Origin of the sequence: Pseudoalteromonas sp. KS88, assembly GCF_004766475.1 — a bacterium.
In the GTDB taxonomy this organism is placed as follows: Bacteria; Pseudomonadota; Gammaproteobacteria; order Enterobacterales; family Alteromonadaceae; genus Pseudoalteromonas.
The window spans coordinates 57,672-115,342 of sequence record NZ_PYHV01000005.1; the positions used below are offsets into that span (position 1 = coordinate 57,672).

The 57,671-nt window shown below is 40.5% G+C and carries 43 protein-coding genes (1 of these 43 only partly in view); 19 read left to right on the forward strand and 24 right to left on the reverse strand.

From position 1 onward, the window contains the following. Nucleotides 1-46 precede the first annotated feature (46 nt). Entirely contained in the window at nucleotides 47-280 is a 234-nt protein-coding gene (locus C7Y70_RS02630) for a TIGR02647 family protein (protein ID WP_135473273.1), read from the forward strand. Here C7Y70_RS02630 and maiA read toward each other — a convergent pair. Both maiA and hmgA read right to left on the reverse strand, forming a co-directional pair. Further along, nucleotides 277-906, reverse strand: a complete 630-nt coding sequence (gene maiA / locus C7Y70_RS02635) for a maleylacetoacetate isomerase (RefSeq protein WP_135473274.1) — start codon at nucleotides 904-906, stop codon at nucleotides 277-279. The two genes, C7Y70_RS02630 and maiA, sit on opposite strands and share 4 nt — an antisense overlap. 9 nt (nucleotides 907-915) lie before the next feature. Next, nucleotides 916-2,211 carry a homogentisate 1,2-dioxygenase gene (hmgA, locus tag C7Y70_RS02640; RefSeq protein ID WP_135473275.1) on the reverse strand — a complete coding sequence of 432 codons (1,296 nt, stop codon included), beginning with the start codon at nucleotides 2,209-2,211 and terminating at the stop codon, nucleotides 916-918. A gap of 138 nt (nucleotides 2,212-2,349) precedes the next feature. On the opposite strand from hmgA, the gene C7Y70_RS02645 reads away from it, so the two are divergent. Beyond that, nucleotides 2,350-2,781 (forward strand): MarR family transcriptional regulator, encoded by a 432-nt coding sequence (locus C7Y70_RS02645; RefSeq protein ID WP_135473276.1) that lies wholly within the window; start codon nucleotides 2,350-2,352, stop codon nucleotides 2,779-2,781. Nucleotides 2,782-2,841: 60 nt separating this feature from the next. Here C7Y70_RS02645 and C7Y70_RS02650 read toward each other — a convergent pair whose 3' ends face one another. The 3 genes from C7Y70_RS02650 to C7Y70_RS02660 all read right to left on the reverse strand — a co-directional run bounded on the left by C7Y70_RS02650 (nucleotide 2,842) and on the right by C7Y70_RS02660 (nucleotide 10,361). Next, a complete protein-coding gene (locus C7Y70_RS02650; protein WP_135473277.1) occupies nucleotides 2,842-5,973 on the reverse strand; it encodes a TonB-dependent receptor in 3,132 nt (1,043 codons plus the stop codon). 280 nt (nucleotides 5,974-6,253) lie between these two features. Beyond that, nucleotides 6,254-9,460: a TonB-dependent receptor gene (locus C7Y70_RS02655; protein WP_135473278.1), complete on the reverse strand. Its 3,207-nt coding sequence runs from the start codon at nucleotides 9,458-9,460 to the stop codon at nucleotides 6,254-6,256. A gap of 40 nt (nucleotides 9,461-9,500) precedes the next feature. Next, nucleotides 9,501-10,361, reverse strand: coding sequence for a S1/P1 nuclease (locus tag C7Y70_RS02660; protein ID WP_135473279.1), 861 nt, complete (start codon nucleotides 10,359-10,361; stop codon nucleotides 9,501-9,503). A gap of 286 nt (nucleotides 10,362-10,647) precedes the next feature. On the opposite strand from C7Y70_RS02660, the gene C7Y70_RS02665 reads away from it, so the two are divergent. Both C7Y70_RS02665 and C7Y70_RS02670 read left to right on the forward strand, forming a co-directional pair. Next, entirely contained in the window at nucleotides 10,648-11,475 is an 828-nt protein-coding gene (locus C7Y70_RS02665) for a PhnD/SsuA/transferrin family substrate-binding protein (protein WP_135473306.1), read from the forward strand. Next, nucleotides 11,468-12,415 carry a hypothetical protein gene (locus C7Y70_RS02670; RefSeq protein WP_245321330.1) on the forward strand — a complete coding sequence of 316 codons (948 nt, stop codon included), beginning with the start codon at nucleotides 11,468-11,470 and terminating at the stop codon, nucleotides 12,413-12,415. The genes C7Y70_RS02665 and C7Y70_RS02670 overlap by 8 nt, the downstream gene beginning before the upstream one ends. A gap of 338 nt (nucleotides 12,416-12,753) precedes the next feature. Here the strand turns inward: C7Y70_RS02670 and ushA are convergent, their stop codons facing one another. Further along, nucleotides 12,754-14,388, reverse strand: coding sequence for a bifunctional UDP-sugar hydrolase/5'-nucleotidase UshA (gene ushA / locus C7Y70_RS02675; protein WP_135473280.1), 1,635 nt, complete (start codon nucleotides 14,386-14,388; stop codon nucleotides 12,754-12,756). A gap of 87 nt (nucleotides 14,389-14,475) precedes the next feature. Next, entirely contained in the window at nucleotides 14,476-14,658 is a 183-nt protein-coding gene (locus C7Y70_RS02680) for a hypothetical protein (protein WP_099296662.1), read from the reverse strand. A 263-nt stretch (nucleotides 14,659-14,921) separates the two neighbouring features. Here C7Y70_RS02680 and C7Y70_RS02685 point away from each other — a divergent pair, with 263 nt between their 5' ends. Beyond that, nucleotides 14,922-15,668: a peptidylprolyl isomerase gene (locus C7Y70_RS02685; RefSeq protein ID WP_135473281.1), complete on the forward strand. Its 747-nt coding sequence runs from the start codon at nucleotides 14,922-14,924 to the stop codon at nucleotides 15,666-15,668. A gap of 51 nt (nucleotides 15,669-15,719) precedes the next feature. Here C7Y70_RS02685 and C7Y70_RS02690 read toward each other — a convergent pair whose 3' ends face one another. After that, complete coding sequence (locus C7Y70_RS02690; protein WP_135473282.1) at nucleotides 15,720-16,139, reverse strand: MAPEG family protein; 420 nt, start codon at nucleotides 16,137-16,139, stop codon at nucleotides 15,720-15,722. Nucleotides 16,140-16,299: 160 nt separating this feature from the next. On the opposite strand from C7Y70_RS02690, the gene C7Y70_RS02695 reads away from it, so the two are divergent. The 5 genes from C7Y70_RS02695 to C7Y70_RS02715 all read left to right on the forward strand — a co-directional run bounded on the left by C7Y70_RS02695 (nucleotide 16,300) and on the right by C7Y70_RS02715 (nucleotide 21,293). Then, nucleotides 16,300-19,182, forward strand: coding sequence for an insulinase family protein (locus C7Y70_RS02695; RefSeq protein ID WP_135473308.1), 2,883 nt, complete (start codon nucleotides 16,300-16,302; stop codon nucleotides 19,180-19,182). Nucleotides 19,183-19,311: 129 nt separating this feature from the next. Continuing rightward, nucleotides 19,312-19,830, forward strand: coding sequence for an RNA polymerase sigma factor (locus C7Y70_RS02700; RefSeq protein WP_135473283.1), 519 nt, complete (start codon nucleotides 19,312-19,314; stop codon nucleotides 19,828-19,830). A gap of 9 nt (nucleotides 19,831-19,839) precedes the next feature. Beyond that, complete coding sequence (locus C7Y70_RS02705; RefSeq protein WP_245321331.1) at nucleotides 19,840-20,226, forward strand: DUF6768 family protein; 387 nt, start codon at nucleotides 19,840-19,842, stop codon at nucleotides 20,224-20,226. A gap of 24 nt (nucleotides 20,227-20,250) precedes the next feature. Continuing rightward, nucleotides 20,251-20,871, forward strand: coding sequence for a DUF1287 domain-containing protein (locus tag C7Y70_RS02710; RefSeq protein ID WP_135473284.1), 621 nt, complete (start codon nucleotides 20,251-20,253; stop codon nucleotides 20,869-20,871). 17 nt (nucleotides 20,872-20,888) lie between these two features. Beyond that, the gene (locus C7Y70_RS02715) at nucleotides 20,889-21,293 is read left to right on the forward strand and encodes a DUF1801 domain-containing protein (protein WP_099296667.1); all 405 of its coding nucleotides are present in this window, start codon (nucleotides 20,889-20,891) and stop codon (nucleotides 21,291-21,293) included. 91 nt (nucleotides 21,294-21,384) lie between these two features. Here C7Y70_RS02715 and C7Y70_RS02720 read toward each other — a convergent pair whose 3' ends face one another. Then, nucleotides 21,385-23,565 (reverse strand): OsmC domain/YcaO domain-containing protein, encoded by a 2,181-nt coding sequence (locus C7Y70_RS02720; protein WP_099296668.1) that lies wholly within the window; start codon nucleotides 23,563-23,565, stop codon nucleotides 21,385-21,387. 417 nt (nucleotides 23,566-23,982) lie between these two features. Here C7Y70_RS02720 and C7Y70_RS02725 point away from each other — a divergent pair, with 417 nt between their 5' ends. Both C7Y70_RS02725 and C7Y70_RS02730 read left to right on the forward strand, forming a co-directional pair. After that, complete coding sequence (locus C7Y70_RS02725) at nucleotides 23,983-25,059, forward strand: porin (protein ID WP_135473310.1); 1,077 nt, start codon at nucleotides 23,983-23,985, stop codon at nucleotides 25,057-25,059. A gap of 10 nt (nucleotides 25,060-25,069) precedes the next feature. Beyond that, on the forward strand, nucleotides 25,070-25,486 hold the full coding sequence (locus tag C7Y70_RS02730) for a phosphate ABC transporter substrate-binding protein (RefSeq protein WP_180270449.1): 417 nt from the start codon (nucleotides 25,070-25,072) through the stop codon (nucleotides 25,484-25,486). A 96-nt stretch (nucleotides 25,487-25,582) separates the two neighbouring features. On the opposite strand, the gene C7Y70_RS02735 is transcribed toward C7Y70_RS02730, so the two are convergent. Both C7Y70_RS02735 and C7Y70_RS02740 read right to left on the reverse strand, forming a co-directional pair. Continuing rightward, the gene (locus C7Y70_RS02735) at nucleotides 25,583-26,668 is read right to left on the reverse strand and encodes a methyl-accepting chemotaxis protein (protein WP_099296669.1); all 1,086 of its coding nucleotides are present in this window, start codon (nucleotides 26,666-26,668) and stop codon (nucleotides 25,583-25,585) included. Between the two features lie 169 nt (nucleotides 26,669-26,837). Beyond that, nucleotides 26,838-27,788 (reverse strand): AraC family transcriptional regulator, encoded by a 951-nt coding sequence (locus tag C7Y70_RS02740; protein WP_135473311.1) that lies wholly within the window; start codon nucleotides 27,786-27,788, stop codon nucleotides 26,838-26,840. A gap of 173 nt (nucleotides 27,789-27,961) precedes the next feature. Between C7Y70_RS02740 and C7Y70_RS02745 the strand changes: the two genes are divergently transcribed. The 4 genes from C7Y70_RS02745 to C7Y70_RS02760 all read left to right on the forward strand — a co-directional run bounded on the left by C7Y70_RS02745 (nucleotide 27,962) and on the right by C7Y70_RS02760 (nucleotide 32,284). Then, entirely contained in the window at nucleotides 27,962-29,482 is a 1,521-nt protein-coding gene (locus C7Y70_RS02745) for an aldehyde dehydrogenase family protein (protein WP_135473285.1), read from the forward strand. Nucleotides 29,483-29,814: 332 nt separating this feature from the next. Further along, the gene (locus tag C7Y70_RS02750) at nucleotides 29,815-30,075 is read left to right on the forward strand and encodes a PspC domain-containing protein (protein ID WP_135473312.1); all 261 of its coding nucleotides are present in this window, start codon (nucleotides 29,815-29,817) and stop codon (nucleotides 30,073-30,075) included. A 118-nt stretch (nucleotides 30,076-30,193) separates the two neighbouring features. Then, a complete protein-coding gene (locus tag C7Y70_RS02755) occupies nucleotides 30,194-30,628 on the forward strand; it encodes a hypothetical protein (protein ID WP_099296673.1) in 435 nt (144 codons plus the stop codon). A gap of 174 nt (nucleotides 30,629-30,802) precedes the next feature. Next, nucleotides 30,803-32,284 (forward strand): S41 family peptidase, encoded by a 1,482-nt coding sequence (locus C7Y70_RS02760; protein WP_135473286.1) that lies wholly within the window; start codon nucleotides 30,803-30,805, stop codon nucleotides 32,282-32,284. 64 nt (nucleotides 32,285-32,348) lie between these two features. On the opposite strand, the gene C7Y70_RS02765 is transcribed toward C7Y70_RS02760, so the two are convergent. The 8 genes from C7Y70_RS02765 to C7Y70_RS02800 are packed head-to-tail and all read right to left on the reverse strand — an operon-like array spanning nucleotide 32,349 to nucleotide 42,651. Further along, nucleotides 32,349-33,134, reverse strand: coding sequence for a sterol desaturase family protein (locus C7Y70_RS02765; RefSeq protein WP_135473287.1), 786 nt, complete (start codon nucleotides 33,132-33,134; stop codon nucleotides 32,349-32,351). Next, entirely contained in the window at nucleotides 33,127-33,759 is a 633-nt protein-coding gene (locus tag C7Y70_RS02770) for a CDP-alcohol phosphatidyltransferase family protein (RefSeq protein WP_135473288.1), read from the reverse strand. Before C7Y70_RS02770 ends, C7Y70_RS02765 begins: the two co-directional genes overlap by 8 nt. Beyond that, nucleotides 33,749-34,399, reverse strand: coding sequence for an ATP-binding cassette domain-containing protein (locus tag C7Y70_RS02775; RefSeq protein WP_135473289.1), 651 nt, complete (start codon nucleotides 34,397-34,399; stop codon nucleotides 33,749-33,751). Before C7Y70_RS02775 ends, C7Y70_RS02770 begins: the two co-directional genes overlap by 11 nt. After that, the gene (locus C7Y70_RS02780) at nucleotides 34,392-36,113 is read right to left on the reverse strand and encodes an ABC transporter permease subunit (protein ID WP_135473290.1); all 1,722 of its coding nucleotides are present in this window, start codon (nucleotides 36,111-36,113) and stop codon (nucleotides 34,392-34,394) included. Before C7Y70_RS02780 ends, C7Y70_RS02775 begins: the two co-directional genes overlap by 8 nt. Next, nucleotides 36,110-37,375, reverse strand: a complete 1,266-nt coding sequence (locus tag C7Y70_RS02785; protein ID WP_135473291.1) for an ABC transporter substrate-binding protein — start codon at nucleotides 37,373-37,375, stop codon at nucleotides 36,110-36,112. Before C7Y70_RS02785 ends, C7Y70_RS02780 begins: the two co-directional genes overlap by 4 nt. Then, a complete protein-coding gene (locus C7Y70_RS02790; protein ID WP_135473313.1) occupies nucleotides 37,362-38,150 on the reverse strand; it encodes a DUF547 domain-containing protein in 789 nt (262 codons plus the stop codon). The genes C7Y70_RS02785 and C7Y70_RS02790 overlap by 14 nt, the downstream gene beginning before the upstream one ends. A 31-nt stretch (nucleotides 38,151-38,181) precedes the next feature. After that, nucleotides 38,182-40,335: a bifunctional TVP38/TMEM64 family protein/FAD-dependent oxidoreductase gene (locus tag C7Y70_RS02795; protein WP_135473292.1), complete on the reverse strand. Its 2,154-nt coding sequence runs from the start codon at nucleotides 40,333-40,335 to the stop codon at nucleotides 38,182-38,184. A gap of 12 nt (nucleotides 40,336-40,347) precedes the next feature. Then, complete coding sequence (locus C7Y70_RS02800) at nucleotides 40,348-42,651, reverse strand: TonB-dependent receptor (RefSeq protein ID WP_245321337.1); 2,304 nt, start codon at nucleotides 42,649-42,651, stop codon at nucleotides 40,348-40,350. Nucleotides 42,652-42,831: 180 nt separating this feature from the next. Between C7Y70_RS02800 and C7Y70_RS02805 the strand changes: the two genes are divergently transcribed. Both C7Y70_RS02805 and C7Y70_RS02810 read left to right on the forward strand, forming a co-directional pair. After that, a complete protein-coding gene (locus tag C7Y70_RS02805; RefSeq protein WP_099296687.1) occupies nucleotides 42,832-43,257 on the forward strand; it encodes a hypothetical protein in 426 nt (141 codons plus the stop codon). A 164-nt stretch (nucleotides 43,258-43,421) separates the two neighbouring features. Beyond that, nucleotides 43,422-43,619 carry a CPXCG motif-containing cysteine-rich protein gene (locus C7Y70_RS02810; protein ID WP_099296688.1) on the forward strand — a complete coding sequence of 66 codons (198 nt, stop codon included), beginning with the start codon at nucleotides 43,422-43,424 and terminating at the stop codon, nucleotides 43,617-43,619. Between the two features lie 89 nt (nucleotides 43,620-43,708). Here the strand turns inward: C7Y70_RS02810 and C7Y70_RS02815 are convergent, their stop codons facing one another. The 5 genes from C7Y70_RS02815 to C7Y70_RS02835 form a co-directional block, all read right to left on the reverse strand. Continuing rightward, a complete protein-coding gene (locus C7Y70_RS02815) occupies nucleotides 43,709-46,690 on the reverse strand; it encodes a TonB-dependent receptor (RefSeq protein WP_135473294.1) in 2,982 nt (993 codons plus the stop codon). Between the two features lie 79 nt (nucleotides 46,691-46,769). Beyond that, entirely contained in the window at nucleotides 46,770-49,430 is a 2,661-nt protein-coding gene (locus C7Y70_RS02820; RefSeq protein WP_135473295.1) for a glycoside hydrolase family 16 protein, read from the reverse strand. An 824-nt stretch (nucleotides 49,431-50,254) separates the two neighbouring features. Further along, on the reverse strand, nucleotides 50,255-50,680 hold the full coding sequence (locus C7Y70_RS02825; RefSeq protein WP_099296691.1) for a hemerythrin domain-containing protein: 426 nt from the start codon (nucleotides 50,678-50,680) through the stop codon (nucleotides 50,255-50,257). A gap of 192 nt (nucleotides 50,681-50,872) precedes the next feature. Then, nucleotides 50,873-52,921, reverse strand: coding sequence for a S9 family peptidase (locus C7Y70_RS02830; protein WP_135473296.1), 2,049 nt, complete (start codon nucleotides 52,919-52,921; stop codon nucleotides 50,873-50,875). A gap of 93 nt (nucleotides 52,922-53,014) precedes the next feature. Continuing rightward, nucleotides 53,015-55,570, reverse strand: a complete 2,556-nt coding sequence (locus C7Y70_RS02835) for a TonB-dependent receptor (RefSeq protein ID WP_245321333.1) — start codon at nucleotides 55,568-55,570, stop codon at nucleotides 53,015-53,017. 227 nt (nucleotides 55,571-55,797) lie between these two features. Between C7Y70_RS02835 and C7Y70_RS02840 the strand changes: the two genes are divergently transcribed. Next, nucleotides 55,798-57,671, forward strand: partial view of a winged helix-turn-helix domain-containing protein gene (locus tag C7Y70_RS02840; RefSeq protein ID WP_135473298.1) — the 5' portion only. It continues 262 nt past the right edge of the window; 1,874 of the gene's 2,136 nt are visible here — the first part of the coding sequence; it begins with the start codon at nucleotides 55,798-55,800; the stop codon falls past the right edge of the window.

Sequence of the window (57,671 nt, forward strand, 5' to 3'; positions counted from 1 at the left end):
GGGTAAATAATCAATAAAATAATAATTTCGAAAACAAGGTGAACACATGCAATTTAACCAAAAGATGATGGATGAATTTGAACTGCTTGCTAAATTTCCTGTTAGCAGCAAAATGCAAGGTATTAAGATTCATAGCGATGCAGACGACAGTGTTATTAGTGCCGCACAGCGTTTATTTGAAAAAGGGATTATAGATAGCCCAGACGGCGGATATTTAACCGATCTGGGCTTAGATTTAATTGAGCATGTTACTGTGATACACAGCGCGCTGAGCAGTTAGCCAGCATCAAGCTGATTTTGCGGTGCTGCATCACTAAATGCAGCTAACGTATTACAATGCGCGTATATGGCTGCTATTTTTGGATACGCAGTCATATCGACATTAAAGCGCAACGCATTAAATACTTGTGGCACTAAACATACATCAGCTAGACTCGGTTTATCTCCAACACAAAAATCATGCTTCTCATCCAGTAATAACTCTAGCTTTTCAAAGCCTACTTCAACCCAATGACGGTACCATTTATTTTTGGCTTCATCATCAACCGCAAGCTCAGTGCTTAAATACTTAAGTACGCGCAAGTTATCGATAGGGTGAATATCGCACGCTACGGCATAACTTAAATTACGGATTTGTGCTTTTTCCCATGCATTGCCGTAAATCAACGGGTGTTGAGGGTACGTTTCATCAAGGTATTCTAAAATGGCTAACGATTGCCCTAGCACTCCTTCCTCAGTTTCCAGCGCGGGTAATAACCCTTGTGGGTTTTTACTCAGGTAGTGCTCACCTTGCTGCTCTGATTTTAATAAGTTTACAGGTACTAGCTCATGATCAATGGCTTTTAAATTAAGTGCAATACGCACACGATAAGCCGCAGATGAACGAAAATAAGTATACAGTTTCATGAAATGACCTTATTCAGCTTTAAAATGTTTTTTAATTGTACGCCAGCAATCAGTATAGTTTGGTTGGCGCTCTTTGCCTTCGAGGGCATATTTTGTAGGCGAAATTACATAGCGCGACTCAAACATAAAGGCGAGGGTGTTTTCGTAGCGCTGAGGCTCAAGTTCAGCATTTGACGCTTTTTCAAATACATCGGCTTCTGGCCCATGTGGCGACATACAATTATGTAAACTCATTCCACCAGGCACAAAACCATGCTCTTTGGCATCGTACACACCTTCAATTAGCCCCATAAATTCACTCATAATATTACGGTGATAATAAGGTGGGCGGAAGGTGTTTTCAGCGACCATCCAACGTGGCGGGAAGATTGCAAAATCAATATTTGCAACGCCTTCAGTACCTGATGGTGACGTAAGCACTGTGAAAATTGACGGATCTGGGTGATCAAAGCTTACTGTGTTCATCACATTAAAGCGTGCTAAATCGTATTTATACGGCGCGCTATTGCCTGTCCACGCGACAACATCTAGCGGGGAGTGACCAATATCACAGCTGAACATATTGCCGTTAAACTTAGCGATTAATTCAAACTCGCCTTCTTTATCTTCAAACGCGGCCACAGGGTATTGAAAATCACGATCGTTTGCATAGCCGTTTGCGCCCACAGGGCCTCGCTCAGCTAATACATATGCGTGGCCGTAGTTTTCACAAATATAACCTCGGGCCGTGTCAGTTAGTAGCATCACTTGGAATTTAATACCACGAGGTATTACCGCAATCTCACCAGCCTTCACAGTTAAGTTACCACATTCAGTTTTAAGCAGTAGCTCGCCTTGCTGCGGAACAAACAGCATTTCACCGTCAGCATTATAAAAATAGCGGTCGGTCATTGATTTATTGGCTACATATACGTGAATACCAATCCCTGCTTGGCCATTAGCATTGCCATTGGCCGCCATTGTGATCAGACCATCTATAAAATCTGTAGGTTGGCTTGGAATATCAATAGGGTTCCAACGTAACATAGTGGGTGGAGTCGGTACTTCAGTGATTGGTGCTGTGCGAATTAAGCCATTGTCTATTGCAGTGTAATCACCTTGTACCACTGAAGGGCGAATACGGTACATCCAAGTGCGACGGTTATCAGCACGCGGGGCAGTGAACGCTGTTGTACTAAATTGTTCAGCGTACAAATCATATTTTACTTTTTGAGGGCTAAATTGACCAATAGGTAATGCACCGGGTAGGGCTTCGGTTTCAAACTCATTACCAAACCCTGTCATGTATTTTAATTCGCTTGTCATCACTCGACTCCTTTGTGTTTTACTGTAAGATACTCTCATGTGAGATTAAATTCAAACCTTCTGTTTTTATCGTGCTGTACATATTTATGGACAGGCAAAACACGACTGTAAAGCCCATTTGGGCGGAGATTTAAGAAGATGGCACTCGATTTAGCGACCTTTTTACCTTATCGATTAGCAAACCTAGCCAGTAAAATGAGTGAGGAGTTTGCGGATGTATATCAACAACAAAGCGACTTAACTATTCCACAATGGCGTATTTTATTTAATTTAGCGCAGTTTGGGCAAAGCCATGCAAAAGCTCTGTGTGAGCAAGCAGCAATGGATAAATCAACTGTGTCACGCGCTATCAAAGCATTAATAGATAAGCGTTATGTGTTGAGTTTAGAGAATCCACAAGACAAGCGAGCCAATCTACTGGCACTGAGTGATGAAGGTCATAGTTTATATCAACAACTGGCACCAGCTGCATTAGCGTGGGAGCAAGATTTATTAGCATCATTAACGCAAGATGAGTATACGGTTTTGTTAAGTTGCTTAAATAAATTACAGACAAAATTAGAGGCGTAAAACAAAAAGCCCATCAAAAGATGGGCTTTAGAATAACGTGTACCAAATTAACTTGGAAAATTAGAAAGTGTATTTAACACCAACACGCATTTCCCATAGTGATGGTCTTGACTCAATGCTTGTACCTGATGGGTCTTTAAACTCATTAAATACATATTGGCCATTCACGATGTCAGCTGAAACAGCACTTTGTAGTGCACTGCCCGTTTTAAGTACGCCCCAGTCATCGTTTATCATGTTACCGATGTTTTTGATAACAAAGTAAGCTGAACCTTTTTGGCCTTCGCCAAAGCCCATAAACTCTTGCTCAACTTTGAAATCTAACGTTACCCACCAGTCGCCATCGACGCTGTTACGGTTGTTAATTTTACCGCGTGTTAGGCCTTCACTTTCAACCCACTCATTAAATGCAGCTTGGTCAAAGTCATCGCCATACACAACTTGGCTGTCGTCAAGCGTTGGTACGTAAAGTAATTGACGGCTGTTGTCGTTAAAGCCTAAACCACCTGAGCGCGAATCAAACGCGTACGAGTACGGGTTTGTTTGCTGAGCTTGACCAAATAAGTTGAACTTAGTCTCGTAGCCATCAAAAATTTCATGGTTGTACGATACGCTCATAGTGAAACGATGAGGGATTTCGTAGTTAGACGTTGCAAGACCTGGGTTTTCTGGATCTGATACCGCTACACCATGGTAGTTTGAAAATGCCACAGAGCTGGTCATTGGGTGAACATCTTTTGCGATGGTATAAGCATATGAAAGTGCTAAATCTACACCGTTATCGAAAGATTTATTCATCGCTAATGATAAAATCTGCGAGTATGCGTCGTCACCTTTTACATTGGTAAGAAGGAAATCTGAATTTCTTGGGTGATTGCTATCGCTGTAAACTGGACGGCCATCAGGCGCAACAGACGTTTTAACATTTGCTAAATTCTTTACTACAGCAGAATCTTGCTTATCAGTGTAAAGGTAATCAACGTTAAACACGTAATCGTTTTCAGTGATGTATGTCGCACCTATTGAGTACTTCCACTCTGAAGGAATTTCAAAGTTTGGATCTGTAACGTTAGTGCTTGCATCAGCACCACCTTGACCAACTTCGTCATAAAGGTCTTGTGGAATGTCGTAACCAGGTTGGCCATTGCCATTAAATGCAACTGCGTTATCACCTAAGATTTGCATCCCTTTTTGATCAATCTGGATATTACGAACGCCATCGTTTGAGTAGCTGTTTGAAATCCATACATTTGGGTTACCGCCAGAATAAAGGCCAATTCCGCCGCGGAACTCTAACTGATCGTTGTAAATCCAGTTAATACCTAAGCGCGGTTGTAATAAGTCAATACCGTCTAAGTTTTGGCTGTTTGAAAAACCGTAGCGATCTTCAAAGTTTTGGTTATGTGTTGGTACATCATCACTGGTGTAAAAATCATAACGAAGACCGGCAACAATTGAAATATCGTAATCAATCAGGTCAAACTTATCTTGGAAATATAAAGTATTTAACGCGTATTTGAATTCACCCGCTGCATCGTCTGGGTTATGGCTTGCTGCGTTACCGTAGTAAACACGTGCAACCCCTTTTTCAAAATTTTCAAGGCCGGTAACTTTGGTTTCGACTCCATTTATCATTTCTTTAGTATCTAAGAAACGGTATTCACCTTCATTGTGTTGTACAAATAAGTTGAATACATCTAGCTCTTCACGCTCATAACCAAATGAAAGTTCGTGGTCTTCTAGGTAGTAAGTACCTGCAAGTTTAAGCGATAAGTTATCGTATTTAAGTTTATTCGCTTGGCGAGAATCATCTGGACCAAGGTATACGTCAACATCACCAGTATCGACTCTAAACTCACCAAAACCTGATGCAGCATCAAGTGAATTTTGACGGTTATCAAGCTTTGAATAGCCTACGCGTACTTCAGTTGAAAAGTCATCTGTCCAATCTGAGTAGAACGACGTTACGTATGATTGAAGCTCTGCGCCACGCTCATAGAAGTGATTTGATAAAGATAAACGGCTAGAACCACTATCAGATTGCGCCAGTGAATAACCATCGTTGTAGTTATACACAAAGCTTGCACGGTGATCGTTGCTGATGTTCCAATCAAGTTTGATTAAGATTTTTTCATCTTCAACTGGCATACTCGGTACCATAGTACCTGGATCGTAGTCATAAGAGTCGATAGAAATTTGTCTAATGCGGTCTACCGTTGCTTGGTCAATACGGCCATTTGCAAACGGGGCATAGTCAAAAATTTGTGCGCCTTCAAGCTTTTCGTATGAAGTGAACAAGAATAACTTATCTTCAATTAGCGGAAGACCCACATTAAAGCCATAACGTTTTTCTGAGTAGTCACCTAAGTCTTGTTTTTCGCCTTCGATTGAATCGCCAGACATTGCATCATTGGTGTAGTCGTAGAAAAAACCACCTTTGATTTCATTTGTACCAGACTTAGTTACTGCGTTGATGTTACATGATGTGAAACCACCATATTGTACATCAAATGGTGCAAGCTCTACGGCTACTTGTGCGATTGAATCGAAAGAGAATGGCATTCTTTCAGTTGGATAACCGCTTGAGTTCAAACCGAAGTTATCGTTCATACGAACACCATCAACAGTTAAGCTATTGAAACGTGGGTTACCACCACCACAGTTAATAGCGCCTGCGTTTGTCTCGTCAATATAGATACGTGGGTCGGCACGAATAACGTCTTTTAAGTCACGATTGATCGCTGGTTTGTTTTCTAAATCATCTAAAGAGAAATGAGAAGCAGGGCCAGTGCTGCCTGATTGTGAGCTGATAGGTGCACCACTTACAACAATTTGTTCCATTTGTTGTGAACGCAGGGCCACAGAAATAGGGTAAGTTTGACCTAGTGTTAAATAGACGTCGTCTAGTTGCGCGTCTTCGTAAGTATCAGAATCTACGATTATTTTGTATGGGCCACCAACACGTAAACCCTTTGTAGAAAAGTTACCTTGTTCGTTTACCGTTGTTGTTTTTGTTGAACCAGAAGGTATATGAATAATAGTAATTTGCGTGCCTGAGGCAGGGTTACCATTAGGGCCTGTGATTTGACCTTTTACAGATGATGCAGTTTCATTTGCAAAAGCAGCACCACTTGCGCCAACACATGCTGCAATAGCAAGTGATAACGCAGTTTTGCGTAGTTGAATTTTCATTATTAATTTCCCGTGTAAGGTATTATATTTTAGTAATTTTAAGTTGTAACATGCTTGGTTTGCTAAGCAATAAATTGTACCCATTCATTTTATTACAAATAGATTACATTGCACACAAATTTGTAATAAAAATAATGATAGGCGCTGAAATGAGTGCCTTAATCATGAAATACACTGTAATTTAGGTGTTTTTTATGACAGTAGTATGAAATCGATTATTTTAGATATAAAAAAACCCGCCAATAAAGCGGGTTTTTGAGTATTCACTTACACAGTGGTATTAGAACTTGTAGCTAATGCCAATTTTAGCTTGCCATGCAGATGATGACGTTGTGATTTGGCTGTAGTTACGAACATCAGCACCGTTATAACGGCTATCGATGATGTAGCGGCCTTGGTCATCTAAACCACCAAAGTCATACACAGCTTGGTCAGAGAAACCTAGGCGTTTTTCAACACCCCAATCGCTATTAAGCAAGTTTGCGAAGTTATCAACCATGAAGTAAACCTCACCGCTGTGGCCTTTAGCAAAACCAGGGATTTGTTGCTTGATGCTTACATCCATTGTGGTAACCCAAGGTTGAGTACCTGTGTTACGGTTTAGGATAGTGCCACGTTCAGAAATACCTGCACGATTTAGGAGTGTTTCAAGTTCTGACCAAGTCATGCCTGATTCTTCCCAGTTTACATTAGCGTCATCAGCCCCTGTTGGGATATACGCTAAGTAAGCAGAGCTTGAGTTAAAATCACGTGAGTCACCTAAATCACCATCACGGAACATACCCATAGTGTAACTAAATGGACGACCTGAACGACGCTCAAAGTACATGTTGAACTTAGTTGCATAACCTGCGAAAAACTCAGTGTTGTAGCTCACGTTGATTTTAAAGCTGTGCTCAACTTCATATGAACCACGGTGCGCTAAATCTTGGTTACGGTTTTGCGTAATGTTGTACTGGTAGTTACTTTGTGCACGCGATGAAGAACCTGATGCTGCTTCAGTGATATCTTGGTGCGCATAGCTTGTTGAAATATAAAGACCGTTGTCCCACTCTTTTGCAAGAGCTGTTGAGAATACAACTGAACGGCCATCTTCAGACGAGTTGGTCATCGCAATATCAAAGTTATCTTGTAAATCGCCAGTGTAGATACTCTCTTGAATTAAACGATCACCATCAGCAGCTGTGCCAACAGGACGAATGGCTGTGTTGTGCCAAACCGCTTCATTTTCTTTAACATGGTAAGCAATTTCTGCCTGCCATTTAAAGCCGTTGCCTAGTAATGCTGAATCAAAATCGTATTCAAAGCCTATTTGCGAACGAATGCTTGAAGGTAATTCAAAGTTTGGATCAACATAGTTCGTGCTACCTGCACCTTGAACTAACGTGTTTTTGATTTCATCTGGTACAACGGTAATGTCTGCAGGGTTAGCCGCATAGTATTCGTCGATAGCGCTTTGTGGTGCTGCAACGAATGTAATACCGTCATTTTGGTATGAATTGTTATACCATACGTTTGGAATACCACCTTGGAAACGACCAATACCACCATTGATAGTAAGGGCTTCGGTTGCATAATACTTAAAGCCAACACGTGGTAAAATAATATCTAAACCGTCTAGGTTTTCTTGGTTAGTAAAGCCATAGGTGCTCGCAAAGTTTTCATTCAGCGTTGGTTTGTCATCTGACGCTAAACGCTCATAACGAATACCTGCTGATAATTCTAAATCGTCGCCAATGTAGAAAGTATCTTCAATATATAGCGCTAATTGACTGCGAGTTGCATCGTATGCTGTATCTGCTGGGTTATTTGTGTACGCATTGCTGTAAGAGAAGTCATACGTATCTCTAAAGTTACCTACTTCACGGTTTGCAAATCCGTCAAACGTATCAAATTCCCAAGACCCTAGTGAGTTTGCAGCAAATAGGTTATAAAGGTTAAGTGACTCGTAACGCGCACCAAAGCTAAGCTCATGCTCATCTAAAAGGTAGGTTGCGTCAAGCGTTAAGGTAAGGGTTTCAGTTGCAGAAGAGTTTGCATGGCGGAATTCGTCAGTACCAAACTGGAATGCAGGCCCACGGAAGCGTTCTTCAACTTTTACACTACCAATGTTTGAATTTGTAATGCTGTCAGAAGTAACATCTTTGTATGCAATACCGATTTCAGTAGAGAAGTCTTCATTCCAATCAGAGTAAAGCTTTGATGAGAAGTTATTAAACTTAGTTGCATAGGTGTAACGTGATGATGCTAAATCAACCGTACTACCGCCTGTGCCAAAATTACGCTCATCTTGATCATCTTGCCACTGGTAAGTAAAGTCTAAACGGTGATCATCATTAACGTTCCAGCTTAGTTTAACCAATAAAGATTCATTGCTATCTTCAGGGTCACCACCTAATGAGTCTTGCATGCCGTAAACTGAATCTAGAATTGAGATAAACTGGTTAAAGCTTTCTTCAGATACATCGTACTCGTTGGTCGCGCCTGAATCTTCAAAACCGTAATCTAGGTCAAGCTCGCTCTTCCAGCTGTTGTAGTTTACAAAATAAAATAGTTTATCTTCAATTAGCGGGCCGCCAATATTAAAGCCAAAACGCTCTTCTGTTTGGTTTGGTGATACTTTGTTAACTTCATAGGTGCGGTGGCCATCTTTATCTAATACAGGGCTGCCATCAGCTGTAATTTGTGAAATGCTGTCCACATCACCGGCGATATCAGGTGTTGATGTTTCGTAAAAACCAGAAAATTTAAACTCGTTAGTACCTGACTTTGTTACGGCGTTGATTGTGCCTCCACCAAAGTTGCCTTTAGATGCAGAGAAAGGAGAAACATCTACAGAAATTTGTTCGATCGCATCAAGTGCTACAGGAGGTTGAGCAGTTGGGTAACCACCATAGTTAAGACCGAAGTCATCGTTTTGGCCAATGCCATCAACTGTTAAGCTATTTGAACGCGGGTTGCTACCAGCAAATGTTAGTTCGCCATTACCGTTGATGCTTGCAAGTGGGTTTAAACGGGCAACATCTTTAATATCGCGATTAAAGCTTGGCATATTATCGATGGTATCTTCACCGAATACGCTGCTAGAACCACCTGACTGTTGTACAATTTTATAGCCAGATACTTCGATCTTTTCCATGCTTAACGGTGCTAACTGTGACGATAAACGATATGTATCACCTAGCTCTAAATAAATGTTATCCAACGTTGTGTCGTTAAACGTGTCTGAATCTACAACAACCGTGTAAGGACCGCCTACGCGAAGACCATTTGCGATAAACGTACCACTTTCGTTAGTCGTTAATTCACTCACAGTACCTGTTGGTTGGTGGATAACTTTAATTTTAACATTGGCAGCGGCAGCGCCAGAAGGCGTAGTAATTTTACCGCGCATTGCTGATGATGTATCTGCTGCCATAGCACTCGTTGAAACACCTAAAGCGAGTATTACCGCTCCAGTTAATTTCGAAAGACGAAGCTTGTTCATTTTGTTGATTCCCGTGTAATAGGTTATTTAAGGTTTTTTACTAATTGATGTTAGATGGCATCTTAAGTGCCTTGTCTAACGGTTTTGCTGAGCTATCGAACAAAGTATTCAATAACCCTGCGAGTCTGATACCGGCTTGAAGTAAGCGCGTTTTAACAATCGGAACATTGTTGTAAATGTAGCTATAACTAACTTTATCGTTTTCTAATTTGTATAAGTTAGTGGCTAAGTTATGTGATTCGGTTAACCATTGCTCAGGTGAGCTTGCAAGGTACTCAGCTTTTATTTCAGCATTATGAATGTCGATAAATTGCGCAAACTCAGTGAACGATAAGTTTTCGCTTTCAACTAACTTGGTATCCCACAGTGAATGCAGGTTGGTGTTTTCACCAAAGAAGGTTATTTTTATGCGGTTACCGCCTCTATCTTCGGCACGGCCAGCGTGAAATGGTTGGTGTGCATCACCCACTAAGTGAACAAGAAACCGCAGGCTAAAACGTTTAGCGTCCACAGTACTTTTTTCGTTCTTAAGCGTCTCAATAGCAAAGTACATTCCTTCAAGAATATTTTTTACGTTATCTTTATTTAATTGATGAGAATGGTCGTGAGAAAACTGTGAAGAATTAGTAGGGGAGTTAATATAGTGCCAGCGAGAGGATTTCTTTTGCCAAAACTCGCTTGGGTTCGAACGCATTTCATCAGCCCAAGTAGATATTTGTGCAAGGCTTTCACCTTCTAATAGTTTGCTAAGTGATGAGCGGGTGGTATCGGTTATGTGGTTATCGGCAACCTGGCCAACAATCCTGTGGCCATTTTGACCCCAAGCGAGCGCATTTTGGGATGTAAAAAGAATGCTAATAGCTAAAAAACAACTGAGACCACTAATCCGATTGCTTAACATTTGTATTTTCCTAAAAATAAATTAACTGCGTACTGAACTATTCTTAGAGGTCAATTGTCCTGATTTTTAGTGGAATAGGAAGGACTCAACAAGATTCATAATTTCTTGTTCATAAACTATATTTATCAATGGGTTATTTGTTTTGAGTAAAATTACCTATTGTAATGAGTAATTAAAATTGTTCAAATGGTGATATATTCGCTTTTGGATTGTTGAAGATTTGAAAATTAAGCAGCAGATATTATCTCACTCTACATTTGTTACAGTTTTACTACTGTTTTTTGTGATGCTTTGGCTTACCACTCAATTGATTGTGGCTACTGAATCGAAAACGCTGAAGCCTTTAATAGAAACATCGAGCCGTTGTTTTACATCTGCTTCGCAAAACAAAGAACAATTAATTATTTATGCAACGTCACAAAAAGTAGCTAAATCAATTATTAAGAGTTTGTGCGAAGATACTGTTGTAACAAAGCAATACGGTGAAGTACGAGGTTTTTGGGGTTATCGCACTGCTGACAGTATTGAGTTTGTGGGTAAAGGAATTGCTGATCTGATATTAGCGAAAAACAATATTATGTCTGCGTTTAAGGCAGAATCTACTTATAACTACCAACCAATTGTGGGTTTTCCAAGCTATACCGCATTTTTTATATCAGCAAAAGAAAAGCCTAAAATCGAAAAACAGTATTTTTTAGATAAGCGAATTGGCTTACTAGATTATCCAACCAGCCGCTCAGGTCATATTTTACCAAAACAAACCTTTAAAGAGTTAGGTATCAACTTAGAAAACTTAGACGTAACCTACGCAAGCTCCCACAGTGAACTTAGGGAGTTACTCGCAAACGGTGAGGTAGATATTATAGCCTCATTTTGGAAAAATACAGATCAACAAAGCTTTTCAAAAAACTATATTACGCCTATCAGTAATAATATTATTGGCACACGCTGGTATTTAAAAATGCAACACGAAAATACTGACTTGCTATGTGCTATTCAAACAAATTTACTAGCGTTATCACAATCACAAACGTCTACTTACTTCAATCATGTTGAGCCCTATTGGCAATGCAGCGATTCAGGCGCTGTTTTCTTAGGAGAGGGTGATGATTAATAAATTTTGCCAAGTGGTTATAGTACTTGTTTTTATATGTTCTATAGTGATTTTTAAAGCTGCGGGTTATCTGCAACAACAACACAATATTGAGAATGTTATTACCCAAGCAGAAAAGCGTATAGCCCTTGATATACCTCGCTTAGATTTATCGAATACGTTTTTAAAACATTCGGGCAATAGTGCAGCAATCAAAGGCTACCTTAGGCGATTGAATAAGGCGCTAAAAAGTGACGTTGTGACAGTGGAGGCTATTGGTGAGACGAAAATAGAAGCTGCAGACTTAAGCAGTAAGTCGGTAATTGTTCGCCAACTTGCAACCAGTGATAGTAGTGTTGCAGTCACGTTTCGGATTAACCATACATTTTGGCAGCTAGGTGATTTAGTAAGTGCTTTAATTTTGGCTTTGTTTGCTCTAGCTTTTGGTTATTGGGCTGGGAGTATTAAACGCTCCAAAGCGGGTGCTATTAGGGCACGCAAGCAAGCAGATGAAACCCAAGTACCAGAGCCGTTTAAATTGGTTGTAGACCTTAATACTAAAACGTTGGGTAGTACGCATGATGCAGCATTAAATGTATCATTAGCTAATAAACCATTATGTTTTTACTTAGCACTGATTGAATTTTGCAGCGAACAGCCAGATACCATTTTAAATCAAAATAAAAATGTGCCAGATGAGTTGATAGACATTGCAAACAAATATTTTTACCGATTAATAGAGCTCGGACACACGATTCGTAAACGGCCCAACTTTTCCAACAGTTTGGAAAAAACACTCAGTGAAATTCGTGCTGCATTAGATGAAGTGTTAGTTGAATACCCAGAATTAAAAGAGGTTTATTACCCGCCGAAAGCGCATGGCGAAGGCTCTCGTTCGCGCCTGCACAGTTATGGTTTGAACCAAATTAGCAATGAATGTATTGAAGTGATTGGTAAGTAACTGGGTAAATATTTAACACGAGTGGGTTTAACGCTTATTTTGCGTAATACCATGCATTGTAAGATTAAATAGTCTTGAGCCTACACATAACAATGCCACGCCAGCACTGAGGTCAATTGTTCCTCGGCGCTGTAAGTTGTTTGCTAAAGGTTATTTAACCTGAACTCTAGATAATAAATCTATCTCCAGCGGCTACTTTCAACGCTAACTGCGTTGAATTTACATGCAATAGGCCAGCTATTGACGCGTAAATTNNTAAAAGTCTCCGGCTGGAGACGAACAAATATATTTGTGATTTAATATCAATACATTAGTACATCTCTTAACCCGAGTTCAGGTTATTTAGGTGCAAACGCTGCAGCACTGATTGGGCTGTTTTCTGTAAAAAAACGTTTTAATGCTTGGGCATCAGTTTCGTCAGTGCTCACAAACCCTTGACGATCAGTCAATGTGGGATATCCATCACCGCCAGAGGCATTATAACTGTTAATACTCATACGGTAGGTCGCGCTTAAGTCCAGTGGCTGGCCATTAATAAGTACATTGACTAATTTTCCGTTTTCGCGCTTGAAACGCATTTTATGATACTGCATGTAAGCGCCAGCATCGGGTGGGAAGCTTGTTACAACGTCTAAGTAATCCCATAAATCTTGGCCTTGCCAATCCATGTAAGTAATACGATTTTTAAAAGGGTGAACCTTTAAGATGTCCTTGTAACTGACTTCACCAGCAGCAATGCTATCGCGAATACCACCGCCACTAATAATTCCAAAATCTGCGCCGACTGTACTCATTTGAGCCGCTATAATTACGCGTGCTAAATTAGTTTGTTGATAACGTACTTTGTTGCGGTCACCTTCTAATTTTGCGTCAACAAAGCCGATTTTGCCTTCAATTTGTTTCGCACCTTTTGCTTGGTAGTCAGCTAAAAATGACTTGAGCTCTGGGTTAGGTGTAATGTATTTTGCAGCTAAAACAGGTTTTGTAGTGCCGTCAGCTTGTGGTTGTTCTATGTATAGATTTACAGGGAGTAATTTGTAATCAATTAATTTGAGTTGGCCGTTTTGTAGTTTAAATTCAGCTTTACCTACATATTTTCCCCATTCATGTGCTTGCATGATCCAAGTACCATTTTGCTGATCTGGTTTACAAGCTTTACCTGGGCCAAAATTATCATCATTGATGTTTTTATCTGCCATACAAATCGGCTCTTGAGAGTGGCCGCCGATGATCATATCCAGTGTGTTTTTAGGGAGTGAACGAGCAAGTGTTACATCGCCTGGCGCATTAATACCAAATGCAGCATCTACATAGTGGCCCATATGCGTTACGGCAATGGTAATGTCTGGTTGGTGTTGCTGATTGATTTTGTTTACCAATGTGTTGGTCACGTCTATCGGCTCTTTGAACTCTAAACCGCCAATATATTGAGGGTTACCAATTTTAGCTGTATCGGTAGTGGTTAAGCCAATAACTGCAATTTTAAGTCCTTGCTTATCAAATACCTTATAAGGCTGAAATGCATTTTCACCGGTTTTTTTATCAAAAATATTAGCTGATAATAAGGGAAAGTTTGCCCACTGCTGTTGTTTCTTTAATACACTTAAAGGGTTATCAAATTCGTGATTCCCCAATGCCATTGCATCATAGCCTATCAACGACATACCTTTAAAATCTGGCTCGGCAAATTGTAAATCAGACTCAGGTATACCTGTATTTATATCGCCACCAGAAAGCAGTAAAACAGCATGGCCTTGTTTTTGTGCATCATTTCGCAATTGATCAATCAACGTTTTGCGTGCCGCCATACCATACTCGCCTTTTTCATTGTGCCAAAAGCGACCATGATTATCATTGGTATGTAAGACAGTTAAATAGCGAGCTTCATTTGAAGAGGTTGATTCGTTTTTGGGGGGGGTATTACTACAAGCAGAAACACTTAATAGTAAGAGAAAACTAATAATTACGCGCATAATGTGACCCGTGTTGTCAGATTCTGTTCATTAAACGCGTAGTTTAAACTAAATTTATGACTAAATAACGTTTACAGCGCTACTTTTTTAGTTTTCAGTCTCTAATTGTCCTGTTGCCGCTAATTGCCTGCGGTTAAGTTCCTGCTCAGCGAGAGCTGATTTTTCATGATTGTTACCCACCATCCAATTTAAAAAACTGGCTGGGAGCTTTGTATACGACTGACCTTGATGTAACCCAAAGTCGCAAATATGCTCATTGCTTTGTGACATGACGGTTGATCCTGTTGTGTGTTTTTGTTGTCGCGGTCATCCTAACAAATTAAAACCATGGAATTGAGATCATTTAGTTTTAAGCAGCGTCTCTTTATAACGTCAACGAATAAAGAACAAGGTGTAAGTAAGTGTAACTCGATTGTAACCGTTTTGAGTTGATTTGTATTATTAATGGTTTGCAGCTCGTAATTGATGCAGTGTTTGTATAGTATTTTCATTAAATTTACATAAGAACAACACTGTAACTGGAAACAAAAACAATGAAAAAAATGATATTAGCAGGGCTTTTAGCGGTAACAACATTTGCTAGTAGCGCGACTGTTGTTGAAATGCAAACCTCGCAAGGAACCATCACTATCAATTTATTTGATCAACACACACCGAAAACAGTTGAAAACTTTTTGAGTTATGTTGATAACGAATTGTATAACAACACAGTGATTCACCGCTCAGTTAGTAACTTTGTGATTCAAGGTGGTGGATTCACCTATGACAATGAGTTTAAAGCAATTGAGACATCAGATGCAGTTGATAACGAGCCTGTTCTATCAAATGTAAAAGGCACTATCGCTATGGCAAAGTTGGGCAATGATGCAAACAGTGCCACCAGCCAATGGTTTTTTAATTTAAAAGACAACAGCGCAAATTTAGATAACCAAAATGGTGGTTTTACTGTCTTTGGCCAAATTACGACAGATAGCTATGCTGTAATTGACGCAATTCGTGAGCTAACACATTGCGGTGAAATACCTGTTGTAGACATTACCACCGAGCAGTGTGCTGATCCAGATACTGTTATTACATCTGCTAATTTAGTCTCTATTAACAGTGTTGTTGTTTTGGATGATGATCCAAACTCGTCAATAAACTTATCGCCAAAAGAAAATACAAGTAATAATGACGATGGTTTGATTGTTACTCCTGATGAGGGTAGCTCTAGTGGCGCTATTGGCTGGTTTGTACTGCCGTTGGTGTTATTCGGCTTTAAACGCCGTCGCACTGTTTAGGCATTTATAAATAGTGCTATCAACTGTTTGATAGCACTATTAAATGCGTTATTAAACGCTAAATACGCGCAAAACAATCAGTACCCACAGTACTAGAATCATTAAGCAACCAATTAAAAAGCTGTAATAACGTGGTTTTACATTATTTGCACCGACATGAATCAGCGTGTGCACTATTCTTGATACCACAAATCCCCATGCAACGGCTGTGAATAAAGTGCCTACTGCGTTCATTTGCATTGCAGCTAGGCATGCAATGAAGAAAAATACTGGCATTTCGAACTGATTGATAAAATTTCTATCTGCCACTCTTACTTTGTCTCCTGCGTGTTCGAGTTTCATGGTTGCGAAATCAGACATTGAAATTGTTTTGTTTTTTGCAGCAGCGAAACGACGACGCCCCATAATTACCATGACGGTAAAAGTTAATAAAACCTGTGCAAACATCGCCAATAACAAATACTTATCCATTTTGAGTCCTTTTTATTATTTAATTATAAAACTTGCTCAGACTAACAGTTTGTTTTTGCAATTTACAATGTGTTACAAAGTAAATAGGAAAATGATTGCAAGCATTTTGATATTTACCGATCATTCAAACAATACATTAAGTGATGGATTAGCCCTGAATATGAAAAAAATTATTACCCTAAGTGCAATAGCGCTTGCTGTTTTATCAGGTTGCGGCACAACTACAACAACACCCGTTCAACAAAATACTGCATTATTATCAGATACCTTAGTAATAAGCCCAAATGACAATCGCGAATATAAAACGCTTAAGTTAGCGAATAACATTGAAGTGATTTTAGTCTCAGATCCAAGTGCAGAAAAGTCAGCAGCGGCACTGAGTGTAGGGGTAGGTTTATTACATGATCCTATGAGCCAGCAAGGTATGGCGCACTATTTAGAGCATATGTTGTTTTTAGGCACAGAGCGCTACCCAGACACTAAAGGCTACTCTGATTTCATGACTAAAAATGGTGGTGCCCACAACGCCTACACTTGGCTTGATATCACTAATTACATGTTTAAAGTAAATAACGATGCCTACGATGAAGCCCTTGACCGCTTTGCCGATTTCTTTAAATCGCCTAAACTTTATCCTGAATACACAGATAAAGAAAAAAACGCCGTAAATGCCGAGTGGTCAATGCGCCGTGAAATGGACTTTTTTGGCCAATTTAAACTGGCACGTAAAATGATGGGCGATCACCCAGCTAACCGCTTTTTAATTGGTAACCTTGAAACGCTTGGTGATAAAGAAGGTAGCTCACTGCATAAAGAAACCGTCGATTTCTACAACAAATATTACTCTTCAAATATTATGAAAGTGGCAATGATTTCTAATTTACCACTGAGCGAAATGGAAGCAAAAGCACAAACGTACTTTGCAGATATTGAAGACAAAGAAATCGAAGAACCAACAGTCACTAAGAAGCTTGATTTTGATAACGTTGGCGGAAAACGTGTTCATTACGCACCAAACGAAGACGTAAAACAGTTACAGCTTGATTTTACTATAGTTGATAATAGCGATGAATTTGCGGTTAAACCAAATCGCTTTGTTGCTTACCTGCTCAGTAATGAAATGCAGGGAAGCCCAGCGCAAATATTGCGTGATAAAGGCTGGGTTTCGCAATTATCAGCAAGTAGCTCTCCTACGCACTACGGCAACTATGGTGCACTTACGGTTGATATACAGCTGACCGATGAGGGTATGAAGAATCGTGAAACAATAGTCGCGACTATTATGCAATATATCGACCTTATCAAAAAAGAAGGAGTTGATAGCAAATACTTTAATGAAATTCGTACATCGTTAAATAATCAATTCCAATTCTTAGAAAAGGGCGACGAATTTGGTTATGTTAGTAACCTCGCTGGCAGCATGCAAGAGTACCCAATTAATCATGCTATTAATGCGCCGTATCATTATGCGAAGTTTGATGCTGATGCGATAAACAATGTGCTTAAGCAATTAAACGCCGACACTCTGCGAGTTTGGTATACATCTAAGCAAGAAGAAACCGATTCACAATTACATTTTTACGATGGTAAATATCGCATTGAAGATATTAGTGATGAAGAGATTGCCAGCTGGGACAAGCCAAGTGAGTTTGATCTTGCATTGCCAACGGTAAACCGTTTATTGCCTGAAAGCTTTGCTATTAAAACCGCTGAGTTCGGTGAGCAAGAAAACCCAGAGTTAGTCTATGACAAACAAGGCGTAAAAGTATGGCGCCAAGCAAGTCAAAACTTTGCTGAGCAACCTAAAGGTTTAGTCGAAGTGTATGTAAATACACCTGACGCACTCACGGATATTAAAGCCAAAGTACTGTATTCAGTATGGGCTGATCTATATAATTTACAACAAAGTAAATTAAGCACTGAGGCTGCGGTTGCAGGCATGAGTGTAGGTTTAGAAGCAAGTAATGGCTTGATCTTATCACTAAGTGGTTTTACGGATAAGCAAGATGTATTGTTGGCACAAGCGCTTGAATCAATTAATGTTCAAACAACGCAGCAAGGCTTAGCGCAAGCGCTAGACCGCTTCCAACGTGGCTTACTGAATAAACAAAAGCAATTTCCTTTCTATCAAGCATTTGACGAATACTCAAAGCTGATCAGAACCGGCAGCTTTGATACGGACGAATTAATTAAAACCGCCCAATCAATTACCCTTGCAGATTTTGAGCAATTAAAACAACATACATTTAGCAATAATGAACTGCGTGTATTTACCTTTGGTAACTACAACCAACAAGATGTTGAAGCCATTGCAAAAGAGCTAACAGATGTTTTACCTAACAATCATCAATCTACAGCCTTTGCGCGCAGTAAAGCGTGGTTACCGCAAGTAGGTGAAACCATCGTTTTACAAAAAGACATTGATGTTGCGGATGTAGCGATCATCGATATGACTGTGCACCCAATTGCCGGTTATAAGCAAAAAGCGCAAGCACAAGTATTACAAGATCACTTTAGAACTATCGCGTTTGACAAAATGCGTACCGAAGAGCAGCTAGCCTATGCTGTAGGTGCACTTGCTCGCCCAATCGAAGATTACTCAGCAATTGGCCTGTTTATTCAAACACCAGTAAAAGGCCCGAAAGAAATGCAAGCGCGTTTCGAGACGTTCAAAAAGCAATACGCTGTTGAGCTTGATAATATGAGCGAGGAGACATTTGCTCAGCTTAAAAATGCATCCCTTGTTTCGCTTAAAGAGCAGCCTAAAAACTTAAGTGATGAAATGGGCCCATTGATTGGTGATTGGTACCGCGAGAACTTTGACTTTGATTCAAGAGCAAAGCTAATCGCAGAAGTAGAAAAAGTCACCCTTGCGGATATTAAAGACTATTACAAACAAACCATGCTAAACCCAGAAGCTGCACGGTTAAATGTGCAATTACGTGGTAGTAAATTTGCCGACAAAGCGTTCGCAGACTTACCAAAGCAAACAAAAGTCACAGACTTACAAGCGCACTTTGATGGTATTAAATTGCAAAAGTAACAAATGCTAATATAAGTAGTATAAACACATTAAGCCCAAGCAATTGCTTGGGCTTTTTTGTAATAAATAAAAAGTTGCGAACCTTTTACTAAGCTAAATCGTCTTGTAAAAAAGAGATAAAGGAATTGCATGGATTCGACGCAAATAACGCTTGCTGTCATTAATGCGCAGCAGGGCGATGAGTTAGCTTTTAACTCATTATGTAACTGTTTATACAAACCAAGCTTTCTCTTTGCGATGAAACTGAGCAAGCAGACGGATTTAGCGAAGGATATTACTCAAGAAGCGTGGGCTGTAGTGGCAAAAGATATTCGAAAACTAAAAGAGCCCAGTGTATTTAAAGCGTGGCTATTTAGAGTGGTGTATCACAAATTCATAGATACAACCCGACAAAGCAGAGGCTACGAGAGTTTTCAGCTAGGTAAGCATGAACAAATAAGAGATATAACAAGTAGTAATGAGCAATCAATTGATTTACTCAAACTAATAAATAACCTGCCAGATAGTGAACGGCACAGTATCTACTTATTTTATCTAGAGCAAATGTCGATTAGTGACATCGCCTTAATAACGGATGTAGCGGTTGGGACAGTTAAGTCACGCTTGCACCGAGCAAGAGCTCAGTTGGCATTATGGTTAAATGAATAATTGGAGAGAATGATGATGAATTTTGATGAAAAAATTAAACAGAGTTTGCAAGCAGAGCAACACAATTTAGAGTCTATTTTAGAGAGTGATCCTGGCTTATTTAAGCAGCTTAGCGGTGTATATAATGGAAATATGCGACGTTGGACTATTTTAGGGACGTTTTTCGCTTTTATACTCACAGCCATTTTTATATTATCAGCGTATCAATTTTTTAATTCCGAGCAGCAATTGTTTTGGGCGGTGTGTTTTGTGAGTAGTTTAATGATGCAAATTGCAATAAAGCTGTGGCTGTTTATGGAAATGAACCGACAATCGATCATTAAAGAAATCAAGCGAAGCGAGCTTGAGATTAGGCTGATGCTCAGTGAGCATTTAACCTCTAACAGTCGAACCTAAACTAAAATGTAAAAGGAAAATGCAATGCAGTTAAGATCGCTAGGTGTTAATACTAATCACTTATTGTTACTGACTCTCTCTTTAGTGTTTTCTGCTTTTAGTTATAGCAATACATTTACAGATGGATTGGTAAACGCCGCAAATGAAAGAACAGCGCACACTGTACGTTATGACGGTGCTTATCATCGTATTGCATACCCAAATGGAGACGTACCTGCCAATATTGGCGTGTGCACCGATGTCATTATTCGCAGTTACCGAACACTTGGGATTGATTTACAACAATTAGTGCATGAAGACATGCGCGATAATTTCTCATCTTATCCTTCTACAAGAATATGGGGCTTAACTAAGCCCGATAGCAATATTGATCATCGCAGAGTGCCCAACTTACAAACTTTTTTTAAACGTCACGGTACTGTGCTAGCTATAACTAATGATGCTGATAGCTATAAAGCGGGTGATATTGTTACGTGGATGCTACCAGGTAATCTGCCGCATATAGGTATCGTGGTAAATGAGCTCGCGCCAGATAACAAAACGCCGCTTATTGTGCATAACATCGGAGCTGGGCCACAACGAGAAGATGTGCTGTTTAGCTATAAAATCACCGGGCATTACCGGTATAAGCCTGCTGAACTATAAAGGAAATATTTAAAATTATGGATGAAAACGTAAAGCAAAAGTTTACGACTTACCCTGACAATATTGCGGTGTTATTGCACGATATTCGAAATTTAATTTTTGGCGTTGCCGCACAAGATGGTATCACCGAACTTGAAGAAACCTTGAAATGGGGAGAGCCGAGTTATATCTCAAAAAGTGGTTCCACAATCCGATTTGATTATAAAGATAAAGCACCGCAGCAATTTTGTATTTACTTTAACTGTAATACAAAGCTGGTGGAGACATTTAAAGAGTTATATGGCGATACCTTTGTCTATCAAGGTAACCGTGCGTTGGTGTTTGAGCTTGATCAAGCATTGCCAAACAAAGAGCTTGCTCATTGTATCTCTTTGGCACTGCGCTACAAAAAAATAAAGCACCTGCCAATGCTAGGTGCTTAAATTTAATGGCTTATTAGCGCGGCGTAAAGCTGAGCCTAAGTGAAGGACGACGGCTCAAACCTTTAACCACGCAAACTCGCGCTCACACTTTTTACTTGGCCCTTGCAGCGCGTGCAGCGTGGAGTTTTTTGTAGCTGTCGATTAAACGCTGATGACGCTCTAATCCTTCAAGCTGCATGTTGGTAGGCGTTAAGCCATAAAACACTACATCGCCATTGATTGAACCAACCACTGCATCCATCACTTCTTGGCCAAACATGCGGGTAAAGCTGTGAATGTAGTCTTCAATTTCAAGGTCATCATTTAAGGCAACTTCAAGTGTGGCGTGCATTGCTTGGTAAAATAAGCCGCGTTCAACGGTGTTATCGTTAAACTGTAAAAAGGTTTCAACCAGTTCCATCGTCGCTTCTAAATCACCTAATGCTAAGTAAATAAGTAATTTAAGCTCAAGAATTGTTAACTGTCCCCATACCGTGTTTTCATCAAACTCAACACCAATTAGAGTGATAATATCAGTGTAGTTATCAAGCTGGCTTTCTTCTAAGCGCTCGACTAAATCGGCAAGTTGGTCTTCATCTAAACTGTGCAGGTTTAAAATGTCTTCACGGTATTTAAGGGCTTTGTTGGTGTTATCCCAAATTAAATCTTCAACAGGGTAAACTTCTGAGTAATCAGGCACTAAAATACGACATGCAGTGCCTAAGTCTGAAAACTCAGCTATGTAGGCTTCTTTACCTAAATCTTTTAAGATGCCGAACAGGCTGGCTGTTTCTTCTTCATTGGTGCCCGAAAAGTCCCACTCTACAAAGTCATAATCATGCTTTGCACTGAAAAAGCGCCATGAAATTTTACCGGTTGAATCAATAAAGTGCTCAACAAAGTTTTCAGGTTCTGAGACAGCCATGCTGTTGAAAGTTGGTTTTGGTACGTCATTTAAGCCTTCAAAACTGCGACCTTGTAATAGTTCTGTTAGGCTGCGCTCTAGGGCAACTTCAAAACTAGGGTGTGCACCAAATGAGGCAAAAACACCGCCGGTTTTTGGATTCATTAATGTCACGCACATCACAGGAAATTGGCCGCCAAGGGAGGCGTCTTTAACAACGACTGGAAAGCCTTGCTCTTCTAAACCTTTAATACCGGCAACAATACCTGGGTATTTAGCAAGCACGTCTTCTGGTACGTCAGGCAGTACGATTTCTTGTTCGATAATTTGGCGTTTAACAGCACGCTCAAAAATCTCAGATAAACACTGTACTTTTGCCTCAGCAAAGTTATTACCGGCGCTCATACCATTACTTAAAAATAAGTTTTCAATTAAGTTTGATGGGAAATACACGGTTTCGCCGTCAGATTGACGAACATATGGAATAGAGCAAATACCGCGTTCAACATTACCTGAGTTTGTGTCGATTAGGTGTGAGCCACACAACTCATCTTCAGGGTTATAAATGCTCAGCGTGTAGTCGTCTAAAATGCCTTCAGGCAATGAGTCATCGTCAGTAAGGGCAAACCATTTTTCATTCGGGTAATGAACAAATTCGCTGTTGGCAATTTCTTCACCAAGGAATTGATCATTATAGAAAAAGTTACAGTTTAAACGCTCAATAAATTCGCCAAGGGCAGAGCATAATGCGCTTTCTTTAGTTGCGCCTTTACCATTGGTAAAGCACATTGGAGAGGCAGCATCACGAATATGTAATGACCACACGTTTGGTACAATATTGCGCCACGATGAAATTTCAATCTTCATGCCCAAATCGGCTAAAATCGCGGTCATATCAGCGATGGTTTGCTCAAGCGGTAAGTCTTTTCCAAGAATAAAGGTGTTTTCGCTGCCCTCAGGCTTTGCCATTAACATAGCCTCTGCGTCGTTATCGAGGCTTTCTACCGCGTCAATTTTAAACTCAGGCTTGGTTTGAATAACACGTTTTACTGTACAGCGATCGACTGAACGCAGGATACCGGTGCGGTCTTTTTCAGAAATGCTTTCAGGCAGTTCAACCTGAATTTGAAAAATTTGGTTATAACGATCTTCTGGATCAACAATGTTATTTTGCGCAACGCGAATACCGTCGGTCGATATGTCACGCGCATTACAATACACTTTTATAAAATACGCAGCACATAAAGCTGAAGAGGCCAGGAAGTAGTCAAAAGGGCTTGGCGCAGAGCCGTCGCCTTTGTAACGGATTGGTTGATCTGCAATGACTGAGAAATCGTCGAACTTAGCTTCTAATCTAAGGTTATCGAGAAAATTAACTTTAATTTCCATTGAGTTGGTCCACCTTCGTGCGCACTTTTTTAGTTAGCTTTACTTTGTTTTAGCCACACTAAATCAGTGTATTTTCATTAATTGGTAATTATCCGCTTTTTAAGGCCTCACATACAAGTAATAGTCTTAGGTTAAATAAAATAAATACGGGTAACGATCCCGCGCAATCAAAGTTTAGTACGTCTATTTTTGTGAAAAACGCGATAAATATTTAGAGGTTTATAGGAGAAATACAGTATTTGAGTCAGAGAATATGCAGTGATGAGTTTACAGTGTCAGACTTTATAGTGGCGTGTCTTTGCGCCCATCATATTTATTTTTAAAATAATCTGTTGGATTAATGAGCAATATTTTGATGTTGGTCTAGTTTTAATTATGCATATTGCAAAATACTCATATCATAAGGTAACGCAAATGATGAAAAAGCTGTATTGGTTATTAACTGTAAATTGTTTACTGTTTACGGGGGGTTCTTACGGCGAGATTAATTTCTCAGGCTTTAGCAGTATTAATGCTGGTAAAGTTTTATCCGGAAGTGGTGTCCCGCAATACGATATACCTCCTACCTTTTTAGCTGATTATCCGATTGTTTCAGCGTATGACGAAGATGTTTCATTTAAACCTGAGAGCTTATTTGGGTTACAGATAAGTGCAGATTTAGCCGATGGTTTGTCTATGACAGGGCAAATAGTTGCACGGGGCGCCAATGATTTTGATGCATCAATCGAATGGGCTTATTTATCCTATGAGCTTAATGACAATTGGACAATTCAAGCAGGAAAAAAACGTTTACCTCTATTTTATTATTCTGATTTCTATGACGTAGGTTACGCCTATGTATGGATGCGCCCACCTGCAGATAATTACACCTGGCAAATCTTTAATTACAATGGTGTGAACGCCTTATACAGCGGAGATATCGGTGACTGGTCTGTGATGGGAAATCTTTACTATGGAGAAGAAGACGATAAAGATAATAAATTGCTCAGCGAGTTTTTCTTTAAAGAGCCAACACGTGAGATTTGGCGTGACATGCTTGGCGCAGTGCTGCAACTAAATAAAGAGTGGTTTGAAGTACGGCTCACTCACATGACTTATAAAAATGAACGGTATCGTAGTGGTGAACGTGTGCTATTTGATGGTGAAACGAGCCGAACTGGTAAGTTTTATGGTGTGGCTGTTAATTTAGATTTTGACAACATATTTGTTTTAACAGAATTAAATCGCTTAGACTTAAATGGCAATCTCGATACCTCAATGATCACGCTAGGTTATCGCTTTGATGCTGTAACACCTTATGTTTCATATTCTCAATTTAAAGAAGATTCTCAAGATGGTGAGCAGCATAATACTACGTCACTTGGAGTACGTTGGGACTTTCATTCATCGGCAGCGTTTAAAGTGCAATTTGATAAAGTGAACGATGAATCATTTGACCTTGCTGTAGCAGGTGATAGTGAATCAATCTCACTTGGCATTGACTTGGTATTTTAAGGAATACGTTATGATAGTGTTTAAAAAGGTACTCTTACCACTTTTATTGCTGAGTTGTTATTCAGTAAATGCAGAAGTTGTTGTTATTGTTCACCCATCTAATAGTAGTAGTTTTGATCAATCAGAAATCTCTAAGTTCTTTTTAGGTAAAGCAAAATCGTTTTCTGATGGGAATCAAGCTGTTCCAATTAACCAAGAAGATAGTTCCACAGTACGTAAAGAGTTTGATAGCAACGTATTATCTAAATCTGGAAGCCAGCTCAAAGCGTATTGGTCAAAACTTATTTTTACGGGCAAGGGATCCCCACCGAAAGAAGTGTCAAATGATGCAGATGTAATCGATTTAATCAGTAAAAACCCCAGCATGATTGGTTACGTTGATGCTGCATCACTCAACGATACTGTTAAGTCGGTGGGTAAGTTCTGATCGTATATGTAAGTATAAAAGTCGATTACATTTAAACCGTAATCGACTTTTTAATGCCTGAGTTAAGATGTTATTGATGACTAAAAAAATTGTGGTTTATTGGTTTGCTAAATCATCAAGCAGATTCATAACACGCTCACTGGCTGCTTCCATTAAGTTAATATGTTTGATTGCATTTGTTTTTTCACCGCTATGAATAAGCACAAGTGCTTCAACGCCGTTGCGATGTACTTCTTTATGCGGCTCTTCCAATTGTTTAAATGCATTAAGCTGCTTAAAGTTTTGTGCATCTTCGGAGTTGTACCATTGGCCCAAGCGGCACATTGTATGGTTACTAAAATCGTCAATCGACTTATTTAAAGTACCATTAGCAACCGCATATACTTCGCCTTTCCATACGATATGGTCAAGTTTTACAGTTTGAATAAATGAACGTATAGCAGCATTAGTTATAGTATTTTTCATACTTGAGCAATGATCAATGATGGTGCCGTAATCATTATTTAATGCCCCAAAGTTACTTGAAAGCTGAGAGTTGTTGTCTTGAATTGTTGAAACGGAGTTAACGGTTTCACTTGTTTTACTGATAATGCCTTTAACAAGCTCTGAGACTTCTTGCGCAGATTTATTGGTGTTAGTGGCCAATGTTCTCACTTCATCGGCAACAACACTAAATCCTCTGCCAGCCTCGCCCGCTCTTGCAGCCTCAATAGCGGCATTTAATGCCAATAAGTTTGTTTGATCAGAAATTTTAGAAATGGTGATTACAAAGTTATTAATGCTATCAGCCATAGTAGATAGCCCAGAAATACTCTCTGTCATGCTGCCCATTTTAGTGGTCATTTGATCCATTTCTTGGATGATTTGCTGAAGCGATTTACTCGAAGTCTCTAGTAGATCGCTGATTTGATAGCTCACCTTGCTTTCTTCATCAATGGTTGTGTATGACTCTAAAACTGTTTGCCTAATGCCCTCAATTTGGTTGATACATTCAATTGTACTTTGCAGTAAGCTTGCATTAAATTGCTGTTCTTCATCTGATGACTGCTGATTTAACTGAGCGTGCAATTGTTCATTTTCAATGGTGATTGCTTGGTTGTCAGCTTTTAATAACTCAATTTCTTTTAAAAGCGCCTCACATTGGCTTTGTGATGCTAAATAGGTTTTACTTGAGACGAACATGAACATTTCCTGTAATTGAGGATCCAAATATGACCCGAACAATAAAACTAGCTTAGATTGAGATGAAGTACAATTATATTAATACATTAGGTTAACTTTATCTTAAATTTAATTCGTTAAATTTTCTTATTTTAAGAATAGTAATAAGTAATTAACCTGTACAGATAGATTATTGCAGCGAATTATTGCACTTATTAGCAAGTTTGTTTTTGACTTGCATCAAAATGCTCTTGGGTGGCTTGCCAAACGCGCTTTTAAATAAGCGGCTGAAATGGCTCGGACTTGAAAAGCCAAGCTCGTAACAAATTTGACTAACTAACTTACCCTGTTGTAATTGTGAGTGTGCAAGTTTAAGCCTTAACTGCTGCTGCCATTGGGCAGGACTTTGGCCAAAGGCTAATTTAAACTGTTGATAAAATTTACTGCGGCTCATGCAGGCTATTTTGCATAGTTCATCAATATCGAGTGGATGACTGAGGTTTTGTTCAATATGCCTTAAGACGTGTGTAAAACCACAATCAATCATTGGTTTTTGGCTATTTGCCAATAATAAATCGCGACTTTGTTGTTGTAATAAGCGAGTAATTAATTCATTAATGCTTAACTCAATCAAGTATTGGCGGTCTTGTTCATTTTCGCTAAATAAACCCACCATGCGCTCTAATAAACTTTGCGTGTTTTGATTGTGTTCAGTGTGAACAAGTTGCGGGGTATATTGAAAGAAATCATCCTTGCTTATTTGTTGTTGTATATTCAATGCATCTGCTACTTGGCTTATTTTCTCTCTACTAATCTCAATAGCTAAGCACGTTGTTGGTTGGGTCATTGACGCTTCAGGAAAGTCAATTAATACGCCTTGCTCAGGGGCAAGCACAAATGATTGCTGAGGTAAAAATGAGTGGTGGTAGTCACTGTCGTTTACATGCATTATTTTTTTTCCAGTGATCATACCGCAAAATAGTAACTCACTGGAATGTAATGCTATTTTTTGTGCATTTTTATATGTGTCATAAATACTTAAGTGTGCACTGTCAGAGGCAAAAGTGAGCTTATTTTCAATGAGTACATCAACCGCTTTACGTTGCTTTGTTAGCTTTTCAGTCATTAAGTAGGCTGTCATCATAATCCCTTTTTAAGTTTGGACACACAGGCACGTTTTCTGGACAGGCAATCAAGTTTGTATGCTTTATATACGCTAATGTCAATAAATGGCAGATAAACAATTAATAATTACCTCGCCATATTGAGCCTTATAAGGCAACTATTGAGCAACAACTGATCAAAGGACACACAATGATTTACGCAAATCCTGGCGCAGAGGGCGCACTCATTAATTTTAAATCGCAATACGGTAATTTTATTGGTGGGCAATGGGTTGAGCCTGTAAATGGCCAATACTTTGACAACATAAGCCCTGTGAACGGCGAGGTGTTTTGTAAAATTCCACGCTCAGATAAAGCAGATATAGAACTGGCGCTCGACAAAGCGCATGAAGCCAAAATTGCTTGGGGTGTAACTTCTGTTACTGATCGCAGTAACATCTTACTTAAAATAGCGGATCGAATTGAGCAAAATTTAGAGCTATTGGCTGTTGCAGAAACATGGGATAACGGCAAAGCGATTCGTGAAACGTTAGCGGCTGACATTCCACTTGCTGCTGATCACTTTCGCTACTTTGCGGGCTGTTTACGTGCTCAAGAGGGCTCTATTGGAGAAATAGACGAAACCACTGTTGCGTATCATTTTCATGAACCACTGGGCGTAGTAGGGCAAATAATCCCATGGAACTTCCCAATTTTAATGGCGGCATGGAAGCTCGCGCCAGCGCTTGCTGCGGGTAATTGTGTTGTGCTTAAACCGGCAGAGCAAACCCCAGCCTCCATTTTAGTGTTGATGGAAATCATCGGTGATTTATTACCCGCTGGTGTATTAAATGTTGTTAACGGCTTTGGTAAAGAAGCTGGTGAAGCACTGGCAACAAATACTCGTATTGCAAAAATTGCCTTCACAGGCTCGACTCCTGTTGGCTCGCATATTTTAAAGTGCGCAGCAGATAATATTATTCCTTCAACAGTTGAGCTCGGTGGTAAATCTCCTAACATTTTCTTTAATGATGTAATGGAAAAAGACGATTCATTTTTAAGTAAAGCTATTGAGGGAGCGGTGCTGGCTTACTTCAATCAAGGTGAAGTGTGTACTTGCCCGTCGCGATTATTCATCCAAGAAGACATTTACGATCAGTTTATTGAACGTATTTTAGCGCGCACACTGCAGATAAAACGTGGCAACCCACTTGATAGTGAAACCATGGTAGGGGCGCAAGCGTCTCAAGCTCAATTTGATAAAATACTCAGCTACATCGAAATTGGTAAAAAAGAAGGCGCAGAAGTACTCACTGGCGGTAACGTCGAGCAATTAAGTGAGGAGCTAAATGGCGGTTATTATATTCAGCCTACTTTACTTAAAGGTACTAACGACATGCGAGTGTTCCAAGAGGAGATCTTTGGCCCTGTTATCTCCATGTCGACCTTTAAAGATGAAGCAGAAGCGCTAGAACTTGCTAACAGCTCAGAGTTTGGCTTAGGCGCTGGCGTGTGGAGCCGTAACATGAACCGCGCTTATCACTTTGGCCGTAAAATAGAGGCAGGCCGTGTGTGGACGAATTGTTACCACATGTACCCAGCCCATGCTGCATTTGGTGGATATAAAAAATCAGGTATTGGTCGTGAAACCCACAAACTCGCTCTTGAACATTACCAACAAACTAAAAACTTATTAGTAAGTTATAGTGAAGATCCTCTTGGCTTTTTTTAACCCCTAAATAAGTGATCACAAATTAAGTCATGATAAGCGCTGTATTTTTACAGCGCTTTTTCGTTATTCAAAGCATTGGTTTTATCAGCCGTACAAAAGCAAAAAAGTCTTAACAACCCCTTTACATTCAACTGAGCTTTTAATTATCTTGAGTCTCCATTTTATTTAGCATTGAAGTCATTCATTGGACATAAATAGGGAACACTGTTTTTTGTATCAAAATATCGTGTTGTGAACATGGATGGCCTTTGGGTATATTATTTCGATAGGTGGCGCAGCGATTGAGCGATACTGAGTATTTAATTTGCATAAATTAGGAATATATAAAAAGCATACAGGATCTATCAAAAGTAAAATTATTAACACGGGGCGAATCTGGTGTTCTCGGCGGTGTATGTTCGGGGTTAGCTGAACATTACAATTTGAGAAAAAATGGCTTACGATTAGCTTTTATATTTAGCAGCTTGTTTTTAGTTATTCCAGTATTGTTATACATTGTTTTATGGCTTATTTTACCTTGTTATCCGTCAACACAGGCAATGGCGAGGCATTTAAGGCGCAAAGCACTGCATTATAAAAACAGCGCAGATTAGCACTTGTTTATTTAATAGGGAGAGTTGCTGTGTAAATCCAGTACGTTTAGTTTTGTCACTATTAATTTGTGGTTGTGCTGTTTAAAAGCACATTATTGAGTCGATTTAAGGAAATAACATGCAAAAAGGACTGACTGGGGTGTTTGTTGTTGACTCAGTAATAAAAACACTTGTTTTGTGTTTGCTGACAATTGGCGCATACCTGATCTACAAACTATATACTTTTTCTAACCAGATAAATAAACATACAGAGTATAAAATACCTACGTTATTTATTGTAACAGCGAGTGTGCTATTTGTTGTTTCATTGGGTAGCTTAATCTATGGGCTTGCTAATTTTGATGATCCTACCGTTTTAAGAAGCTCCATTGGTTTGCATGTGGTATCAAGTATTTTTGATGTGACTTGGATAGTCATGGTACGCAACCGTATTAATTTAATGACTAAGGCTAAAAAGGGTGACACACTTTGGCTAAACCCGTTAAGTACCTCGCTATTTCATGTGATTTATATGCAGTATAAAATTAATCAGATAATGGTGAAAAACACATAGGAAACGTGTTTATAAATGCAGTCCAATATTTTTGTGGAATCGGCGTTCTTTATTGAGAAAAAGTCTATAGCAAAATAGTGATTATCGAGAACATGGCTTTATGTGACTGAGGTTTAGCTCTCTATTAATTTGTATAATACTTTAAGTTAGCTCGGAATAAATAGAAGGATTTAGATGAAAAACGACATTAATTTGTGCTTATTGGGTTTGTTAACGCTTATTTCATTCAATAGCTTTTCGCAAAATGATGACTTTGTGAAGCCAAACTTCCCACGTACCGCAACACAATGGCAAGCGCTAACAGCACATGATATTGAATATGCTTATGCACAGACTGCCGCAAATCATCCCGGCATGTATGACAGTGATAATCCAAACTTCCCCACGTTACTTGAAGACGCCAAACAACACGCTTTAACACTTGCTCAGCAAGTGACTACGCCTCAAGGGTACGAGGCTGCAATTGCCCGCTTTAATACGATTTTACAAGATGGGCATGCCGGGGCGGTCGCTGTTTTACCTGACGAGTTTAAACTTCCAAGACGGTGGCCCGAGTTTTCTGCTGTATGGCGTGGTGACAGCTTAAGGGTATATTACAGCGAACACCATAAAGTGAACAAAGGTGACACAATAATACGTTGTAATAATACGGATATTAAAACTCTGATGCGCGAAACACTCTTTAATTTTCATGGTGAGGTTGACCAGCCCGGGCATTGGTGGAACCAAGGGTGGCGCCTATTGGTTGATGATGGAAATCCATTTTTGCCTAAACTAAAAAACTGTGATTTTGTTAACGCGAATGGCGCTACTTATAGCGTGATACTGAAGTGGTCTGTTCGTCCAAAGAACGTGAGTAAGCGACTAAAGTATGCCTACAATGGCGATAAATTGCCAATTGGTTTAGGCTGGCCGAGTGAAAATATAGCGTGGGTTGCAATGCCAACTTTTAGCCCTAATGAGTTGCAAATAGCTGATTACCAAGCATTGCTTGATGAGCTTACAAAGCAACGAGGTAAGTTACTCAATGCCAAAACGGTAGTACTCGATCTTCGTCATAATCAAGGTGGCTCCTCTTTTTGGAGTTTAAAAGTTGCTGAGCAATTATGGGGAGAACACATAGTAAACCAAAAACGAGCGCAATATGGGCGCAATACGCAAGTATGGTGGCGGGCGTCTGAAGAAAATACTAATTATGTTGAATCATTAAAAGTACTACTAAAAGAGCAGCCTCAAATGTATGACATGGTTGATAAAGTATCTGCTGGTATGAAGGAATCTTTAGAAAAAGAAGCGATATTTTATGTCGAAGAGAAGGCAGCATCAACACAAGCAGCAGTGGTGGCACAGAGTGATTTCAATAATAACGTTATCGTGATTGTGCCGGGGCAGTGCGCTAGTGCTTGTCTTGATGCAATTGATACATTCAAACTATTTTCAAATACAATGTTATTAGGTGCACCCAGCAGTGCAGATTCAACGTATATGGAAGTAAGACTTGTTGATACTCCATCGGGGCTAACTAAGGTGATTATTCCTAATAAAGTCTATGTGGATAGACCCCGAGGAAAAGGGGCTTATTACAAGCCTGATATCCCTTTTAATGAACTTGAGTGGACAACGCAAGCGCTACTAGCACGAATAAAAAAGCTTTAACTATAGACTACTTATTCAGCATGTTTTTAATATGATAAGTGGGTAAACTCCCGGTGTTTTGTATTTACTTAAAGGGCATCTGTAATAAGGTTATTACTGATGCATTTTTTTTGCTTGCGGGGTATTGGCTTAAGCCGACTTTCAATGTGGCGTCGGTTTCACTGGCATGCGGTTTATAACTGCCAAAGAGTTTATCCCACCAAATTACACTAAAGCCATAATTACTGTTGGTTTCATCAGGCCGCTGGCTATGGTGAATGCGGTGTAGTTGCTGAGTGATTACTACAAACCGTAATACCTGCTCTAGTTTTTTCGGTAATCGTATATTGGCATGGTTAAACAGGGCAAAGCCGTTTAGTGCAATTTCAAATATGAGTACTGCAATCGCAGGTGCGCCCAGCGCTGTAACGGCAATTAGTTTAATTAAAATACTGAGCACAATTTCAAATGGGTGAAAGCGTAGCCCTGTACTGGCATCTATATGGCTGTCAGCATGGTGAACTTTGTGCAAACGCCATAGCATTGGTACTTGGTGGAATAGCCTGTGTTGCCAATATATAAGCATATCGAGTATTAATACACTCAGCAGAATAGTTAACCACAGTGGTAGTTGGATTAAGTTAAAAAGACCAATACCTTGCTCGGTATTGTAAATCGCTAATGCAGTTAAGCCGATGGGCACAGTTAAGCGGGCAATCACAGATGATATAAACACTAAGCCAAAGTTTGCAAACCAACGGTGCTTAGCCGCAACCGTGGATTGACGAGCAGGCTTTAACCCCTCAAGCAACATCATGATTGCTAAAATACTGATAAAAAAACCGAGACGCCAATAAAGCTCATTATTCATCTGTGATTGACTCTTGTTGTTTGAGTGTTACATAACCGCCATAAATACGAGTAACAATTGTAATAGCACAGGCAAAGGCAAAAAAGTAAGCCATAATGGCAAAGTGCTGAGGCCAAATACAAAAGGCAATAAACAGGGCAATGGTTTCTGTGCCTTCAGTCAGGCCATTTAAATAATAAAAGCTTTTATATTTAAACTGCGGTTTGTCTAACTTAAATTTTTCGGCGGCAATCGCAAAAGCTAAAAAACTTGAACCAGTGCCAATAAAAGTGGCTAATAAAATGGCACCAGCAATCGCATTTTGCGCAGGGTTAGCAAGTATAAACCCAAGCGGTATTGCAGCATAAAATAAAAAGTCTAAGGTAATATCTAAAAAGCCTCCAGCGCTTGAGCTTTGCTTACTGTAGCGTGCTAAGGCGCCATCAAGGCCATCGAAAATGCGGTTAATTATTATTGCCCCAAGTGCTAAATACCAAAGCTCAAAAGCAAGCAAGGGCACGGCTAATAGTCCGATTAAAAAACCGGTCACGGTAAGTGTATCGGCGGTGATACCGCGTTTATCAAATATGGCAACCACAGGTGTTAAAAGTGGCTTAATAACGGGAGTAATGTATTTATCGAGCATGGCTGTTTCCCCGGCGACTTAAGTTAATTACTTTACCATTTGCAGCATCTGCATCAGTTTGATCGTGTGTAACCATGATTGCGGGGAGTTTGTGATCACGTATTTGTTTAAACACCAGCTCTCGGGTTTCTTGGCGCAATTGGCTGTCTAACTTACTAAAGGGTTCATCAAGTAAGATTGCTTTAGGTTCGCTCAATAATACACGTAGTAGCGCCACGCGGGCTTGTTGACCGCCCGATAAACTCTCAGGTGCACGATTTTCTAGCCCGTTTAAACCGACTTGTTCAAGTGCATGGCTGATTTTTTCAACGCGCTGTTTTTTGTTGGTCTTTGGCATTGCAAAGGCAATATTGCCAGCAACAGATAAATGAGGGAACAACAATGAATCTTGATAAAGCAGGCCTAAATGGCGTGAATGACTAGCGCTTAGGGTAATATCTTGTTGATTCAAATATAACTGACCTTGTGCGCTGAACGCTGAGGGCAACATGCCTGTAAGCCAATTCAATAGTGTTGATTTACCACTGCCAGAAGGGCCCATAATGCTGAGGATCTCGCCCCCTTGAATGGTTTCATCAAGGCTAATAAGCGGTTTGCCTTGCTGGCATATAGTTAATTGTTTGATTACTAAACTATGCATGTTTTGGCCTATGTTGATACTTTTTTAGCAGTGTTGGTATAACCCAAGCAAGGGCAAATGCCAGCGCGGGTAGTAGCATTTGCATTAACGCATACACTGAGCTTACCCGCCGGCTTGCACCACTAGCTAGGGCAACGGCTTCGGTGGTAATGGTGTTTATGCGACCCCCACCATTGAGTAAAGTTGGTAAATACTGACTAAAGCTAATAGCGAGCCCCAGTGCAAGTGCAATGCAAATTGGCGCGAATAACATGGGTAGTTTAACCTGCCAAAAAACCTTAGCAGGTGGTGCACCAAGGCTTGCAGCTAAATTAGCAAATCGAGGATCCATTCGTCTATAACTACTGGCCAATGATAAAAATACATAGGGCACAACAAACAATAAATGGCTAAAAATGACATTAAAAAATGCGTGATGACTATTAACTTGCTCTTGCAACCAAACTAAACCAAATAAAAACGCAATACTTGGAATGAGCATTGGCAAATAAATAACTAAGCTGGCAATCCGTGATAAAGGCTGCCCTCTTAATTGCTCAGCTTCAAGAGTGAATAGCGTAAAAATGATTGCAATTAATGTGGCGCTAATACCAAGCAATAGCGTATCCAATAATGGCTGTTGCATGTGTGCGAGTGTATTTTGCCAGTGCATTAGCACGAATTGTTCGGGTAAAATATCAGGAAACCGCCAAAATCCAGCAAAAGACCAAAGTACAAGTCCAGCTAAAGATATGAATACACAGCTTATTAAAATAACGGTTAAAATATGTGTAAACCACATAACAAACTGACCTGCATACTCGCGTTGTCCATTAGTGAGACTAGACAGAGTCAACCGTTTGAATAGTTTTTCGCACATCAACCAAAATGCCAGTAAAGCCAGCGTAATTAAGAGCTGAATAATTGCACCCGCCGAGGCTTTAATACGCAAAGTTAAATCAACATCATTAAACCAATGCATAATTGCAACTGCCAAGGTAGGCGGCGCATTAGGGCCTAAAATTAATGGGATTTCGACATTAGCACTGGCATAAGCAAGCACCGCCAATACAGGTAATCGTAGTAATGGATAAAGGTTTGGCAAAACGACCTTAAAAAAAGCGGTCATGGGGCAGTAGCCCAAACTCAAGGCAATTTTATGATGAGCGCGTAATTTAGCCCCTAGGTCAGCTTGCGCCAATGCACCTAATGCCATGAGTAATAAAAATGGTAACTCTTTGAGTGTTAATCCTAAGATCATGCTTATACCCCAAGCATCATGGGGTAGTAACCAATCAGGAGGACTTTGCCAACCACTAAACCAAGGGGAAAATAGCCGCGATATCATTCCTGAAGGCGTTATTAAAAATCCAATGGCGATGGCCGCCGCGGCATGAGGAATAACCAAGATAGGGCCTAGTAGGCGTTGAATGCGAGCAAGCCAAGGACTGGTAAAATAGCAGGCTAAAATTAATAAGGTTATCGCCAAGGCTAAAATAGTGCTTATAAATGCGCTGCTGAGACTGAGTAACACCATTTTACTAAAACCTGAGGTATTAAACAGAACACTGAAGCCGTGCAAGGAGAAGCGCATTTTATCAAGTGCAGGTATATACCCAAACGCTGGCAGCAGTACGCCAATTAACCCACCCATAACAGGAATAATTAATAATGCCATTAATAATGCTGGGCTTAATAGTACGGTTTTGGTAAATAAATCATCGGTCTTGATCATTTTAGTACCTTTTTAACAGAATGAGGTACGGCGTAACGACTAAGCCAATGTTGATTTATATAGTTGACCCAGCTCGGATGCGGCTCAGCTAAGGCGGGGCTTTGATTAGTTAATACTAAACTACTTGGGTGCGGGTTAGGGTGTGCAAATAGCGTTTTTTGCTCAGCGTTTAAAAGTGATAAATCAAGCACGGTACGGTCACCCCAAATACTAGCTTGTTGCTTTTTGGCTTGCGCTTGTACGCTAAGCATAAAGTTAGCAAGCAATTTTGCACTGTCGCTGTGGCTAGCGTTATAAGGAATGGCGACAAAATGTATATTGCTTAAACTGCCATCGCGCATCGCATAGCTGCGAATGCTGGTGGGTAAATCATAACGCATTACGGCGGCAGGTATTTCAGCAGCTGAAAAGGTTAATGCTAAACTCAGCTCTGTATCTCCCACTAAGCGCCTAAGGGCAGTGCTGCTTGAAACAAAGTATTTCCCCTTTCGCCAAAGGTTTGGGTGCAGGGTATCTAAGTATTGCCATAGCGCTGGCAACAACAAGGCTGCACTTTGCTCAGTAGCGGGTTGATAAAGTAAGTGCTGTAATGACTCAGGTGTAAGGCTTATTAGTGCGTACTTTAAGAAACTTACACCAATAAAATCAGGGGGCTTTGGGTAAGTAAAGCGACCTTGATGTTGAGCACTCCATGTTAGTAACTCAGCCAAACTATACGGAGGGGCTGACATCGTTTTACTATCATAGTAAAAGGTTAAAGCGGCTTGGCCCCAGGGGGATTCCATGCCTTGAGTTGGCACACCAAAATCAAGTGTGACAGCAGGGTTGTTATCCGGGTTTGTTAGAGCAAAGTTAGGCAGTGATTGTGCCCAATTAGGTGCTAATAAACTATGTTGGGCCATAGCTGCAAAGTTAGCGCCGTTGATCCAAATTAAGTCGACTTTTCCAGCATCGTGATTATCCGCTGACTTTTCAGCTAATACACGGCTTACAGCTTCGCTGGTGTCGGTAAGTTTTATATGATGTAGCTCAATATTGTAGCGCTGCTTAACTTGCTCACCAAGCCATTGTATATATCTATTTATTTGTGGGTCGCCACCCCATGCATGAAAATAAACAGGCTTATTACTGCCATTGTTAACGATGGTTTGCCAAGTCGGTTTTTGCTCCTTAGCAACACTTAAAAAAGGGGCCGTCAGCAATAATATTAGGCCACAAAGTGTATTACAAAAAGCAATGCGCAGTTGTTTATGGCGTATCATTCAATGCCCAGTTGTAATCTAAGAACTTAATTTTCATTGTGTTATTTTTAATTTTGCGTTGCTCGGTTGGTGTTAAGTTTAGCGCATTTGAGTACAGCAGGGTAAATGCATTTAAGCTATTTGCACCACCAAAGCCTTGCTCAAAATCATCACGATACCACTTAAAAATTGGTGACAAATAGAGAGTATCATCGGCTATATAATTGCGGGTTGTATCTGCTAAAAAGGACTTTGTTTGTTGCTCTAATTGCATATCTAACTGCTGTGCACGATAGGCTTGTGCACGCAGAGCAGGGCAACCAATGCTGGCACAGTTAACAGCAAAATGAATACGAGGCTCGTTATAATTTCCTTCACCACGAATTAATGTATGTTCTATGTTATCTAAACTACGGGTTTTACCTAATAAAGGGATGAACTCTTTACGCCATGGCGAACTAAAAAAACTGCCCAGCTCTTTTATCGATGCTATATCAGGGTATTTGGTTAAAATAAACGCCACAGTCCATGCATTGTAAGCGTTGATCAAAAACGCCAATTGTTTGGCTTTTGACCAGCTGTTGAATTCACGCTGACTTACCTGTGAAAGAGCATCTAAGTAGCCCGTTAACATCACTTGGTCAGTTTTAAACCCGCTGTAGTTAACCTGAGTACTGGTGCCTTTAGAAATGCTTTTTACATGTTTGCTTAACAATTGGTCCCAAGGCTGATGAATTGAATCCGATTCATCAGCCTTTACAGTGGTGCTGGCTAAAATAGCCAACAACACTGTCATTTTAAAGACACAATAAAAGGCTAATTTCATTTTAGCCTCTGCGCCAAGTGTGGTATTTCTCAAGCCAATTAAGCACAGTTTGTGGCGCATTAGCACGTTTCCATTCACCCGCCGCGTACTTGTTACCTTCAGCCCAGGTTGGGTAACTATGAATAGTCCCTAGTATTTTATTAAGGCCTAAGCCGTGTTTCATTGCTAATACAAATTCAGCAATTAAGTCACCAGCATGTTCAGACACCACGGTAACGCCGAGTATTTTATCTTTGCCTTTAGGTGTGATCACTTTGATAAAGCCTTGCGTTGCACTTTCTGTGATTGCTCGGTCAAGCTCTTTAAATTCAAAGCGTGTTATTTCGTAATCAATCCCTTGTTCGATAGCATCTTGCTCGTTTAAACCAACGCGCGCTACTTCTGGATCAATAAATGTGGTCCATGGAATAACGCGATAATCGACCTTGAATTTTTTAAGGTTCCCAAATAAGCCGTTTACCGCAGCGTACCACCCTTGGTGAGCTGCAACATGCGTAAACTGATACGGACCGACAATATCGCCCGCAGCAAAAATATTCGGATAAAGGGTTTCTAAGTACTCGTTAGTAACAATAGTTCGGTTGGTTTCAATACCTAACTCTTCAAGGCCATAGCCCGTTAAGCGGGCACTACGGCCAACTGCACATAACAGTTCGTCGTATTCAATTTCAAGCTCTTGCTCTTGGTGTTTAACAATAATGTACTTTTTACCATCGCGAGCTTCACAGCGCAGCGCTTGATGATTGGTTAATACATTCACGCCACTGGCTTGTAAAGCGTGGCTGGCAAACTCTGAAACCTCAATATCTTCTTTGATCATGATGCGATCGGCCATTTCGATTTGCGTAACCGATGAGCCTAGCCGTGCAAAGCTTTGTGCAAGCTCAGAGCCGATTGGCCCACCCCCAAGTACCACAAGCTTTTTAGGTGCATGATTGTAATCTGCAAACTTTTTCCACAATGTGTCACTGGTAACATAGCCTGTTTCTTCTATACCGGGTAGTGGCGGCACAAACGGGCGAGCGCCGGTAGCAATAACAATTGTTTTAGCGGTAAGCGTTTGGCTAGCACCGTCGTTAAGTTTAATTTCCACAGTCCATGGGTCAATAATTTTGGCGTAGCCTTTAAGTACTTCAACGCCTAAATTAGTATAGCGCTCAATACTGTCGTGCGGGGCAATATCAGCAACGACTTGGTGTACACGGGCCATGACTTTTTTAAATGAAAATTCAGGGCTGATACTTTCTAAACCATATTTATCTGCATGCTTAAATTGTTCAGCAACTTTAGCACTTTTTATAATTGCTTTACTTGGCACACAACCATAGTTTAAGCAATCACCACCCATTTCACCGGCTTCAATTAACGTGACTTTTGCTTTCACTGCGGCAGCTATGTAGCTGGTCACCAAACCACCAGCGCCTCCTCCGATGACAATCATGTTGCGGTCAAACTGTTTCGGTTTAGTATAATTTTTATATACGTTACGTTTTTTTAGTACATTAATAATTGCTTTTGCAATGAGCGGAAATACACCCAGCAGTGCAAATGAGACTATAAGGTCTAAGGATAAAATGCCCGATAAGCTATCAATTTGAGCTAATTGTGTGCCCGCATTAACAAATACAAATGTGCCGGCTAACATGCCGATTTGACTGACCCAATAGAATGTCCATGACTTAATAGCTGTTAGGCCCATCAGCAGGTTTATCAAAAAGAATGGGAAAACAGGCACTAATCTTAAGGTAAATAGGTAAAAGCTGCCTTCTTTTTCAACGCCTGCATCAATGGCAGACAAACGTTCTGGAAAACGTTTCTTAACCACGTCACGTAATAAATATCGCGAGACTAAAAACGCTAACGTAGCGCCAATGGTTGATGCAAAAGAGGCAACCAATAACCCTTCAACAAGGCCAAATAGTGCTCCCGCAGCCAATGTTAAAATGGCAGCACCGGGTAAAGACAGTGCAGTGACCACAACGTAGAGTAAAAAGAACCCTCCAATCACCAAAAGTGGCGATTGTTCGCGCCATTGGCTAAATTCTTCCATTGATCCTTTTAAGCCATCAAGGGTAAGTAGTTGGTGAATATCAAAGTGAAAAAAGAGCCCTACACCCAGCAAGGCAACAATCAATAATAGTAATTTTTTTAACATGTTCACTCGCTATTAAAAGTTATAGGTAAAGGTCAATTTGCCATGAATAGGCAGCTCTGGATAAACGAGTGTTGCGCCAAAGTAACCGCCTTCAAACACCGGTCGCCAGTTATTTTGGTTGGTTACATTGGTAATGTCTAAACGCAAAGCCATTTGCTCGTTGAATACATAGCGACTATTTAGATTGAGTGTGTATTGGTCGCGTATATAAACCGTGGCTAAATAGTCTAAAGGGTAGCTTTTTGTGTAAATAGCGCCTAGCCCAATATCCCACTGTGGCGTAATTGACATACCGCCATTTACACTGACAGATTGCTCAGGTATTCCTTGTACACGCTGTGTTGATGGAGCAAATGCAGTAAAATTAGGCGCGCCACCCGTTGTGCCGTTTATAATATCGGGGCGAGAGTTATCAAATATATCAGATACTTGCTTTGCGCCTTGGCTGCTTGCTGAATTATCGTATCGGGCATCAATATAACTGTAACCAACACTAAACCAATAGTTGGCTGCATCATAAAAAGCCTGGCTTTCGAAGCCTTGAGTGCGAATACCTGTATTACTGCCATCTCGATTACGCAAACTGCGGCGTTGATTAAATAACGCCCCGTCAACGTACCACGCGCTGTCTGCAGGTGCGTATTTTAAGCCCACTTCTGCGAGCGTGTTATCAGTTGCAAAGTTCTGAGCACTTATTTTGTTATCACTACCTAATACATTACCGCCAGCCATACTGTTTGAGGTTGCTTGGTTGTAGCTTCCTGCCATGTAACTTGTCAGTGCTGGTGTCAGTTTATAGTTAATGCTCGCTTGACCTGAGTGAAGGGTTTCATAAATATTATCGCTGGCGGCTATTTGACCTTGGGGTGCAATAGGATCGCTTGCTTTCACATCATAATAGTCGATACGGTATCCAACGCTGGTACGAAGTTGGTTGGTCCATTGGCTATCGTGCTGTATCGCAATGCCTGTTTGCACGCTGGTGGAGTTAGTCGTATCAGAAAGTGAAAAATCACCATTGCTATCATTATTTATGTCGTATTGACCCCCTGGCGATACAAATACACCTGGGCGCAATTCAACCAAACGGGCCTGTTGTTCTGCTGTAAGAGGGATGCGGCGGTTTTCAATTGGACCCGTTAAGTCAATAGGGGAGTCAGCCTCGGTGGTAAATTGGCTAAAGCCTTTGACCTTGTTATAACGCATATCTAAGGCAAATAAGGTGTTTTGATTGTCTGCCCATTGATAATTTAACTCAGTGCGGTTTTGCACTGTGTCGGCGCCATCAATAATTTCTACAAAGCTATTTTGCGCAATTTCTTCGCGTTCTAAATGCTGAAAATAAGTAATGTTTTTAAGGCTTAACTGGTTATTTAGCTGACGTTTATACACGCTGTGAAATAGGTATGTAGTAGCGTCATTTATGTTGTCAGGGTCGGTCAATACTTGATTGCGCGGTAACATCACTTGCCCAGTTGGCGAGACAATTGCCCCGGCGCCAGGTACTGTGCTGCCATTGGGTTGCACGCCTTGGCCTGTGATATAAAGCCCGTTATCGATTAATGCCTGTGTGGGGCGGTTTATACCTGCGTTATCAGTAAACTCAACATGATAGAGCTCAAAGTTTAGATCCCAGCTGGTTTTATCATCAGGTAAAAACCGCACGGCGGCAAAGAGGCTATCACTTTGAAAACCCGCGTAATCATAAAAACTACCATTATCAATATGCTCAACACTCACTCTAAACCCGCTTTCGCCTTGGACTATAGGCGCTGAATAATCGAGTTGCGCACTGAAGTGATCCCAACGTCCCGCAGATATAGTTGCTTTGCCTTGTGAGGTTTCGGTATTGGCTGTTTTTGAATGTAAATTAACGAATCCACCATTACGTTGACTAGTACCAAGTAGAACTGGTGGTGCGCCTTTCACCACATCAATTTGCTCAATTGCATTAAATGATATGGGGATACCAAAGCCATTGTTACCCGCTTGTCGACGTACACCATCTTGATAAAGTTCACCCAGTTGACCGCGAAGTGTGGGTAAGCTGGGAGCACCAAAGCCACTGGCGGCGTAACTGTTCGGTGTAACGGCTAAAATATCTTGTAAAGTGGTGATATTGAGTTGCTCAATCATGTCGCTACTAATTGGAGTAATCGCGCGGGCGATGTCGCTTAGTGATAGATCATCGCCAAATGGCCCGCTTATTTTCGCATCTTTGGGCGATAGCTGATGGGCTTTTAGTTTTTCCGCGGATACTTGGATTACTTCAATTTCGTTGTTTGCTTTTACGACTGATGTAAAGCTGGCACAAATACTTAGTGCTAAAAATGCGTATTTCAAAATCATCTCACTGCAATTAAATAGGGTATATACGCTGTATGAGACCCTAAAGGGGTAAAAATACTTTCAAAATAGTTTATAAACTTTTTTGTAAGAAATTGACGTCTGCTCGGTCTTGTTGTTTTTAGTAGTAAACAAGACAAAGGAAAGATAATGACTCAAACAATCACCACAGATACTCAAAACCGCCTGCAATGGTCTTTATTTACATTGCGCTTAGGCGTATTTATTGTGATGCTGATGTGGACGCTGGATAAGTTTGTAAACCCAGGGCACAGCGCACGCATTTTCGAACATTTTTATGGCATAAGTGGGTCTACTGACACCATAGCCTATATTTTGGGGAGTTTACAGCTGGTACTGGTGTTTGCATTTATGGCGGGTATCAAAAAGCGTATTACTTATGGTTTAATTTTTTTAATGCATGGTGCTTCCACACTCTCATCTTACGCGCAATATCTTGATGGGTTTAACAATTTATTGTTTTTTGCAGCATGGCCAATGTGGGCGGCCTGTTTTGCGCTTTACTTATTGCGCGACCAAGATGTTAAATTTATAGCCGTGAGACGTGCATCGTAAATTAGACTAAAGGTAAATTACGCGAGATTAGCTAAGGCTACTTTAAAAATCGATGTATTGTTTTAGGTTTTTTATCACAATGATAAAGTATCAAGCAGATGAGTAAATCGTCAAAATAAAGCAGGTTGCAGTTATCAAACTTTATAGTGTAAGGAGCTATTGTAATGAATCAATTAACACAAAGTACCATCACATGCCCTTACTGTGGTGAACGCTTAGATATATTGATTGATCCCAGTGATTTGGATCAACAATACATTGAAGATTGCCAAGTGTGTTGTAAGCCTATTAACTTTTTAGTGCAAATGGATATGGATGAGGCACTTTTCGTTACTGTTTCAAGTGATGATGAGGGGTTTTAAGCTTTTATAGGCACAGGGTTTTCGTTATGTATATAAAAAGCCGCTCTATGAGCGGCTTTTGATTTAGCAATAGGGGAATGCTGTGTTGTTTAGTTGCCCATTGAATACCTAAAGCCAATTGCGTATCGCGGGCCGTATTGAGCTGCGCTCAAGAACTGACTTTCGAATCGGCTAAATGAGCGTTCAGTTTCATTTGTTAAGTTAACACCTTCAAAGAACACTGTGGTGCTTTCGTTGACTTCGTAGTTAACACTAACATCCCATTGAAGATACTCTTCAGCGTACTGTGGTGGCGCAGTGGCGCCTGAGTCCGGTAAACCTTGCGCTATAAGATATTGGTCGCGCCACGCACCTGTAATTTTTACAGATAAGCCGTCTTTTTCATAAAAACCTTGTAGATTCGCTGAATCACTCAGTCCTGCTAAAATAGCCTGAGAGGCAAGTATGTGGTTATCATATTCAACATCACCGTCAACCATAGTTGCATTGAAGCCTGCGCCAAAGCCAGATTCACCAAACAAATGCTGAATAGAGACCTCTACACCGTTAACCTTTCGAGAACCCACATTTTCGGGCGATTCAATTGTCCACTCAATTAGCGGATCGGTTGCAGGGTCAGGTAAAATACGATTGTTTTCGCCAATACCTACACCATTTGCAACAATCTCATTATAAATTGCTCCGTCGGTTGCTTGTTCACCACGACCTTCAATGGCAGCAACTGCGTTATTCCAGCGCTCACCTAAATAGACGTCATGCAGACCTTCGTAGGTTGCATTAACTTGTGTGTTGTCAATCCAGTCATCAACGTCTTTCCAAAATAGACCAACCGCTGCGTAACTGCCTTCGTTGTAGTAATACTCTAAGCTCAAATCAAAATTTGTTGATTTAAATGGTTTTAAATTCGGGTTACCGCGACTACCACTGCGTGAGTTTAACTTAGGTGAAGGGGTAAGACTCAAGTTACCTAGCATAGCGTCTAGTGTAGGTCTGGATATTGTTTGACCCCATGATACACGAGAGACTAAATCGTCAGTTAAATCGACTTTAATATCGATCATCGGAAGGAGTAAGTCGTATTGGCCTTTGTAGTCAACTTCAACTAACTCACCGCCACTTGCAAACTGCGTTAACCATTCAGAACCACCAGCCCAGTATACTTGTTCGGCCACGCGGCTTTTAGCTGGACTGACGATATCGGTTTCTTCATAACGTACACCTAAATTAACGAATACATCGTAATCGCTTACATTAAACACCCAGTTCGTTGAAAGGTATAAGCTGATGGTTTCTTCTTCAACTTTATTAGTTGGAAAGCCATCAAAGGTGCCAATTTGATATACATCACTGCCCAGTACGTCTTCTGTAAGGTATGCACTTTGGCGCGCAAAAGCTTCATCAAAATCATACGTGTAAGCATAACCTGGCGCTACGCCATTTGGACCAAAAGAAAACTCATCGAGGAAGTTTGCTAAGTCAACACGTTCAAACATCGCATCAGGAAAAATCTCAGCAAATGTGCCGTTATTAAACCCTGGTGCATTTGCATTATTTGAACCACCCCATTCACTTAAGGATTGCTTAGTGTAGGCTGCGCCAAATTTAACTGTTTCAAGGCCAATATCAGTATAAGTAAATAATTGACCGTCGAGCTGCACTTGGGATACTTCAGATTCACCCGGCGTGCGTGTGAAAATACTAAAGTTAGAGCCTATTTGATTAGGGTCGATTTCTTGCGTGCCATTGTTCCAATTAACATTAAAACCAGGTACATCACCTTCACGGAAAGAATACTCTTTTGAAGCAATATCAGCTGAACCTAAGATAATACGGCCATTGGCGTTCAAACCGGTATCTTTGCCGTTATCAATCGTTGTTTTTGATGTGTGTGCATCAAGTGTAAAGCTGAGGTTTTCAGTGGCTAGCCACTCAACATTTAAGCCCGTTGCTTTAGCATCTACCTCGGTTGTTTCACGAAATGCAGTAAATGATGCATCATCACCCGCTGAATTGTAATAGATGGCTGTGCCATTTTCGTCTAGTTCATATTCGTTCGCATTACCGCCAAATGAGCCATTCCAAATACCCCAAGATAGTGAGTTATTTCCCGTCACTGCATTTGAAATTGTGTGATCAAGGGTAAACGTTAAGTTATCAGTAGGAGCAAACTGGAACGTTGCTTGTGCATTAAGGCGCTCACGTTGAATGTCGTCTTTGGCAAAACTAATTTCTTGCGGGAAGAATGCAGCAGAAACACGTTCTCCGTTAGCATCCGTATACTGTTTTGCTGGGTTACCGTCAGCGTCTGTTGGGCGATTATCAGTAATATTTTCAGTATCTAAAGAAAGGTTAGGGTTTACTAACCACGAGCGTACATTTGCTGATTGCTTTTGAAAATCACGACGATGATATGAAAAGTTTGCTGATACACCAAAGCGCTCATCATCAAAGGTGTTGCTGTAGATACCAGCAATCTCAGGCGTCACTTCATCACCGTTTTCTACAGACGAGTCATGAATCCCTTTTGCCATGAATGAAAAACGTTCACCCGGCTTTTGTAATGGCTTTGCTGTAACGATGTTAACAGTGGCACCAAGTCCACCTGTTGGCATTTCTGCACGGGCTGTTTTCATTACTTCTAAAGAGCTAACACCTTCAGATGATAGGTTTTCAAAGTTAAATGAGCGTGTAAAACCTGTGCCAGCCATTTGGCGGCCATTAAGTGTTACGAGGTTAAATGATGGGCCAAAGCCACGCACTGTGATTTGGCTGCCTTCACCGTTAGAGCGACTTACAGATACACCGGTAATACGTTGTAGTGATTCTGCTAGGTTGGTATCTGGAAATTTACCCATTTCTTCAGCTGAAATGGCATCAACAACACCGGATGCATCTCGTTTAACATCCATTGAACGAATCAATGAGCCTCGAATACCTTTTACTTCAATTACTTCTAGCTCTGGTTCGGCAGTTTCTTCTTGCGCTGCGTAAGCTAAATTAAATGTGCTTGCAGCGATGATAAGTGACACAGAAGCCGCTAGTTGGCTTTTTTTAAACTTAATTGTGTTCATAATTGCTCTGCTTTTACTAAATTTGTTAGGGTAGGCAGACAAACAACTCTGTTGATTATCTGCCACTTAATAAGGTGTATTACGGGTTCGCGATAACTACATTATCAACACGATACACAGCACCTTCACCTGAGCCCCACGCTGGGAAAATCATAAGTACATTGATATCACTGATATCTAAGCCTGCATCAAACAACGACTGCAATGTAAATGTATATGTTTGCCATTGACCAATCGTTGGTACTTCGCCTTCAGCACTTTCTAAAAGAGGCAGCTCTACTGCTGTCGCAGCGCCCGTTGATTCAACTTTGAACAACCACTGTGCATCTGTTGCATTAGGTGGGGTTACCATTTTCATTTCAAATTGAACAACGCCGGTCGCTAAAATAGCCGATGCATCAAAAGACACACCTTCGTCGGCTAAAAAGCCCATTACAGTTGGTGCCGCACCAATTTCAAATTGTGCAACTGTACCGTGTGCGTCATCGTCTGCTTGCTCAGTCGGGGTAGAGCCACCACAACAATCCCAAATACTCCACATATCGGCTGCTTTATCTTTAAATACAGTCAGTTTGTTGCCCGCAGGAGCGGCTGCACTTGGATCGTATATTTTTGCGTTATCAACACGGTATACCGCGCCTTCGCCTGTGCCCCATGCTGGGAAGATCATAACTACATCCAGAGCGCTTACATCTAAACCTGCGCCAGCTAGGTCTGAAAGTGTATACGTATATGTTTTCCACTCACCGACAACGGGTGCATCACCTGCGTCTGTTAGTGGAAGCTCTACAGCAGAGTCGCCCTCGTTAGATTCAATCTTCATTACCCAAGTTGATTCTGGGCTATTTGGAGCCGTCATCACTTTTACATCAAACTGTAGTACACCACTTTCTAAAATACTGCTTGCGTCGAATGCTTTGCCGCTGCCACCTGCTGATGTGCGGGTGTTAAAGCCCATTACAGTTGGTTCAGCACCAATACTGAACTCGGCTGTTAAGCCATGTTCGTCGTCATCCATGGCTTCAACAGGGGTTGAACCACCACAGCAATCCCACATAGGCCAATCAAGATTTTGTCCATCAGTAAATAAAACGACCTCTGGCGATGCCCCTAAGTCACCTTCAATAGCTATATTAGCAATGAGGTACTCAGCACCTTCGCCTGTCTGCCATGCTGGGAAAATCATTAGTACGTCTATCGCGCTCAGATCAAGTCCTTTCTCTTGTAAAAACGAAAGAGGGAATGTGTAGGTTTGCCATTGACCAACAACAGGGTCTAAGCCTTCTAAACTTTGGTTTAATGGAACGTCGCCCGTATTTGGACCACCGTCACCCGCTTCCGCTTTTAACAACCAAGTGGTGTCGGCATTTGGCGGAGTAACCACCTTCATTTCAAAGGTTACACGACCATTTACGTCCACTAATGGAGATGCATCAAATGGCGCTGAAGTGCCTGCAAAGTCATCAGGGAAATGACCACCGCGTGTAGAAAAGCCCAATACTGTGCCGTTGTTATCATTGATATTGAACTGAATGACTTCGCCTTTGTCAGCATCTGTGACTGTTGCAGGAACGGTACCACCACAACAATCCCATGCTATCCAGCTTGAATTTAAGCCGCCGTCAAAAATGTTTAGGTTTTTGGCTACACCATCACTTGGTGGTGTTGGCACTGGAGCTGCACCCTCAACTAGCGCGTCATCTAAGCTATCGTAGCCAGGGCGAACAGTTTCACAGCCTTTACCTGTGGCAGGGTCTGATTGACACTCATATACACGTACATAGTCAACTTCAAAGCTTTGACCTTCTGCAAATGCAGTCTCGTCAATGCCTAAGTTGTTGACGTTTTCTGGCCAATCACCACCCACAGCGTGATTAAGGATTAAGAAGAAATCTTTATCAAACGGCGCTGTATCCCAGTGAGTTGTCAGTTCGCCACTGCCTTGTTCAAAGTATTCAGCAAACCAACCTTTATGTTTTAGGCCAACGGCTTCATCTTTTGAGTTGTAACGCACTTCAGAACGACGTTGTGTTGCATATAAGTAACCGTCAACATACCAGCGTATTTCGCCTTCTTGCCATTCAATAGCATACGTGTGAAAGTCATCAGCTGGGTTCATGCCCTCTGGAAATGTATAAGCTTTTCCAGAGCTTGCATTATTTGGCCATTCGCGGCCATAATGCAGTGTGCCATAAATATTTGACTCTACAGTGCCATCTTCCCCAACTGTTTTAAGGTTAACAGCCTCAAGGATATCAATTTCGCCAGAACGAGGCCATTCGCCATACTCGGAGTCTGTTGGCATCATCCAAAATGCAGGCCAGCTACCTTGACCTGATGGCAGTTTTGCTCTCATTTCAAAACGGCCATAGGTAAAATCTGCTTTATACTGAGTGGTTAAACGGGCTGAAGTGTACGGCTTTTCTGCACCTTCTTCCGCTGGAAGGGCTACGATGTTTAAGATGCCATCGTTTAAAAAAGCGTTTTCGCTGCTATCGGTGTAGCATTGTTTTTCATTATTACCACCGCCAGCGCAATTTATTTCGAAGTTCCACTTTGATGTATCAATCGCTTGACCGTCAAAGTCATCGCTCCAAACCATTACCCAATCAGAGACGGGCTCGCTTGGTTCGACAGCTGTTAAATCAGATTTTGTTTCAGCGCCGCCACCGCAACCGAACAACATTGTTAGTGATGTGGCTGCAAAGAAACGGCTAAGATTGGATGTTGTCATGTTCATTATGTGAACCCCAGTCGACTTAATAAATGGAAGCGCTTGTTAGCATAGTTCATTTTTTAAAATTTACATGTAAGCGCTTACATGTGTGTGATAAAGATTGCGCTAACAATGTAAGCGCTTACAAAGCGTATGATAATGCGTGCATTAGGTCAACATATTTAATGTCTTTAATTAACTTTTATTTAACTAATGTTTGATTAAGATGGGAAGTTAAAATAATAATTTTTAATTATACCATTGATTAAATTGAAATATTTTATTTTTTATAATGAAGATATCAAACTTTAAATATTCTGTTAAAAAACGCTAAAATGCAATAATTGCCAAACATTGAATGTTGCTTCTTTAACCTATAACAGCTGTCGCTATTTTAGTACGACTTTTTAAAGATGTTATTGCAGTAATACCATGGTGAATATTAAACACGAATAATTAAAGGGAAGTCCTTAGGTTATTTAGCCGATAATTGAAGTTTACGGATGGAAAATTATTTGAACCAGAAGAGAGGTAACAACCGAAATGCTCGGTTGTTACTGAGCCTGAACTCTGAATAAGAGCTATAAACTCAAACCATCTCAAGATGCGAGCGTTGTTGGAATTGAAAGCGATTTAGGCAATGCATTGATTGCAAATAATAGTGAGTCTATTATTAAAAATAATAACGCAGTATAAATCGCTTTTATGCCAAGCCATTGGGCGCTTCATAAGCACTTAGTCTCATCGTTGTTCCTTCTTAAAAGGAATGGCCTTTGTTGCAAAGTAACGCTTTTAAATTAAGCCCCTGTGAAACGCTGAATTCTGCCTTTTGAGGTGGTTTGGGTATACTAATGCATGGCGTTGTTGTATTTATCAGCTAATAACTGCTTTTGATTTTCAGTAAGTGCTTTACCTGCTAGTTGAAACACCTCTTGTTCTTCTTCCTCAAGATGATGGTGTACTATATGGTGCAGTTTTTTTGCTTTTGCAAGCCATGCAGGTGAGCTCATTTCTGTGTTTTCAAGTGCCTCAATCAGCTCATCAATATCGTGGTGCTCAGCAACACTGTGACGTGCTTTCTCTTGGGTTAAGTCATCGCACATCAGCGGATTATAAAAAAAGCGTTCTTCGAACTTAGCATGCTCTTCGAGTTCATGTTTTAGTTCAGTCATAAGTGACTGGCGGTTTTCAGAGTCACCACTGGTTTTGATCAGGGCATCTACTAGTGAACGTTGTTTATCATGGTCGTGACGTAATGCTTCAAAAATATTCATAATGTATCCTTGCTTATTTTAATATAGTTTAATTGTGCAAAGGATGAACCATAATTTAAAGCATTGTTTTATAATGGTTTTGTTTATACTTGAAGTGCTTAGTAGGTTTTATTTTGTAATAATTACAGACTAAAATGAAAAAGGCTAACACTGTGGTTAGCCTTTGGAGTAATTAAATTATTAATTTACTAATTATTTATTCGCGTCTTTAACTGTTTTTAATTTAGCCGCGTGGTCAATTTCAAAGGCTGGCATGTCTTTGTTGCCATCCATTAAATAATTGTCCATCCAACGCATCAAGCGTAAGCTGTAATCGTATTGTGCCGCCACTTTACGGTTACCGTGACCTTCACCTGGGTAGTAAATTAAGCGAACATCTTTACCTTGTACCTTCATGTAACGGTACATTTCCATTGACTGAGCAGGGTGAACACGTGGATCATCTTTACCGTGCATGATCAGTAATGGTGTTTCAGATTGACCAGCCCAATAAATAGGGCTGCGCTCTAAGTACCATTGCCATTTATCCCAAGGGTATGAACGCGCATGAACTAAGTTCATTTCGTTTGAAATATCAGTCGTACCAAACTTTGACAGTTGGTTAGTTACACCGACAAACATCACACTTGCTGCGAAGTGTTTGGTTAGTTTAGTTGCCGCCCAAGCTGACGCATAGCCACCATAAGAGCCACCGGTAATACCAACACGTTTAGTATCAACTAAGCCCATATCAACAAGGTGATTTTTAAAATCAACCAAGTCATCAAACTCTTTGCCTGCATAGTCATTTTGGCCAAGCTTCGAGTAATCAACACCTTTACCTGTTGAACCGCGATAGTTCGGGTAAAATACCGCATATCCACGTGCAGCACCCATTTGCCCTGGGCGAGAATAGTTTGTTATCCAACCGTCTTTGTCATGACTTTCTGGGCCACCATGTACAGACATAATTAATGGGTAACGCGTGCCCTCATTGTAATCAAGCGGATATACAAGTACACCATCAATTTCAACACCATCACGTGCTTTTAAAGAAACGGTTTCTTGTTTTGCAAAACGTTTATCGTTTAACCATTCGTTTGAATCTGTTAAACGTGTGGCTTTACTTTTACGTACAATAAATACTTCGTTAGGGTGCTTTGCAGTGTTACCGCGAAGCGCAATCGTTTTATCTGAGTCTGAAATGCTCAGGTTAGAAGCAATAAATTCACCTTCTTTGATCAGCTTTTTATATTTTTTTGAGCCTGCTTTGATACTTGCTACATAACTTTGAGTGCCAACATTCGCTATGAAATTAAGCGTATTGCGTTTGTTTGACCATTCGATGTCAGCAATATGGCCCATAAAATTAGGCAGCCATTCTGTAATTTGTGCTGTTTTAGTATCAGCTATAAATAAACGGCCTGTCGCTGGATCATGTTTATCTTCTGCGCCGATGATTGCAATGTACTTACCATCATGAGAAAGCTCAGCATCGCCCAATTTGCCTTCTGTTTTAAATGATAACGTTACTTGGTTACTGGCAACATCGTATAAATGCCACATAGATTTTGTGTATCGATCATCAATAAGTGCTGTTGGCTGAGTTTTAACAAGTAACTTTTCGCCATTGGCCGCCCAGTTAACATCACTTACGTAGTTTTCTACGTTTAATGCTGTTGGGGTAACTGGTTTTTCTGATTTTTCTAAATCAACAATAAATAGCTGCTTGTTCTTTAGGCCAAGCTCATATACTTCTGCCTTGAAACCCAGTTTTTTAAGTTCTTTATCTGACTTGTCGGCAGCAGGCATAGCTAAGATAGCTAACTGCTTATTGTTCGGGCTGAGCTGATAGCTTGAAATAGATGTGTCTTTAAGTGAAAGTACTTTTTGTGCTTCACCACCATCAACCGGTATTTGGTACAACGCAGTGTACTTTTCGTCTTCTAGTTTAGCTAAAAAGTAGATTTTTTTACTATCATTTGACCACTGAATACTTTTGATATTCACCGAACCTGTGATGAAAGGACGTTCAACACCTTCGTCATTTACAACATACAGTTCGCTGTAGTTACGACCATTTTCATCAACGTAAAGAGTACGCGGCACTGATCGAGTAAAAGCAACACTATCACCATCAGGGCTAACGCTGGTCTGGATAACTGACTGAATTTTTGGGATATCTTCAATTGTAATAGGTGTAGCAGCAAAAGCTAATGAACTCGTAAGTCCAACGGCTAACGCTAAACTGGTTTTTAGCATGGGTATTTCCTTCGCTTGTAATAATTATTTGCACAGTATAACAAGGCGTACCTTAATTACTAAAATATGCGATTAACGTCCAAGCACTGACGATTAATGGCTGTAGCGAACACCGAAATAAAACCGTCGGCCATTCTGATAAACCCCTGTGGGTGCATAGTGGTTACGTTCGTAAATATGTGTAATTTCATCAGTAAGATTAATAGCTTCAAATACCAAATCTAGATGGTTACTAACTTTAAAAGTCAAGTTGCCATCAAGTTGACCAAAATCATCCATTATTGCTTCACCGACACCTGTAGCAAAGTGGGTTCGATAATTATAAGCTAAGCGTGCACTGAGCCATTCATTGTCATAGTAACTTGTTAAATTAACCGTGTGCTTTGAGGTTCCTGGTACATAATTTTTGCGACCCGTTGAGCTATCGGTGCGATTACCATCGACGAAAGTGTAATTAGCAATCAGACCAACGCCATAAAATAGTTCTTGTTGATAGCCTAATTCAACACCGCGTATTGTGCCACCATTACCATTTATAGGGCGGTCTATGGTCATGTTTATGCCTTCATGTTGTTCAATGGTTCGCTTAAATTCAACAAATGATTCAACGTCTTTGTTAAACAATGCCATCGAAAGTAGGGCGGCATCATCAAAGTACCACTCAAGACTAAAATCGAATTGGCTGGCACGGTAGGGATCTAAATCTGGATTACCACCTTGGCCTTGCGCCTGAGTGACATTGTAGTTTGTTGAAGGCATTAAGTGGTTGTATTGTGGGCGCGACATAACCCGAGCAGCACTAATCCGTGTTATAAGGTTTTCAGTCAGATCGATACTGACATTGACGCTGGGAAGTATATCAACATAGCTTTTTTTATGCTGTTGCCATACAAAGTTTTGTTGCTGTGAAATTGCTGACCCAATCCGTTTGTACGCGCTGGCATTTTGCTGTGTGTTTACCAGCCTTAGCCCGAGGTTCGCGCGGTAATCTTGCCCTTCTAGCATTAATTTAACATAACCTGCTAAAGTGCGTTCCTGAATATCAAATCGACTTGCTTTTTCTTCTTGTTGGGTAAAATCTATATTTTTAAAATCATTCGATAATTTATTAATGTCTGCATAGCTATATTCTTTTAGTGTTTGTGCATTACCAATGTCAGCTAAAAACCCTGTAGGCAACTGACTCGGGTAATCTGCCAAGGTCCAATCTAGTTGTTGTGCTAAGCCATCAAAGGCGCCATTAAAAGAACGGTAGCGAATAAAATCACGTTGGTGATCGCGGTATTTTGCGCCCAGTTTAAAAGCGCTAATAATTGAATGATCAACCACTCGCTCAAAATCGCCTTGTAGGTATAACTCTTGATCATTTGAGTCTTGGCTATCATTACGGGCTTCAGTTAATTGCCACGCCTGCGCATCAAGTGGTGACACATCGTAGTTTGCGATTATATTTTTGTTCTGACGTGTATCAACAGTAAACGCCGTATTAGTTGAAAACTGAGAGGTGTAATCTTGTTTAGAGCCCCCTCCGCCTTTGGTGAAACCTACTTGATACTGGTTTTGCCACAAATTAGCTTGCTGAGTTACTAATAAGTGCAGGTTGCTGGTATCAATTTGTGACTCACGCCAAATTGCTTCCATAGCAGTACTAAAAGGTAGATTTTGGGCATTATTTTCGGGAACTTTTGAATATTCAGCGTATGCAAGCGTACCATCTATGATCACTGGATCATTTATGTGGCCACCTCTTGCAAATACGGTGCTTGGTTGCCATAAAAAATTTTGATTACTATTATCTGCGCTAAGTACTGAATACAAAGTGTTGAGCTGGATGTTCCAATCAAGGTTTGGTTGGTATTCGATGCTTGCTGTTGCGCTAGTTAATATTCGCTGTTGTTGAAAAATAGCGGAGCCACCACCACCTGCGGTCCAAATATTTTTTATATCTGCATTTTCATTTGTTGTCGGCGTCAGCTGGTTTTGCGAATTTTTATTATAGTTTCGTTCGTGCCAGCCCCACGATTCAAGACCATCACGGCGTAAAGAGCGATGATTGCGAGTAAATGTGAGGTGTATGCCGAGATCTTTATCTGGGTTTTTCCAGCTATAAAAAGTATTTAGTAAAGGATCAAACTCACCAGACAAGTCGTTGTATTGCATTTGTACATTAACTACAAATGGATTACGCTGTATGTGCAAAGGACGCTGGGTTTTAATATTAACTGTTCCACCTAATGACCCTTCATTGTGGTCCGCTTGCGGCGTTTTATACACTTCTAAAGATGTAACGAGTTCTGCAGGTAATAATGTGTAATTGAACCCTCTATTTGGCTGTGTAGAGATCCACCAATCAGCCGAGGCTATAGACTGACCATTTAAGAATGTACGATTTTGTTCTGGTGTAGTGCCTCTGACACCAACGCGCTCACCTTCCCCTTGTGCTCTTGAAAGTGAAATACCAGTCACCCTTTGGAGTGCTTCTGCTACATTTTTATCAGGAAATTTCCCGATGTCTTGTGCGCTAATAGTATCTATAATAGATTGACTGTCGCGCTTATCTAAAAGAGACTTGACAGCGCTGTCATGATAACCCCTGATTTGAATGGTTTCTAAATGGCTTGGGTTTGTTTTTGAGTCTGTTTTAGCCATCCCCTGGGCCGTGAAAAAGACACTGAGAATAAATGTTATGTTAACAAAATTTATGGTTTTTATTGTCATATTCAACCCAACTAAAACAACATGAGAAAATACTAATTATGAGAAGTAGCTTTAAAATAAGTACATCACACTTTGCTATGCTATTGTGTACCGTATTTACCTATAATACGCTTTATCCGCTTATTTAACCATAGATTAACCTGTGTAAAAACCAAACAATGTCAAAAGCAGAGCCAAAACAATTATTACTCAATGATGTACTTATTGATTTTGCTTCCTTAAAGATAAAGGTGGCGGGAAAATGGTGTGCTATTGAGGCTAAACAGTTGCAGTTACTGCGGTTGTTGATTGCACAAAAAGGGCAAGCCGTTACGCGGGATAAAATAATGGACGCTGTGTGGCCTGATGTGGTGGTCAGTGATAACTCTGTCAGTCAATTAGTAACTCAATTGCGAAAAAGTTTATCAGATGACAAAAATACCGCGTACTTTATCCGCACAATACCACGGGTTGGTTATCAGCTTATTGCACAGGTGAATGATGCGCCAACGATTTTAGAAAAGGTTGTGCCAGCGAGTCCACGTACTTCTGCATTGTTTATCTTTGCCGGGCTTGTATTGGGTGCGTTGTTTACTTTATTAAGCCAATATTTATTAGCTCCCGAGCAGGCGAGGTTAGATTATCAATATCAATCACGATTAACATCTGCTCCTGGCGCTGAGGTGTTTTTGCGCTATTCACCCAATGGTCGATATTTGGCATTTAGTCAATCAAACGATCAACAAAGTCAGTTTGATTTGGCTGTATATGATAATCAAAGTAAAACAGTTCATAGCATCAAAAACTCAGGTTATTCAGAGGAAGCACCTGTTTGGTCACCTGATGGAAAGTGGTTAGCTTACTTTAGATATGACCCAATTAGCTGTGATATTCGTGTTATGTCAGTTGAAAATGCTATTGAGACTTGGCGTCTAAGCCCTGAGTTTAGGCTTACTCGATGCCAGCAGCGTCATGGCCCAACCAAATTGCACTGGGTTGATGAGCGCACCATTTACACAACACATTGGCAAGATGAGCAACCGCGTTTAATTAAGTACACATTATCACTTTCTCCCAGCCCTAAGTTAGAAGCTCAACAAGTGGTAGGGGACTTTAAGCCATTAGCATTTGATATTAGTGTTGATAACACGCTGCTTATACTAGAGAAAAGTGCTGGCTGGTATACCCTTAGTGAAGTGGATTTAAATACAAAGCTTGAACGAAGAGTAATAAAGCGAAGTCGCCACTCGCACGCGCCATTACTATTAGACAGTGAACGCGGTTATTATTGGCTTGGTGATGATGCGTTAAGACGCTATGGATATAATGGCAATAAGCAGACTGTTCATGAACCGTTAGGATTTATTGCCGATATTGCTATAAACCCGCAAACTGGAGATATTGCACATGCTGAAGGGCATGCTCGCATCAATTTGTATCAAATCGAATTAGATTTAAATACAGAACAATTACTTAAAAGTGCTCAGCAGTTATCATCTTCATCACGCATGGATATGTTGCCTGCGGTATCGTTAGATGGTCAACAAAGTGCATTTATTTCATTGCAAAAACGGGGGATTACAGGGTTCACTCACAGTGAAGTCTGGTTAAAACATAAACAACGTAAAAGTGCTAATTTAATTGCAACTTTGCCCAGTGATATAACGCCTAAGTATTTATTATTTTCGCCAAATGGTGACAATATCTTACTTGCTGATCAGCTCCATAATATCTATTTGATTAATACCTTTTCTCGGCGTTTAGTACCAATTATTTCTGGTTTTGAACAACTAAATGGCGTTCATTGGGCACAAGATAGTCATAGTATTTATTACCAAGCAAAAAACCCGCAAGGGCAATGGCAAGATTGGCGTTATGACATTCAATTAACAAGTAATACCCTAGTAAAAGACAACGCGCCACTGGAAACGCTTGATGATGATCATTTACTTTGGCAACTTAATGCTTCATACATTGAATACGAGAAGCATGTCTCAAGCTTTTTAGCCGCAGCACTTGAACAACAACTGCCATTGTCGCAACTATTGCCTTC

Coding starts and splice junctions, on each gene's coding strand:
- hmgA (WP_135473275.1), bottom strand. CDS start 2,211: ATGACAAGCGAATTAAAATACATGACAGGGTTTGGTAATGAGTTTGAA.
- C7Y70_RS02755 (WP_099296673.1), top strand. CDS start 30,194: ATGCAAAAAGGACTGACTGGGGTGTTTGTTGTTGACTCAGTAATAAAA.
- C7Y70_RS02830 (WP_135473296.1), bottom strand. CDS start 52,921: ATGCTAAAAACCAGTTTAGCGTTAGCCGTTGGACTTACGAGTTCATTA.
- C7Y70_RS02690 (WP_135473282.1), bottom strand. CDS start 16,139: ATGGATAAGTATTTGTTATTGGCGATGTTTGCACAGGTTTTATTAACT.
- C7Y70_RS02745 (WP_135473285.1), top strand. CDS start 27,962: ATGATTTACGCAAATCCTGGCGCAGAGGGCGCACTCATTAATTTTAAA.
- C7Y70_RS02790 (WP_135473313.1), bottom strand. CDS start 38,150: ATGACAGTGTTGTTGGCTATTTTAGCCAGCACCACTGTAAAGGCTGAT.
- C7Y70_RS02685 (WP_135473281.1), top strand. CDS start 14,922: ATGAAAAAAATGATATTAGCAGGGCTTTTAGCGGTAACAACATTTGCT.
- C7Y70_RS02695 (WP_135473308.1), top strand. CDS start 16,300: ATGAAAAAAATTATTACCCTAAGTGCAATAGCGCTTGCTGTTTTATCA.
- C7Y70_RS02730 (WP_180270449.1), top strand. CDS start 25,070: ATGATAGTGTTTAAAAAGGTACTCTTACCACTTTTATTGCTGAGTTGT.
- ushA (WP_135473280.1), bottom strand. CDS start 14,388: ATGCGCGTAATTATTAGTTTTCTCTTACTATTAAGTGTTTCTGCTTGT.
- C7Y70_RS02630 (WP_135473273.1), top strand. CDS start 47: ATGCAATTTAACCAAAAGATGATGGATGAATTTGAACTGCTTGCTAAA.
- C7Y70_RS02815 (WP_135473294.1), bottom strand. CDS start 46,690: ATGAACACAATTAAGTTTAAAAAAAGCCAACTAGCGGCTTCTGTGTCA.
- C7Y70_RS02795 (WP_135473292.1), bottom strand. CDS start 40,335: ATGTTAAAAAAATTACTATTATTGATTGTTGCCTTGCTGGGTGTAGGG.
- C7Y70_RS02765 (WP_135473287.1), bottom strand. CDS start 33,134: ATGAATAATGAGCTTTATTGGCGTCTCGGTTTTTTTATCAGTATTTTA.
- C7Y70_RS02780 (WP_135473290.1), bottom strand. CDS start 36,113: ATGATCAAGACCGATGATTTATTTACCAAAACCGTACTATTAAGCCCA.
- C7Y70_RS02785 (WP_135473291.1), bottom strand. CDS start 37,375: ATGATACGCCATAAACAACTGCGCATTGCTTTTTGTAATACACTTTGT.
- C7Y70_RS02680 (WP_099296662.1), bottom strand. CDS start 14,658: ATGTCACAAAGCAATGAGCATATTTGCGACTTTGGGTTACATCAAGGT.
- C7Y70_RS02670 (WP_245321330.1), top strand. CDS start 11,468: ATGATTAATAAATTTTGCCAAGTGGTTATAGTACTTGTTTTTATATGT.
- C7Y70_RS02770 (WP_135473288.1), bottom strand. CDS start 33,759: ATGCTCGATAAATACATTACTCCCGTTATTAAGCCACTTTTAACACCT.
- C7Y70_RS02710 (WP_135473284.1), top strand. CDS start 20,251: ATGCAGTTAAGATCGCTAGGTGTTAATACTAATCACTTATTGTTACTG.
- C7Y70_RS02735 (WP_099296669.1), bottom strand. CDS start 26,668: ATGTTCGTCTCAAGTAAAACCTATTTAGCATCACAAAGCCAATGTGAG.
- C7Y70_RS02720 (WP_099296668.1), bottom strand. CDS start 23,565: ATGGAAATTAAAGTTAATTTTCTCGATAACCTTAGATTAGAAGCTAAG.
- C7Y70_RS02665 (WP_135473306.1), top strand. CDS start 10,648: ATGCTTTGGCTTACCACTCAATTGATTGTGGCTACTGAATCGAAAACG.
- C7Y70_RS02725 (WP_135473310.1), top strand. CDS start 23,983: ATGAAAAAGCTGTATTGGTTATTAACTGTAAATTGTTTACTGTTTACG.
- C7Y70_RS02645 (WP_135473276.1), top strand. CDS start 2,350: ATGGCACTCGATTTAGCGACCTTTTTACCTTATCGATTAGCAAACCTA.
- C7Y70_RS02655 (WP_135473278.1), bottom strand. CDS start 9,460: ATGAACAAGCTTCGTCTTTCGAAATTAACTGGAGCGGTAATACTCGCT.
- C7Y70_RS02825 (WP_099296691.1), bottom strand. CDS start 50,680: ATGAATATTTTTGAAGCATTACGTCACGACCATGATAAACAACGTTCA.
- C7Y70_RS02775 (WP_135473289.1), bottom strand. CDS start 34,399: ATGCATAGTTTAGTAATCAAACAATTAACTATATGCCAGCAAGGCAAA.
- C7Y70_RS02760 (WP_135473286.1), top strand. CDS start 30,803: ATGAAAAACGACATTAATTTGTGCTTATTGGGTTTGTTAACGCTTATT.
- C7Y70_RS02740 (WP_135473311.1), bottom strand. CDS start 27,788: ATGACAGCCTACTTAATGACTGAAAAGCTAACAAAGCAACGTAAAGCG.
- C7Y70_RS02650 (WP_135473277.1), bottom strand. CDS start 5,973: ATGAAAATTCAACTACGCAAAACTGCGTTATCACTTGCTATTGCAGCA.
- C7Y70_RS02660 (WP_135473279.1), bottom strand. CDS start 10,361: ATGTTAAGCAATCGGATTAGTGGTCTCAGTTGTTTTTTAGCTATTAGC.
- C7Y70_RS02820 (WP_135473295.1), bottom strand. CDS start 49,430: ATGAACATGACAACATCCAATCTTAGCCGTTTCTTTGCAGCCACATCA.
- maiA (WP_135473274.1), bottom strand. CDS start 906: ATGAAACTGTATACTTATTTTCGTTCATCTGCGGCTTATCGTGTGCGT.
- C7Y70_RS02835 (WP_245321333.1), bottom strand. CDS start 55,570: ATGGCTAAAACAGACTCAAAAACAAACCCAAGCCATTTAGAAACCATT.
- C7Y70_RS02715 (WP_099296667.1), top strand. CDS start 20,889: ATGGATGAAAACGTAAAGCAAAAGTTTACGACTTACCCTGACAATATT.
- C7Y70_RS02700 (WP_135473283.1), top strand. CDS start 19,312: ATGGATTCGACGCAAATAACGCTTGCTGTCATTAATGCGCAGCAGGGC.
- C7Y70_RS02705 (WP_245321331.1), top strand. CDS start 19,840: ATGATGATGAATTTTGATGAAAAAATTAAACAGAGTTTGCAAGCAGAG.
- C7Y70_RS02805 (WP_099296687.1), top strand. CDS start 42,832: ATGACTCAAACAATCACCACAGATACTCAAAACCGCCTGCAATGGTCT.
- C7Y70_RS02810 (WP_099296688.1), top strand. CDS start 43,422: ATGAATCAATTAACACAAAGTACCATCACATGCCCTTACTGTGGTGAA.